Source organism: Terriglobia bacterium (genome assembly GCA_020073085.1).
Lineage (GTDB): Bacteria > Acidobacteriota > Terriglobia > JAIQFV01 > JAIQFV01 > JAIQFV01.
In genome coordinates, this window is the sequence record JAIQFV010000020.1 from 1 (window position 1) to 57,671 (window position 57,671).

Sequence of the window (57,671 nt, forward strand, 5' to 3'; positions counted from 1 at the left end):
CGTTCCACCAGAGGCTTCAGCGGTTTCATTGCTTCCACCGCTGCTCCGGTTGCTACCGGCTGGAGCGACAGTTGCCGGGAGGGATTTTCACCCCCTGAAGATCGCCGCCTTTTCACGGCGCACTGAATTATCCGGGCTAAGAGATTGATCAATCTGGCTCATTGATCGGGAAGAGCGGTTTCCAGCATTGTCCCCGATGTTTGCCATGCTTTTCCCAGAGAAGTGTCACGGTAGCCTTGGGAACGTTGTAACGAAAAACCACGAGTGCTTGGTCATCCCCGTACCCGACAGCGTTTCGCCTTCGGCGTTCAAGCCTGAGAGCCTCTCGTTCTGATTCAGACATTTTGGGATCATTAAACCAACCCAGAGATCTTTTCTCAAGAATCGAATACCCAACATCTCGGAAGAATTTCTCGGCTTCTGCAAGAACAGTTCCGGGAAAAAGCGTGTTCTGAGGCTCAAACAATTTTGTCCAACCAAGCGATGCTGCCCCTTTTACGATCAATCGAGGAAGATAATCGTGCAAATCTCTTCCGTTAGCGCGGGTCTTCAAGACAACGTTTGGTCCTTCTGGGGTCGCGAGCGCAGTTAGCAATACTACTTCCGCTTGGCAAAACTTCTCTTTTTCCTCTCCACCAAGAGGAGTGACGTCGCCGGACGGGGCAGAAAGACCTAGATATTCCAAGAAGACGCCACCAGCCTGTTTTCCACTCAGAACGCAGTCATCGAGCAAGATAACCCGCGTCTGCGCGCTCTTGGTCTCCGCCAGAGCCCGTGCGAGAGTGGGGTAGACCTTAATTCCCATAGACTTCTCAAAGATATATTTTATATTCGAATCGCTTCCTGAACCCTCTGTAAAAGAAGCAAATACAGCATTTTCAAAAAGGTGACCATTCTGTGCGGCGAACGCTTTGAAGATGTTCTCAAATTCCGCGTTGTCATAGCATCGCACAGAATTCAGAATCGCAATGACACCGGCATGTAGTTCTTTTGGAAACTGGTCGACGAAGTCCTTTACATCCTTCGGGGTTGGTCTCGTCCGATAATTCAATCTCTGGGACAATTGCGTCCAAATCGAATCTTTGTCGGCATTGAGAAAGATAATCGGACAAGCCGTCGGGTGTCCGCCCAATTGAGGAAAAATCTGAAACAGCCTGGTCAAATAATCAGTTGGATGCTCTAAGCGCCGAGAGAACATAAATGATAAAGACCGATCGACTGGAAAGATGAACTTTCGCGCTACTTGGAGGGCACCGCCTCTCTCAGCCCGTTCGATGGCTTTAAGCAGCTTGGTCCTTTCCCTTTGCTCGCCGGTGTCAGCAAGTTCGGCGAGTTTTTCGCGTAGCGGTTGATACTCTTTCGCATCAGCTTGGCGCTTGAGTTCATTGAGAAAATCTTTCTGGCCTTGTATACGGGTGTTGGCTAGAATGTTCGAGACTACTGAGCGACTCAAGGCAATATTGATTTGGAAATCGAGGGCCCGCGCCCCGTTTGCATCTATGACATCCAATAGGGAGCTACGGGTGGCATAGGGTGTCCAAAAGCCCCTGACGGCCCTGACAAGGTGGTGGTACCACCTATAAATCAGGAGGTGTGCAACGATGTTCCTGGTTATGAATTCCCTTAGAGCCGAGTCGTGGGCATCTTTGCCTATGCCAGCTTTTCGGACGACACCCAGGAGTTGGTCGACGCATTCCTTCGGGACCTTTGCTTGGGTGTCTGGAAGGGGCCAGAACTTCTTCTTGAAAGGGTAGTTTAGCGGGTTGGCCTGTTCGACCAAAACGGAGGGGTCGTCTGCAAGACCGAGTTCCACTTCCCGTAACATGAAGCCCTCCCATACATCACGATATCCAAAGATTGCTTGTGGCAATCCTTTCAAAAGGGCTTCAATCGCTTCAATGGTGTCGCTTCTGGTTCCCTCATCGAGTAAAGCGTCGGGGCCTCTCTCATCCTCCTCTACTGGCATGGTGTGCCCAGGAAATTCCTGAAGGAGTTGCGCACCTGGCGCGGCAAGGTTTCGCGACACAGCAATCTTGTCGCTACATGTTATTCCAAAGCAAAATTCTTCCAATCCCTGGATTGTTGGATACGGATAATTGGAACGGATCATCGAAGTGCTCTCCAACCCTGAGAACAACTCTGCAACATGCATGACCGTGATCCCATCCAAGACAATGATTGGCTTCTTCCGGTTCGCCACATTTGAATCTTTGTTCGCCATAGTTCCCTCCAACGCATTCGCGTGCGACCAGAGTTTGTCCTCGAGCGAAGCTGCGGTCGGTCAGATGTAAAATGAATTGGGTCGTATCTTTCCAATCTTCAACTGGGATTTTGTTGGATGGAAGATCTCGGCTCACTGCTTGTCTTTCTCCATCCTTTCATCAAACCGACGGAGCGCAGCGCACGCCGTGACCTAGCCCGTTACACGTACCAGAACACCCTGTGCGGTGATGTGATACCATACCCCTCCATAGACGACCGGTAGCGCTCTCGCTATTCGCACTCCGTCACGAGGGATCGGTTGATCGTACTGAGGAGGAAAACCCAGCCCAAATCAGATCATGCCGCTGAAGTGGAGATTGGAAAGAGACGACCCCAATTGAAGATCCTGCTTTCTTCATCTCTTTCAAACGAAGAATAGATAAACCAGTCTTTGAGCTTTTCTGTTCCTTATTTCACGTCTAGAGACAACGCGGCCAGAATATCACAACCACAATCCACGCGACGACGACTGCACATGTGAGCACCCACCTCATTATTTGAACAGCTGCGGGAAAAGTTAGCAGGCGGTTCAGAAAATTACCTCGGATCTTGGGCCCTCCAGTTTTGGTAAGCCCGATTGTGTGTTCGATAGCCACGATCCAAGCCATCGATTTTTGTTGGAAGGCCCGATGGTTCTCGGCGATGAAAAGCCATGTGACCATAACCACTGATGATGCGACTGCGAGAGTTAGAATGTGTATCAACCTTGAAGAACGAAAGCCGGGGAGAGCTGCAAACCCCGCGAGAGACAGGGGAATCATAATGGACCCTGTCGTCCAAATCCTACTGTTATCATTGATGAACATCTTCGTATAGCTCGAGTAGAGGGTACGCAGCCATTCGTCTTGTTGTAAACTCTCATATGCTGTGTTTTCTATCAGGTTTTGCTTCAGCTGAAGTTTCAGATCCTCCACAACGCGGTTGAATTGACTACTATCGGTTTTTGCACTCATAAAGCCCTCCACTTCAATCTTACTTGTATGTTGGTGTGAGAATTCCAAATTTCGCGTGGGTGTAATGGGAGTAAACTGTCGGTTTCAAAGCCAGCTAAAGACAGACACGGGACCAGGCGCGATCATAACCCGAGCTACTTCTGAACTGTTAATTGTGGGAGGTTGTCCCCGTTTGTTCGAACCGACGGAGGAATGTCGGTGCCTGACTCTTCCCCCAATCGCGTTTAGTTAGGGACCACCCCCGTAAGATTGTGTTGCCCTATGCCCAAAGATTAGGTAGAGCAACATCATGATCCACCCTACAGTAAATACACCGGGAACGTAAAAGCTCATAATTGTGAGTGGATCCGTGATCCAACGATACTTCCTTTCTCTCTTGCCGACAGTTCTGTTCCAGAGTTGTTCGTCTATCCTGTCCTTTCCTGCATCTCTCAGAGTGCGGATAAACCTTCGGGCGTTAGGCGCCCATAGAACCCAAGCTCCATCAACCAACAGAACAAGGCATACGAAACCGATCTTGACTGTGCGATCACCTACCAGTCCGACTGCTACGGCGAGGAATCCATTAAGGCTGATGAACATACCGGTACGAGAAAGGTTGAGCACGTCTTCGTGGTCGGCCCGCCTATGAACGGACTGGCCGTTTTCTTGGTCAGAACTCATATGTTCCTCACGGAGGCGATGAGTGCGTGTGCTTCCTAACCATCGAAAGGCCGCATTAGGCTACAGGGGATGAAAGAGCGAACAGTTCAACTCTCGCAGCCGAGCGGCGAATCGAGTGCACGTCACCGTGATCAGGACGAGTGGAATGAACCAAAGCCTCAATTGCCAGTCGGTCTTTATGGTGCTGAGGGGCCGACACAGGAGCGGCTGGCCCTTAAAAAGTGTAGAACTCGCCCGGTGCGATTTCAAGGGGAATGTTTCACAAGTTTCTTTTCAGAGTCGAATAGTCCGGACGTGAAGCCCAACACCAACTTCCAAGCCTTTCCAACTTTTGCCTGGAGAGTGATGTTGGTGTTGCCGCTGAACGAGGCTAAATCGTGGGCAAAATTCAGAGCGTCAAACTGGGAATCGAATTCTCTCCTTTCACAGGTGAGAGCATTGCCCTTTGAAGAAAAAATTGGGGTCGCATCTCCATTTTCCATTTTTCAGTTCACCAGAAGCGGGCCGGATCTTAGGTGGTCAACTCAAGGTGACGTAGGTCTCAGGTCTTCACACCAAGCGTCGCCGACTTGACGAATCGCGATGTACGATGTTCAAAGAGGTGGATTCCCATATTGACTCAACATGAAAAATGGATAATGGAGATGCGACCCTCAAAATGCCCAGCAAATAAACGACGTTGTCCATGTTTCACTCTCCGAAACTTAGAGTACAGAGGAGGTTGGTCTCCCAACCATTCGACGGGGGAAATAAAGCGATTGTTCACTTCGAAAATTCATGCAGCACCTCTAAATCGACTCGATGCAGTGGCTCTCTAACGCTTGTTGACTTTATCATCATCATCATCATCACGGTGGTACGTTTTCCCGTTCTCCCAGACACTCCCACTTCCAGAAGATTCCTGATCGCGCTTTTAGGTCAACAGATTACTCTCTTGTGGCACCATAATCGGCGCACCTTCTCATGATTTATCTCTTAAAGCCGAGATCCTTTATTACTTCAAGCTCAAACTTTCCAACAGCTCTCACCAAGTGTCGTTTTCCGACTCTGATTCGGATTGTTTTCTTAGGCCAAGGAAGCGCATCAAGTTCCGTCTCAAGCGTGGCATGTCTTCCATCCACTGTGACTGTTATCTTGGATTTTAGAAAATGTGCCAATACCACGCGCGCGCCCCTTCGAGCGCCGATCTTGTACCACCGAAGAGCTGTCCTGGTGAGTTGCTCTTGAGTCTTCTCAACAGCATCATCCGGATATAAGGTGTCGTGCTCTAAGAGGCCTTCCTTCTTGAAGGCCTTGAGCGCGGACCGGATGCCAATCACGCGATGTTTCCGAAGCTCTTTATTCATGTCAATCATGTGTATCCCCTTTCGATCAATATTCTTGAATTTGAGTTGTGCGGGCGGAAAGTACCCGGGGGGCCGCAAAGACAAGGTGACTTCGTCAGCCTTACGACAGGGCTCTAACCCGCGGCCGCTCGGATCGGACCGGTGAGCGTCGGGTTCAGCCGCTTGTTAGGCAACGCTCTTGCCGATGTCCCAGTACTGCACCGCGAACTGAAGCGTCCGAAGGTGCGGGAACTCCTCAGGGATTGCGGCGCTTGCGACCTTCCGTTGGCCAATGCCCGCGTGGATTTCGACCATGAAGTCCTTGATGAACATGACACGTCCCCCGGCCAGCTGAGTCCGGCCGACGCCTCCGCCGTACACGAATAGCGCGACTTGATCGATGTGGTTCGGAATCGGGATGCCCCTGAACAATGTTGGGATGTACTGGCGTCCAGCCTCGAACTTCTTCTGGTATCTCAGCTCGCGCTTTGCCCAGCTGTCCGAGTCGAGAGATGGCTCAAGATGCACGAGGGCACGCTGCTCGGGATGGAAGGCGACGATATCGAGTTCGCATTCGTAGCCACCCTTTGGGCGCTTGCCGACCTGTATATTCCGCCGGACAAAGAACCCTCTGAATTCATACCACTCGGCGACGAGCGATTCGAGATGATTTCCAGCCACTTGTTTCTCCTCCGAGTCTGGCTAACGTTCGCCATAGCCGGCAGGCAAAAGCAAAGGGAAGCGACGCTTTTTGCTGTCCGAGTTGATGGCGTTGTTAGTCTTCATGTCAATTGCGCTGCAACTCCAATGAATTTGTTGATTTCGATCGTTGCCTTCCACTCTTCTTTACCTTTGGTTCCGTAGAGATGAACGAATGGGGCGAGGGCCATGCCCATTTGCGGTTTTTTAGAAAGGTAATGAAAGTTGATTGAGAGGCAATGAACGAGTTTGTTACACGCCTCGCGGAAATTAAGAACTGACGCCTTTTCTCTTCCATGCGTCAGATTTCTTATTGTTCCAACTTCGTCCTCGACGCCTTGGAGCCAGTATTCAGCCCGCGATGGGTTTTGATCCATAGCATTTCGCAAGGCAACTGCAATTGTGAGCAGAACTCGACCGATCTCTCTCTCTTGAAATTCCTGACGCAGATAGCAGAGAGGATGATTTCCCAATTTATCAAATGCTGGTCCTGCGTGGATCATGCAGCCTAAGAGATAAAGCTGGTGATTAAGAAACTCAGCTGAAATATCGAGCCCTTCATTCCAGGGGGATTTTCGGAGATCTAGTTCTGTCATATGTTTGAACGTTAACGTCTGGCGCGTCACCCACAGCACGCTTTTCCTTTTTATGTCGGTCGGGTGACCACGTAGGTTTGGGAATTCAGAACTTTGTGCACGCCGCATTGAGAAAGGAGAGGACATCAATTTGCGCCTCCCATTCCTTCTGTCTGTGAGTACCTTGCAGCTTGATCGTGTCGGCTAGCGGCGGACACTCCTCATGTTCGTTTGAGCCGAGAGATAAATCAACTAACTCTGCATGAATAATCTTGTTGCACGCTTCACGAAGCGAAAGTTCCACAGTCTGGGACGGCCGTGAAACATCGGCTACTAACCGACCGACGACGGCTTTCGACTTTGTGCCGATGCGGGCATCTAGGCTATTGCGGAGCATCACAGCCAAGCCAATCAGGCGACGTGACGCCTCGGAGGTTTCAAAGGTGGCACGAACCCACCGAAGGCATGGATAGGTAGACTCTATTCTTGCCAGACTCTGACTGGCAGAGAAGACACAGACCAATTGAAAAATCTCTAAATCTAGAGCCTCGGCGGCAACGGGATAGCCGGTAGTCACGAACGTACCTCCTGCCTTCTCTGAAAAGAAGAAATCTACCTAACGAAGTGGCACACAGGCGCGGCCCAATTCTGGGCGCCGCCTGGAGCGCCGAGTTAGCCAGCGGCTGTGACATAGCCCCGGTGGCGGTGGCACAGGCTTTCCCAAAAGTGTTCATATCTCATAACGCTCTCATGTCGCGAACGCCAGTGTGCATCGATGCCATCCCATCCGTTTCCCTTGAAAACGTAGCCACACTCAGGACACACTCGCGGCAACTCGTACGGGACACTGCGCTTGCAACACGCGCAAGGGGGTTTGCCGGTAAGCCAGTTTGGAAAACATCTGCTGAGGGGCTCGACTGCGACGTCGTCGGGACCTCCAAGCTTTGCTTTGACCCACTTTACACGGTGGTCTACCACGAACACCACCACGGAATCGGACCAAGTATCGTCTATGACTTTCGTTTCATTGATCAATCGCTTGCGAACGACCGGAATCCACTCGCGGCGTCGACGAATTTTGTCGATGAACCTCGCACTCGGCGTTTGGGCGGACGACACCTCGATGTATAGTAACCTCCTACCGCGAAGATCTATACCGACGAAATCGATGGACCATTGCTCCCCGGGTGGGACCGCGTACTGGGGAATCATCGCGACATGCGTGTTGCCGTTAGCGGTGTAAAGTTCCAATACCTGAAGTTCGTAAGGGTCCATGAAATTCCTCCGTACACTTGTAGAGGTCCGACAACTCACGCATCCCCCGGCAGCGCAAAGAGTGAACTGCTCGAGTGCACTCGGGTCGACCACCAGGCGTAGCGAAGCTGCATCTCCAACAGGTGCATCCTGCCACGTTCGATCATGCTCACCAACTCTGCGAGAGTGGCTTCAAGTTTGGCCATCGAGTGTTTCTCCCTTCTGCTTCAATCTCAACGAGTCAAGGGCCTCGGCCAAGCTAGTTGTACCGGTCAGAGCCAAGATCTCGGCGACGTAGCTTGGTGTGAGGGCGGTCTCTACTCCCACTTGGATCAAACTCATCAGGTAACTGATCCCGTCCTGGCCAGGACTGGCCTTCGGCACACTGCTGATGGCCGCGCGGGCAAGCGAGAGGGGATCAGGATTCACGAGCTCTCCCTGCGGATTGAAGTCTGTGTACAGAACATGATCCAGGCCGCAGAATCCAGGGACGTCACGAATCAGCACCGCATTGACTGAGTTCCTTTCACTGTAGAGTTGACCGGAGAGCTCCTTCCGGGTTTCCCGCCGCCAAAGCATGCTCCTGGCCTCCTCGAGTCGTATCGAGTCCGAAAGCACCAACACCTCGGCATTCACTGGATTCCCCGAGGAATAGGGCACGACGGTGGGGGCGCCTCCGCGCGTTTTGGAGAGCCAGGCGTACTCCACAGCAAACGGCGTCGTCGTAGGCACACGACGCACGATACTCGGACCAATCTCGATCCCTGGATCGTTAATCAAGGAGCCGTAAGCCAGGATGCCCACACTGCTCATGGTTCGAGGAGGATGGCAGCAGCGCGGATCCGCTGGCGGTGGGTCGAGGCGAGTCTGGTAGGGCTGGCCGGTGCGGATGCACTCCTGCATGGCGTCGTAGATTTCTAGGATGACACTCTTGGTACGGTAGTCGCCGTTGTACTTTTCTTCATCCTTGCGGCGGACGATGGGGAAAGTGTCCATGATGTAAGCCACGGCGTCACGCGGGGTTGGAAAGCTGGCTTTGAGCCGCGCCTGATCTTCCGCCGTCTCGCCCTCCGCGAGGAGCCAGTCACTGCTCTTGTCCACCGGCAGGTAGAGGTGGAAGAAGGCGGCATCGAGCTCGCAGCGAAGCAAGAAGCGGCGCCCCTCGTCCCAGCGGAACGGCGGGCCGAACCAACCGCAGTCCTGTGCGAACGGCTCAAGATCCCATGCTGTGTAGGTCAGCTCCAACACACGTGGTAGCAGCCAGTCCCGAAGCGTTGGCGGCCCGCCTGACCATGAACAAGATTCGGGATAGAAGTTCGGCGGGATGACAGGAAGCTGCTCCAACGCCCCGGCTCCCATACCTGTGCCGATTATCTTCTGCCGAGCCAGGTAATCGAATACGAACGCATTCATATTCGACATCAGGCATGTCGTCAGGATGGGGTCCGCCACCTCCACGTAAACGTTACGGCAATGGGTGTCGCATCCAGTGCGTGGAACAATCGCGGCAATCGATGTTCGTTCATCCGTCGCCCGAGCAATGTCGCGATAACCGAACAGCCATCTGGCTGGGAACTTGCCAGCGATCCTTGAATCGATCTCCTCGACTCTAGCGTAGTATTCCGTGACAGGCACAAAAGTCGCGTCGGACAGCTCCGAAGCTGTTGCTGATCTCCAATCCGAGCCAACAAATGTGGCATATCGGTGGTTGAAGGCGTGAATGGTCTTGCCGGAGTATAGGCGCGCAAATCCGCCCGGGATCACTTGAGGCAACTCGTCGCGTCGCCGGAAAAAGTCGCCTTCGTCAGACAGGCTAAGCATTCTCTGAATCGAAGGCTTCCACGGGCTGAGCCTTCCATCGCGCCGGTCGAGAAAGACCCCGAGTCTTCTGTAGCATCTTCTGGCGATGCCCTTGTCCTCCGCGCACTGGAAAATTGGTGGGGCAAGCGTATTCGGGCTGAAGTTCAGTATGTCATCGCGGGAAAGGGTGATTCGGCGTCTTGGGTCGCGAAGCTCTTCGACGGAATGCGCGAAGTAGCAAAACCCGATTCCCTGGGAGAATCCCATGTCTCCTGCTAGGGTCAGCAGACAGAACCGATAGCTCCGATGAACACTGGGGAAGAGTTCCCCAGCATTTTCGAAATCAAACAAGGAAACCAGCCGAGAACGCTGTAGCAGCCAACCGAAAAGGGCAGCGTTGTAGGCATCCATGGAGATGGCTGAAGGAACTATGATTCCAGCCCTGCCTCCAGGGTGAAGATGAGAAGCAACGGACTCGGTAAACAAGGGGTAAAGGTTTATTCGCCCAACCGATGAGAGTGCAAAGCGCCCGCTAGCTTGGATAAAATGCCGACTGCCTCCAACACGCCGTTTTGCCTCAAGAAATTGTAGCCAGAGAGGTGGGTCGTCATTCTCAAGTTTGAGGATTAATGCCTGACGTTGGCGAGCCGAGGAGGCGTTGGCAATGCCAGGCGCTCGCTGGGCGAAAAACTCCTTTTCGCTCAGTTCAACCATCTCCCATGGCGGGTTTCCGAGCACGCAGTCGAAGCCACCCCTCGCGAACACCTCCGGGAAAACCAGATGCCAGTGGAAGAACTGGTACTGGCCTGAGAGGCGTTCGGACTCGGCGACGAGATCGGCGGGCAGAGGCCGACCGGCGGCCAATTCCTTGAGGTCTTTGTGGGTGAGGCCAAACGGCTCCTTCGAAGGGTATCGCGGGTCGTCGCAGTGAGGCGGAAATTGCCTATTGACGACGAAAGCCGCGCACCACGCGTCGGCGAGCTGCTTCTTATGGCGGTACTCCGCGGTCTCTTCGTGGCGGCGGAAAGCCAGCTCCTTAGCCCGGAGGTCATCGGGCCGGTCGTCAGGAAGTTCTTCTAGGGCAGCAGAGGCCTGCTGCAGGTGGGCCTGAGTCTCGGCGTCCTGCTGGGAGAAGAGCGAACCTAGCCCCGCACGCTCGGCCTTATTACGCTTCCTTAGCAGTGAGCAGGCTTTCTTGTCGTCACCTTCGATGGGAGTGAAGGCATCGTCAGGCAGGCCAGCGGCGATTAGCCCCGGGGTGGCCCCGAGCAGGCTGTTGCCCACGCGGATGTGGTGGTCGAGGAAAGAGAGCGGTTTGCCAGGCTCCAGGGCTTCGAGCCATAGGCTCACGCGGCACAGCTCAGCTGCCATGGGGTTTACGTCCACGCCGTAGAGGCAGCGGCCGATCACGTCGCGTATGGCGTGCTGGTAAAGGAGCGGCGAAGGTTCGCTCTCGCCTTGGGCCAGCGCCCGCATGCGAGCGAGGTGCCGGGCCAGCCGATGCGCCGCGCCCACGAGGAAATGGCCGGAGCCGACGGCGGGGTCGCAGACCTTGAGGGCGAGGATGGCCTTTTCGGCCTCAGCGCCTGACTTGCCCTTGATCGCTTCCTCCACCACTGGGTCGAGTGCGGAGTCAAGTAGGCATTGCACCAATGAATCTGGCGTGTAATAGGAACCCGAGGTTTTGCGCTCATTTCCAGCAAACTCGGCAAAGGAGAAGCGGGCGCCGTCGGCGCTAATTTGTGGCGTGAGCGCGAGTAGGCTTTCGTAGACGCCGCCCAACTCCTCCGCACCTAGATTCTTGTAGTCCACAGGACGAAGCACTTTACCTTGGCGGGTGAAGGCGAGATCCCGCAGGGCTTCAAGAAAGTCATGGTTGGTTAGCTCGGCGTCGTTAAGGGCGGCTGTGGAGGCGGGGTTCCAAAGGAAGCAGCCGAGCGCCGGCAGAGCCAGATGCTCGCGCACGGTAGTAAAGGCTGCGTCGCCGGAAAGAGCACCCACCATGACCTGGAACTGTCGCCACAGGTCAGCATGACGACTTCCTTTGATCCTGTTGGCCAGCTCGCGCATGCGGGCGGTACTGTAGTGGGCCGCGTATCGTTCGCGGGCAGTGTGGGCTGCATTGGAGTCGTCGTGCAAGTGGAGGAGCGACTGTCCTTCGAGGGTGCGGTCCTCGGCCACGAATAAGAAGATCAGTCGGTAGACCACGCGTAGAAGCTGGCCGTGAAAGTCAGCAGGCGTAATCTCGCTTGTGCGAAGCGCGTCGCGCAGGCTGGTGTTTTTCGGGTGGCTGGTGAAGCCCTCGCCTAGGATCTGCAGTGCGCGCTCAACGCCGCCGCGCAGGTCGCCCAGAGCCCGGGTGCCCTGATCTTCGGCAAGTTTGGTCCACTGCTCCAGCCAGCAGGTTTCCGGCCGCGCACTCTCGCGGGGGGCGAAGCGCGTGGCGTGAGCGGTCAGCCAAAGGAGGACGAAGTCGGAATAGACCTCGCCTTCGAACATGGCCTCGAGGTTGAACTCGAGGAAAGATTGGCGTGAAAGGGCCTGGTTATCACGAAGCACACGCAGGATCAGGCCGTTTGAGACGAGTGCCCACAGATGGCCGGAACTGCGGTTGAGGAACTCTTGCACGAGGCCATGAGGGTTGGCGGCGGCAGCCCCGCGCTGGCCAGCGGCGCGGTGGTCGAGCGAGAGCCCACAGCCGACAAGATGAACGGGCACGGGGCCAAAGAAGCGGCTGATCGCGTAGCTGCGGTCGCCGACCTCGGGGCCAGCGCTGGTGGGCAAAAGTCCAAAGCCCAGCTCACGCAAGAGCGGCAAACTCCACTTGTCGTTGGTGAGGCCGGTGCCGGCTTCGCCCTCGGGCAAACTCGCGGTGGTGGTGCGGAACTCGGTCCAGTGCTTGCGCAGGCGGTTCCATGACTGGGTGATGACCTCGTTGAGGCGTTCATCCTGGGGCAGGCCATAGTCTTCAGGCCTTGTGCCGTCGAGCTTCGCCCTTGGATCGAGCACGCGGCGGAGCAGGTCGGGTGGCAGCAGGCCCCCTTCGGAGCGGATCGTCTGGAAGTCTTGGTTGCGGCGGGCCATGGCTAATTTAACCTCGGCAATAGAACGTAGGCTCCGAGGATGTCCACGGGAAGCACAGGCTGAATGGTCACTCGACCTTTGGAGCGTGAGGCTTCGCGCACCCGTTCGTGAGCGGCAAGCTGCGCCGCTGCGCGTTCGTTCGCGATCGGCACGAGCGAGATCTGGAGCTTGGACAGCGCAGGCAACAGCAAACCAACCTGCTGGTTGACTGCGGTAAGAGTGAGGTTTCGATCAGGACGCGATGCCAGCAGCCGTTCGCCGTCCTCCGTCTTCAACCACTGCGGCGCATCTGCTGGGCCTGTGCAGGCCAGGGGGGCGATCTCCTCGCATAAAATGGTTGCCATATCGGATCCAGCGATCTGCAAGTGGTAGCGGAAGCGCACCACCAGAAGGGTGGTGCGTATGGTCACTTCTGAGGTGGAGACGATGCCGCAGCGCGATGCCACCGGTCGGCTGTCACGCGCCACCGGGTCGAGCGCCTGATCGAGCGTCCAGCTCGCGAGACCCTCGATCACCCGGCTCGTGCGACCGAGATAGATCTCTCCATCAAGAAGCGGGAGATCGAAGCGGCCTGTGAATGGTTCGTCGAGCGCGATGGCTTGGCGCAAAGCACGCGGGACTTCATTGCTGAGAAAGATGGTCACGGCGTTACCCTTTACTTGTACTGGAACCGTCGCCGCCTGAAGGACAGTCCCAAAGAATCGAGCGACGTCCTCACTGCGACCAATGGCGGTTCGCACGCTCTGAAGCTCGGCCGCAACCGCCTCCGGGCTCAGGGTGTGCTGGGCAAAGCGCGAGCGGCTCGCCTTCTCGCGGTCGCGGGCGTTCTCCCACTCAGCATGGATGGCCTGTTTCTTCGGCGCGAGGTTTTCGATGAAGTCGAGATTAAGCTGGAGGCCTCCCGATCTGGTCTTCTCGCGGAAGAGCGCGCCCTCGAACAACGCCTCTGCAATCTGCTCGCTGGAGCCAGGCACCGCAACAGTGACGCCAAGATCGCTCTTGATGCTTTTGTGCTTGCGGATCAGCACATCGAGGATCACGCCGTCGATGGGGTTGTCGGTACCGTAATAGGTAACGACACGCACCTCGGTTTTCTCCTGGCCAAATCGGTCCACCCGACCTTCGCGCTGTTCGTGGCGCGTGGGGTTCCAGGCAAGGTCGTAATGCAACACGGCGTTGAAATGCTTTTGGAGGTTGACGCCCTCCGACAGACAGTCGGTGCAAACGAGCACGAACTGGCCGGGGTCGGCGGCCAGAGCGGCGATACGCGCCTCGCGCTCCGTCGGGGGAAGCTGGCTGGTAACGGACTCGACCCTTACCGTGTTCGGCAGTGCCTCACGCAGTTGGAGGGCGACGTACTCCGCCGTGTCAACGAAGCGGCAGAACACAACCGGGTGGAAACCATCCTTGAGCAGCGTCTTAATTTCGCGGACTGCACCTTGAAGCTTCAGATCGTCAGCGGGATTGATGGCTTCGGCACGGCGAGTGAACTCCAGAAGCTTGCGTCTTGTGGTTTCCTTGCTCGATTCCGTATCGGTACCCGGGCTGAAGTCGAGGGTGACGTTGTCATCATCATCTCCCTGGTCAAGAACCGTTCGGCGACCAATCTCGTCCACGTCCTCGTCTTCGGCCTGATCTACAGCGGCGCGGCTGCGCAAGGTCGCTGCGGCTGCAGCGGGACTGGATGAGACACAACGGAGGAGTGCCAGGGCCGACCAGTATCGAACGCGTTGGCGGCTTTGGCTACCGCCTTCCTCGGACACGTACTCGCGGGCGAAGGCCACGATGTCATCGAAGAGCACGCGGTAGTTCTTACTGAAGGTGTATGTGGCCTCCTTGTCCTTTCGCTCAGGGAAGGCGGTGTCGCTTTCCAGGTAGTGGCGGATGTCGGCTCGCCGGCGCTGCACGAGATGGCGGGCAAGCTTACGGCGTATTCCTTCGAGGCCGGCGCGGTCGAGATCCAAGGGCAGGTCGGCGAACTCGCCATCGAGCAGGCTCAACAGCGAGCGGAACGCCTGTTCGTTGCCGCTATGGGGCGTGGCGGTGACAAGCAAAACGTGCCGCGCCGGGTCTTCGGTCATGCGGCGAAGGAGTTCGAAACGCTGTTGTCGGCCGCGCCCAACACCGCCCGCCAGCGTGCAACCGTGGGCCTCGTCCACGATCACGAATTCGGGGCATTTGCGGATGAAGTCCTCGGCGTGACGAGGGGTCTTGATAAAATCGGTGGAGACGACAGTAAAGCGATGGCGGTCGAAGACAGACTCATCACGACGGCTGATCTCGTTCTCCAGGCGCTGGATGGTACTGCTCAAAATCAGCTCGGCCTCGATGTGAAATTTTTCGGCCAGCTCGCGTTGCCATTGCTCGGCCAAGTGCGGTGGGCAAAGCACAGCCATCCGTCGGATCTCGCCCCGATCCAGAAGTTCGCGGGCGATCAGGCATGCTTCGATTGTCTTGCCAATTCCCACGTCGTCGGCGATCAGCAGTCTCACCGGGTCGAGCTTGAGCGCCATCATGAGTGGCACGAGCTGATAAGGTCGAGGCTCCACGACGATGCGGCCGAAGCTACGGAAGGGTCCCGCGGCAGCGCGGGTCGAGAGGCGCGCCGCGTCCCGCAGGAGCTGTCCCGAGGTGAAATCGCCCACGTCCGCTTCGCTTGGAAGCCGGAACGTTGCAGACGAAACTGGCTCTACCACCGGGAGGACACCAGTGATCTCCTCGTCGAGCCCGCCGACGGGGCGGAGGAGCAGGAGGTCGTCCGTAGAGTCGGGCAGAACGACCCACTCACGGCCGCGGGCATGGACCAGGGTTCCGGGTTTGGATAGTGACGCGGTACTCATGTGCGAGGGACTCCGAAGATATCTGGGTGACGAAGGAAGATCGCGAGCCAGTCAGCCTTATGGTGGAAACGTATAACGATGTAGCCCATCTCTTTCAAGGCCTGCGTCGTGCCGTCGTCATCACGAATCTTATCGGCCCCATCGTGCGGTGGCCCGTCGATGTAGATTGCCGCGTTGTGCTCGCGGTAAAAGAAATCAGGTTGGCTGAAATAGCCGGGAATTTTGTACTGCCCATCGGTCGGCGGCCGGAGCATGAGCTCGTCCACCATGTCGAGCCAACGCTTCTCGAGCTGGCTGTCGCAGCGTTTGCGCAGTGCGATCATGCGCTCCGCACGAGAGCCTGCACCTCCTGCCGGGCGGCACTCGGCGCGCGATAGTTCGGACATTAGATCCCGGATGAGCGCACGATCGAGATCTTTGTGATCCGGCTGGTTGCCGTAGTCGAGGAGACACTCGTAGCATGCTCTGCCGCAGTGGCTTGCTCCGCGATCTTCCAAGGCGTCAGGATCGTAGTGGCAGATCACAAGCGCCCGGCGCGCAAGAACGGGCAGCACCGCCGGATCCTCAACAAGCTGCCGAAGCACTCCCGCGCCACCTTCCGACGCCTCGTAAAAGAGGATCTCTTGGCGGTCCTGGGCCGACGGCATGGGCTCGCATGAGAGCTCTCGTGGCTCCAGCTGAAAGTTCTGCTGAATCGCCTGCTTGAACGCGGCTTGAAGACCGGCCATTTCGGGGCCGGACCGAGGCGGCTCGAAACGCATCACCAGAGCGTTCTTGGCATCCTTCACGTAAGGCACCACCCGTTGTAACCGCGATTGTGCCGTGGCGTCGTCCTGGTCTTCTTCGTCTGCCTGATTGCGCGACCAGTAACCACGTTCAAGGTCGAGGTTGAAACCAGGAGGTTGCGTCCCGCGCTGTCTTGCCCAGCCCAAGTTGATGCGGTAGAGGTCGGTTGAGTCGCCGTAGCTGAGTCTCAGGGCAAGAGTGCCGTCGCAAAACACCTCCGCATCCTTTCGGTCCAGCTTGCCGCCAATCTCCGGGAACCGGTAGGACGAAACGAGCTTGTAGCCAAAGCGCTGCCGCTCCTCCTCGTCGCAGGTGATGCGCTGGGCGAGCTTCAGACTCACGTTTTGGAGTTGGATGAGATTCTCGATGCGTGCTGTTCCGTCAAGAGCCACACCGCAGCGGTCACACAACTCGGACAGGTTGATACCCTGCTCCATGTGCGCGTAGCCGCATTTCGGACAGCGCTTCATCGTCGCTGTCACGAGCTCGTGCGTGGCCTCGATGTCGTCCGATCCGAAATCCAAGTTGACCTTGTACACGCGGTAGCGGGCGCCTTCGTGATACACCAGGGCGCGCGGGCCGAATTCGGAGATGGCGAGAAATCGTGGACGGGAGACGAACTCATCGTGCCCCTTCCGTTGCCGTCGCCCGGGCACATAGGCCGACAGTGGGAGCCGCGGGAAGTTGTAGCCGGGAAGGAAGCCCTCCGAAGCGAAGTAGCGGTAAGAGTAGAAGTCGCCCTCGTAAATGCCCTCGGCTTCGGTGAGCAATCGGATCTGGCTTTCCGCCTGCGCCCGCAAACGACGCGAGTGGTTGCGCTCGATCTCGGGCCTGGCGTGATCGCCGATGATCCTGTGGTGCAGTTCGCGCTGGCGCACGGCGGAACGATACAGGCTTCGCCAGCGTTCGCAGGCGGAATCAAAGCTGCGTTCAACCTGATTGAGAACCTCTGCTCCCCAGTTCTCGTCGAACCATACCGTCGTTTCGAGCTCGCCGCGTATACCCGCGATTAACTGATTCGCCTTCGCAAGCGCTGCTGCGTGGTGGGCCGGGTTGTGTAACTCCTGCCTCAGAACATCCTTGACGGGCAAGGGGAGCTTGCCGTCGGACGAAGTAAGGTCCAGAACTGTTGTGAGTGTCCTACCGAGATCCGGCTTGGCGACCTCCATCCAGATCGCGTTGAGGTGCGACCGGATCAGATCGCGATTGCGCAGATCGATTGGCGGCGGGGCCACTGAGCCCGCCACCATTTTGCTCGGTTCCCGGTAAAAGTACTGATCGTGGGGGCTACGACCCGCACAGTAAGTAAAGACAAGCGCCGGCTGTCCGCCACGACCCGCACGACCGCTGCGCTGAGCGTAGTTGGCCGGCGTCGGTGGGACATTGCGAAGGTTGACGAGATTCAACTGGGCAATGTCGACACCCAGTTCCATCGTCGGCGAACAGAATAGTAGCGGTAGATCGCCGGTTCGAAACCGATCTTCCCGCTCCTGCCGATCCTCGGAGGCGACCTGTGCCGTGTGCTCGCGGGCTTCAAGCACGCACTTGAGGTCCACGAAGTGTCGGTAGCATTCGACAAAGTAGCGGTTGACCTCCGGCGGGATTTCTCCGGCCTCGAGCAACCGCGTGCGGTCGATCGGGCGGATCTCGCCATCGCCAGGAAGCCAGCGGAGCGCGTCTGCGTTCATTTGGTATCCTGGATCGTCGTTATCACGGCCGCTGCGGACCTGCTCAACAATGCCATATCGCTTGAGGGCGAGGAATAGGAACCGAATGACTTCATCGACCTCGGGACGGCCGAGCCTGTGACCATCTGGAAGATGTGTTGCAAGAGAACGCTTGAGGTAGCGACCGTAGGAACCGTAAGATGAAATGAAGAAGCCATAGCGGTCTTGTTGGCGCTTGGACCGCGGGTAGGCCACTTCGGATTTTGTCAGCCCGCGGGCGTCCTCGAGATACCAGACTGTATCTTCGAGCAGGCGAGGCTTGGTCTGTTCCACGAGATCGAGCTGCCTCTGTGGATCTAGGACATCAACCTTCACCGCCAGGGAACGGCGCATCACATCCAAAAGCGTACGGAGAATCTCCTCCCGTGTCACGACTGGACACAAGCGGAGTGCTGTTGGGGTATCAATCAATTGCTCGGCTTCGCGGCCTTCCCGAACCGAGAACCCGGTATTCCAGAGCTCGGCCTCTCCGAGCAGCCCTTCGTTACCACTTAGTCCTTCATAATTGAATTTTAGGAGCCCGCAGTCCTCGAGATTGGGAGCGGTCACGCGCCATCCGCGCTGAAGATCCCGGTAGAGGAAGTAATCAATCACGCGGCGGAGAGCGTCATGCGTCGCATTCCTGGCGGGGCCGCGCACTTCGGAATCTGCCGCATAATCGTCGAATCGCAATTGCATCGCATCGAAGACACTTCGCGACAACTCGCCGTGAGTAAGACCAACAGGGCTTCTCTCTTGCGTTGCCTTGTGCAGTGCTGACCGCAGAAGGGCAACCTGAGCGAAGTCATTAAAGTGGCCCGCCTGCAGGGAAGCGTCCTGGCGGTTGTCTGTAAAGCTGAGGAGCTTGCGTGCCTCCGGCTTCAGGTCTCTATCTCCTTGCAGTTCGATAAGCGAGCGGACGGCCAGGATCGTGGTGGCGGTGCTTCGGTTGTCGACACCCAGCGTCGCCAGCTTGTTGCGCTCTGATCGCTGGCTCCTAGTGTAGGCCACGCCGCAAGATGGCTCCAGACAGAAGAGGAAGTTGCGACGGATGAGGGCAGCCGGCATTCCTTCACCCTCGCGAGAAATCCGCCCCGCAGCATCGACGAAGACAGATTCGGGAACATCGACCCGTGAGTCTGGACGAACGCGCTCTACGCCCTGAGAGGTCGTCTCCTTCATAAAGTCAGGCAGTCGCTCGAGGAAAGCTTGACCTTCCGTTCGCGGCCAGGGTGCGTCCTTAGAGACGTACAGGTAGGCATCACTGGTTCCGTCATCGATGCTTTCGCGGCGGTCCTCGCGTGGGAGCAAAATCTTTCCTTGCTCGTTGGAGACCACCGTCACGCGATAGTAGGCCGTGCCACAATGTCGACAGAAGACCAACGGAAAAAGCGGCTTGTCGGGTTCGCCTGGTTTGGCTGCTTTCTTCGCCATCTCGAGATGACGTGTATCCTCAGGCTCGAGCGTGGACCACACTGTATCCCCCCGGGTGAAGAACTGGTGCAGCCGAAAGGCGAAGATGGGGAAGCGGCTCGATTCACTGCGACGAAGATTTGCTCCGTGCAGGAGGAAGCGGCGCAGGACTGCTGGACATTGCTCGGGGTCAGTGCCGGTCAGGTCGGCGAGTTCCGACGCCGCACTCTTCTGGTTTTCGATTTCGTCGCCCTGAAGTCGGCGGGGTGCTTGGCGGATCAGGTTCTTGGTCCCTTCTTCCTCCTGAACCCCAAACGTGGACTCGATCCATGATGCCAGAGGATGGAGACGGAACTCGTCGTACTTCTCTGGGGGGGCGGCGTCAGACGTGACGGCAGCCCGGATCGTCTCGATCACCCGGTTGTCTGTGAGATCGACCTCAGGCGTCGAGCGCTCCAATGTCTCGCCGATGACTTGCTCCGGTCCAAATTTCACTCCGAAAAGCGATTGAGCTACTTTCGCGACCTCGCGTCGTTGGTCGTCCGTGGATCGGCCACTGGCCATCGTCGCCGATGTTCCGATGCAAATGATGTCGTGACCACCGAAGGCCTGCCGGCATCGCCGGATCAGGAGCGCCACGTCCGCCCCTTGGCGTCCCCGATAAGTGTGGAGTTCATCAAAGACGAGAAAGCGCAGACCTTGCGCGGCCCGAACCAGTTCGCGATCCTCGGTTCGCGTGAGCAGAAGCTCGAGCATCATGTAGTTCGTGAGTAGAACGTCCGGCGGATTGCTCCTGATCGATTCGCGGGCGTCGCCTTTTTCCTGCCCTGTGTACTTGGCGAAGCGAACTGGAGACTGACCCTCAGGATATCCCTTCTCGAGAAACTTTTTGAGTTCTTCCTCCTGACTATTCGCCAATGCATTCATCGGGTACACCACGATGGCTTGAATGCCACGTCCCGAACCGTTGCGGAGGACATGGTCCACGATCGGCACGATGTAGGTAAGGCTCTTTCCGGACCCCGTACCGCTGGTCAGGACATAAGACTTCCCCTCTTTGGCCTTGACGATCGCCGAGCGCTGGTGTTCATGAAGGATAAGTTTTGCGCCACTATGATCGGAGTCGGATTTGTTGATACGGAAGATGCGGGCACACTCGGTATGCAGAACACCCTGCCCCACCAAATCATCGATGGTCCCGCTGGGGAGAAACGTCGGATTGAGCTGGAGAAGCGGCTCAGGCCAGAACGCCCCTGCATTTAGGGCGTTGTCGACATGCTGGTTAATCCGGGGGTCCCGAATCTTGATGAAGCTCCGCGTATAGCTTTGATAGTCGGCAACCAGCCGCGATCTGAGATCAAAGACGTCCATCCAATTGCTCCTGACTATGCCGTTCTGGATTAAATCTCTACAATGAAACGTCGACGGTGTGAATCGAAAGCCCTTGTGGCGCGCGCTGCTTGCCGCATACGATCGACAGGTTGGTTGGGGATTAAGCTGTCGTTATTCATTGCCACGCCTTCATCACTTCTTTCGCAGCACTCTTGAAGGCGGTGAAGTAGATCTCGTACCGACGCTGTGTTGGTGAGGAGCGAAACACGGTCCGCAAGAAGGGGCCAGGGCGGCGACGGGGGTGAGGCAGTGTAGATACCCCCGGCACCTTCTCTCGGAACACGCGAAGTGAGTGGTCGCTCTGATGAGCAATGGCATTGCGTATCCAAACCGCCTGTTGGATGTGGGTTTGGTTGGGCTCACTTATTTGACTGAGTGGCCGACCTTGATTCACAAGCAGGGAAGCCATCGCAATCCCCTGCTTGAGCGATGGGAGGGAGATATAGTCTTTGTCAGGGTAAAGCAACAAACGGCGTAGGGCAGCACGTGATTGAAACTCCACGTGACGGTAGTTCGTCCGACTGCGGCTTTCGCGACCACATGAGGCTTCGATTATACTGTCCTCCATGAAGGACTGCCACCTGGCGCATACAGAGAGGAAAGCAGACGTGTAAAGCAACTCTGCGTCGGTGACCGAGACCTCGCGGTTAACGAGATGCTTCTCGAGTCTTTCGACGCAACCGGCCAAGCGATCAATGTGCCGTTGGAATGACTCCGAGAGTGCTTCAATGGGCTGCAAGGTGGAGTTCCTTCGCCAGAAATACATGGCGCAGATCTCGGCGTACCTTGTCACCGGTCGAACGCTCAACTGCGTCTTGGATTTTCGTCGGTAGGGTCTTCGCACGAATCCTGTCGCTGACTTTCACAAGGTTCTGATCCAATGATGACGGCAGTTTGGCTTTTGGCGTGCCCTTGGTCAATGGCGACCCAATGCCATACATGTGGTCGTAGACCACGCCAAACAACGAGTAGAAGAGGGCGGGTCTGGAGAAACTGGTGTCAGCTAAGATACTTCCAGCAGCGGAGTTGATACTATCAAGAGTCGTCCGGAAGCGTTGCTGAAGAATGTCGGCATGCGGCAACCCACTATCATACTCCCGGTAGTAATCAGAAATCGCCTTTTGTTTCTTCGCTGTGATGCCGTGCAGGATGGTAAGAAGATACTCAGAAACGGCTTCCGCTTCCTCCATGCGCGCGATGGCGTCGTCGCTGAATAGTCGCCAGCGTCGCCACGTGTCAAGGTGCTGGAACCCCAACTCATACACCAGGCTCTTGAAGAAGCCGTGGTATTCCGCATTGCGAATCTCCTGCTGCGTGAGACGCAGTCCTGTGGAGTTCAAACGCGCAAAGATTCTGAAGACAACATCATCGCCCACCGATGATGGGAATACATGTGTGCTCAATTCATAGTCAAGGATGTCGTGTTTCACTGAGTCCGGGAACTGTTTGAAGCGCTTGCCCGCAATGGACTCATTGTGGTCCTGACGTACCATGAAGTCATCCTTTGCTGCGTCATAGTCCGGTAGCGCAGAGGAATCGAGAAATGAGATCAGCGTGCGGAGGCGTTGTTGTCCATCAACAACTTCCATAGTCATCTTGAGGCTCTTCAGGTCTTGAACTTGACGTAGAAAGATGATGGGAATGGGATACCCTCTCACAATACTATCAATGAACTGGGACTTTGCCGGCGGCTTCCAGACCTCCCTACGCTGGAAGATCGGTTTGAGCTCGAGTATTCCCGAGCGCTGCCAGTCGAGGAACTGAGCTATCGTGAATACGGTTTTGGTGGGGCGCAGGCTTGCCATGTTAGGTTTCCTCTCATGTGTTCGCGCTCTGGCAGTTGATAGCTATCTGTCTGCCCAACTTATAAATATAAGGTTTCCAGATACCCCCATCATCATAGTTTTCCCTCCTGATAAATCTCCGATGGAAAGCTTTTCCAAGCCCCCTTTAGTCAAAGGATTGGGGGCATTTCTGTCTTTAGCGTGCATCTTATATGGCTTCCGTCCAAACGTTTGCGATAATTCTCAAAGACAGTCACCCAGCCTGCACAGGTAACGCCCACCTCGGTTCAGTACATCCGTATCTGCTGCTAACGGATCGTGGACTTCACTTCTCTGTGATTTAGAAGCTCTTGCATCCGGCAGGTATTGGAGCCCTCCTATACGGAGTCGTTGCAAGACAACGGGACAATACGCGAACACTCACGTGCCTAATCATTCCGTCCTCCCGCACCTCTTCTGTACCGTTCAGTTCGTGGAATGGGATCGCATGTAAGGAAGCATCAAGCGCCAGCCCGTCGGAACAATCTCGGGGGCCGACCCGGGGGCGGCTGGCGACGAGTGAATTCTACTCCCCGAAGAGATTTCGATTCAAGCAGATTTCATCTCAAATGATGCGGGAGGGATCCTCTAGGAACTGGTACCGTTTGAGTTGCGCCGAATCGGGGGCAAGAAGATTCGTTATTCCAAGATCAACGCGGAGAATGCCTCGCCATCGCGCAGACATGTCCTAGGACGCGCCTGAAGGAATCTTGTGAAGTGAAGGGCCGCGGTGAACTCAGGGGCACCATTTTAGAGTAAAAAATTTGGTTACCATTTTGGTGCACACCTAGATCAAGAACGTCGCAATTGGTCACCCTCAGCAAAGGCGAGAAAACCTCACGGCAGGTGTATAAACATTGGTTAATCTCACATTGTCGCCATCGATCGCAGAAACCCTTTGCGCATCTGTTAACTTAAGGGTTGGAGGTTCGAGTCCGTTTTGTCATTCTTTTCTCTTCTTCTTGCGGTAAGGCTTGCGGCCGCCTGGCCGAATGGCATCTGGGCGTACTTGGAATTTACTTTGTTCAATTGGAACAACAAGCTGACCTCCTCTCTTTAATTTTTCCTCTTTTTGTTCCTTCCTCTTTTTCTTGCGCTTCCTTTCTGCGCGGGCCTGTATCTTCTTTGCTTTTTGGGGATTCCTTTTGCGCCACTTCTTGACACGACACTCGGAGCAGGTTTTTTTGTCGGCACGTACCAACCAATAGGCCTCCTTGCAGAAAGAGCATTGTCGAACGCGGGCGATGTCCACATGTCGGAGTGTTAATTGGAAATTTTCGTAAATACTCGAGCTCAGCCTTATCCGATTCCGACCCCTCTTGTTGAGCCAGTTGGAACTGGAAAAAGGTCCGTCAATGCATCTCCTTCTGAGTTCTTCTTGGGTCTCATATGGTCCGACGTAGTCCAGCAGAGTCCTCATCGATAGCGAGTGTTTAATGGCGTGACGCTTTTCCTTGAATCTGCGGAGAGCCCGAAATGCCCAGTCGAGTGTTCCTGGGAAAGCAAAGTGAAATGCTTTTCTGAATTTAGATTGACCACGTGCTTGGGACAACTCGAGCAGATCCTCTCGGATCCCTGCGAAGAAAAGGTAAAACTCTAGTGTCCCAACTGGGTCGCCTAGAATAATCAATGGTGAGCGGCTGAACTTTGGGCCAGCACTTTTGATGGTGGACTCAAATTTCGTCAATAAAACCTCAGGCGGCAGATCAAACCAGCCTTTGAGATCCTTCATCTTCCAAAGGTCTCCAGCCCACTTCGCCTGATCGATAAACCACTCCATGTTCTGATTCCAGAAACGGATCTCGCCGGTTTTTTCTTCCCGACCGCGTGCAGCAGGAATTTTTGACTTAAGGGGTGCCTTCATCGGACACTCGTGACCGTTAGCGTGGGAGTTCGACTGTGAATGTCGCTTAGTATTTACTCCAAAGCCAACTGAAAAGCCAGAGGCTCAGATCGAACGGTGAGTATCAAAGTCGCGAAAATAGTCTGGGAGTTTTCACAGCACAGGGGTAACGCCTTGGTCCTACTGTTGGCGATCGCCGACCATGCTCATGACGACGGAACAGGCGCGTGGCCCAGTGAGTCTCGGTTAGCCAAAATGACTCGATTGAGCAAACGCACTGTTCGGCGCCTTCTTCGCGTACTCGAGAGGTCCGGGGAGATTTCGACCCTTGTTGGCCGCGGCCGAGGGGGGACAAACTTATATGCCGTCACCCTAATCGGACGTGACGAGATGGCCCCCCAGGACGGACGCCCTCAGACGGTCCCACGGACAACAGGAGTCGCCCCGAGGACACCGGTGTCCTCCCCCCTGGGGACAAGGGTGTCCGCCGAACCATCAGTGGAAATATTAAAACAACCCCCAAGAACCAGAAATAAACCGCGAAAGAACGATTTCGTGCCCCCCGAGGACGACGATGTCTGGTTTGAGATGAGCGATAGGGGACTGGGGCCTACCGAGGCCGAGGAGCAGGCGGCTGCGTTCATAGACCACCATGAGACCCGCGGCTGGATCCTGCGTGGAGGGACCCGGATGGTTGACTGGAAAGCGGCCGTCGGCACCTGGATACGTTACATGAAGCAATTCTCATCCGGAGGCAACAATGGAACAGGAAAACAAACAGCAAGTCCTGCTCAACAGCGAGCCCAACGAACCGACGAAGCCAGCCGGCGATTTCTCGAGCGTACTCACCCGGTGGATGAATCTCTGGAGCCACGCGCTGGACCGGGAACTGAACGAGAAGAAACTCGCCGCCTACGCGCTCATGTTGAACCACATTCACCCCACTGAGCTCGATCGCGCGTGCAAGGATCTCTCACCGATCACGACGTTTCCCGCGCCGGGAGATATTAACCGCGCCTGGTTGGAACCGCACGCGAAGGCGGCGTTGGACAGCGTGTTCAAGTTCATCTCCGAATGGGGAACTAATCCGGTGCGCCGCATCAAGGCAAGACTACAACCATTTGGTGAAACGGATCCCCGCGGCAAGGAGGGCATCACCCTTGACTACGAACTCCCTCCCGCCTTTGATCCAGTCACGGCCGCTGCCATCCTGAGTGCCGGCGGCCTCGATGCCATCGCACGATCCCAGGAAACGGAAAAATCGTTCTACTTCACGCAGTCCCACTGGGTTAAGAACTACATCCAAGCTGCGACCGAGTCGGCACGTAAAAGTCGCTTGGAAGGTGAACGTCTTTGACTTCATTTCATCTTGTGGTTTTTCAGAAATGGAATCGGGGTGTCAAACTCAGTAGTCCATTAAGCATCACGAGGAGCAGGGCTGAGGCGACCTGAACGGGGATGAAGTCCGCGATTGGCCCTTGGAGGCTTGGCTCTGGCCAAGTTTTTGGGTGTGGTGACAACTGAAATCAAGAAATTCTACTGACGACATGGAGAAGCACCAAGTGGAAGGCAGGTGCGATACATCTGCAAGAACGAACATATCGAAGTTTGTAGAGCAATCCTTCGGAGCCATAGGCTGAGAAATCAATTCAGATTTTCCTCCAGATCGTAAGCTTCGTTGCTCAATTAAATCGAGGTGAAAACATCAATGATCGAAAAGCGGCTTATCAATATTCGTGAGCTTTCTGAATGGACTGGGTTTACGGAGGGGACTCTTTACCAGTGGGCGCACATGGGCAAGATTCCTTGCGTGAGGCCAAACGGTTCAAGAAGATGCTTGAGGTTTGACGTGATCGCTATCGAAGAGTGGATTCAAACCAACTCCAGTGAAGCATCGGTCGCTGGAGAAAAAAGCTTGACACGCCCAACGGGTGATGTAACATAATGTTACAATGACTGGCGACACTCTCAGGCGGCTCAGGAACTCCCTCGACATGACGCAGGAAGCATTTGCTCGATGCGCCCATGTTCACAGGGTCACGCTGGCTCGATGGGAAGCGGAGTTGGTGCCGATTCCTCCAATTGTTGAGTGGGCCTTCAATCTGCTTCGGGAGAATCGTCAGCTCAAACAAAAACTTAAGCAGAAAGGAGCAAAGAAATCCTATGGGCGTATTCAGAAAAAAGGGTAGTCCATACTGGTGGATCAACTGGTGGGACCCCTCGAAGAAAAAACAGTTCTTTGAATCAACAGGAATTCAACTGGGAAAGCCTAAACGGGAAGCCAAGGAGGTGCTCAAGCAGCGCGAAGGTGCCACCGCCAACGGATTGAATGTATCACCCAAACAAATGAAATTTGAAGACGCGGTTGAAATCTTCAAACAAGAATATGTCCCCCGGAAGAGTGTGGGAACCCAACGATTCTACAAGTACAACCTCCCCACCCTGAAGGGACATTTTGGGGCCATGAAGCTTGGAAAAATAACTGTTCAGGATGTTGAGACCTATCGAACCCAACGTCAACAGGCGTCGCCCAAGCATGATTCTGAGGGCAAGACAAGGATTAAGAACGCGACCATCAACCGAGAAATTGCCGCACTGGGCAAGTTGTTTACTTTTGCCTGGAAGAAGGAATGGGTGATCAAAAACCCCGTGCGGATGTTAGAGCCGCGTTTATTGCCCGAAGAGGAGCAGCGCCGGGAAGCTCACTATATGGACTTCGTTGAACAGGGAAAAATCTGCGCCAAGGCCCCGGAGTTCTTGCGTGACATCGTGGAGCTTGTTCTGAATACCGGGGTGCGTTACCAAAAGGAACTGCTACCACTGCGTTGGGAGAACGTGGACCTGAATCTCGGGGTTATCGGGATTGTGGCTTCCAAAACAAGAGCAGGCATCAGAGAGATCCCTCTCAATGATGCCGCCATTGCAATCCTGAAGCGCAGGAAGGCTGATTCTGCCTCCGAATGGGTATTTCCTTCATCCGTCGAGCCAGGGAAGCATCTGAGTGCTCCCAGGAAGGCGTGGGTGAAAACCCTCAAGGATGCCAGGGTGGCATATTTCCCCATCTACAATCTGCGCCACACCCACAGGACCCGGGCCAAACTGGTGGGAATGAATGTTGAGGTGATGCAAGAGGTGATGGGGCACTCTGATCCGTCGATGGCGAAGCGATATTCGTTGCAGAGAATTGATTTTCAACGAGCCGAGTTGAACAAGCTTTGTGCGAGCCCCGCCGTTACCGCATCCGAGGACAATCTCACGCTAGAGGAACTGGTTCAGTAGGTTTACATGACAATTTACATGTCAAAATGGAATGGTGGGAAGGAAGCTGAGTTGGGGAGAACGGGGAAGCCCATGAAAGGATTGAAGAAGATTGGTGGACCTGATGGGGCTCGAACCCACGACCTCATGACTGCCAGTCATGCGCTCTCCCAAACTGAGCTACAGGCCCACTCTCGCAGAGCGACCAGCATACTACTCGATGTAGGGAAGTTTTGCAAGAAGTGCGCGGGTCTTTCAGGGCGGGTCCGTTGTGGAGCGATGAACCAGGGCTTGAATAAAGTCTCGGGTGCCGCAGGCATGCGCTCTTTGCATGCCTGCGAATGATGATTATTCAGGCCTCCGCCCGAGGCCCTTTCGCGGGTACCGCAGGCGTCCGGAACATCTGGTGTATGGTTACGGGAGACGCGTTTCCACGCGCAGGCATACAAAGAGCGCCTGCCTGCGGCACCCGGGGTTTCCGGGGACCCCTACACGGGGCATTCCGCATGCTCGCTTGTTCGCAGGCATACAAAGAGCGTATGCCTGCGGCATCCAAGGCCTGCCTCGGACCCACAAAGAACGTATACCTGCGGCACCCGGGGTTTTCTGGGACCCCCACCCGGGGCCTTCCACATGCTCGCTTGTTCGCAGGCATACAAAGAGCGTATGCCTGCGGCACCCACAAAGAACGCCTGGCTGCGGCACCCCGCGAACTCTCTGCGTCTACTGCGGCTCCGCGTTATATTGTTCAAGGAAATTCGATCCTGTCCGAAATCTACGAAAAATTTTGGCGGGCAGTTGAAAATTCTGCGGAACCTCAGCCGGGTTTTTTCGTCTAAGTGGATGAATCTCCCCGGAGGTTGACGCGAATGGACCATCTTCTGGCCGACGTTCGGTATGCCGTCCGTGTGCTTCTGAAGGATCCGCTGTTCACCGCCCTGGCGGTACTGACCCTGGCACTCGGCATTGGCGCGAATACCGCCATCTTCACTCTGCTGGACCAGGTTTTGCTCCGGCTCTTGCCTGTAAAGAATCCGCAACACCTGATGCTGCTCACCATGCGCGGCCGCCATTACGGCAACAACTGGGGCGGCAACGCGATCTCGTATCCGATGTACCGTGATTTTCAGGATCACAACGAGGTTTTTTCGGGCATGTTCTGCCGCTTCCCGACCCGGGTGAACCTCACCTTCGGAGGGCAGGCGGAGCGCGTGGAAGCGGAGCTGGTATCAGGTACCTATTTCAACGTGCTCGGGGTGACCACGGTCCTGGGACGTCCGTTTACGCCGGAAGACGATCGCCTCCCCAACGGGCACCCCCTGGTGATCCTGAGTTACAATTTTTGGAAACAGCGGTTTGGCGGCGATCCGGCGATCCTCGGAAAAACGGTGACGGTCAACAAGCACGATATGACCGTGATCGGAGTGGCGCAAGCCGGCTTTGATGGCGTGGAATTGGGCTATACGTCAAAGCTGTTCATTCCGGTCATGATGCAGCCACAAGTCTTGATCGTTCCCATGGAAATGCTCACGGACCGCCGCAGCCGTTGGGTAAATGCGTTCGGACGCCTGAAGCCGGGGGTGACGCAGAAACAGGCCAAAGCATCCCTGCAGCCGTTCATGCATTCGATGCTCGAAATGGAGGTGCGCGAGCCGGCCTTCAGCCGTGCCTCGACCTATGATCGGGAGCAATTTCTCAAATGCTGGATCGACGTGTTGTCCGGGTCGCAGGGCCGGTCCTATTTCCGCCAGGAGCTCTCGACGCCGCTGTGGGTGCTGATGGCCATCACCGGGGTCGTGCTGCTGATCGCTTGCGCCAACCTGGCAAACCTCTTGCTGGCCCGGGCGACCGGACGGCAAAAGGAAATTGCGGTGCGCTTGTCGGTGGGCGCGAGCCGGGGACGCATTGTTTCTCAACTCCTCGTGGAAACACTGTGTCTTTCCGCGGTCGGCGGTCTCGCCGGTCTCGCCCTGGCTTTTTGGGCTGACAGGGCGCTCATGGCGATCTATCTCCCGGCGGACTCCGGGGGATTAAGTATCTCAACGGTGCCTGATTTTCGAATTCTTCTGTTTACCTCGGCGGTGACCATATTGACCGCACTCCTTTTTGGTCTCGTGCCGGCCCTGAAGACGACGAAGCCGGATATCGGGAAGACCTTAAAGGATCAGGCGGGGTCCGTTGTGGGCGGCGGGCATGGGGGACTGCGCAAGACGCTGGTCGTCACCCAGGTCTCTCTTTCCCTCCTGCTTTTGATCGGCGCCGGCCTTTTCCTCCGCAGTCTGAATAATCTGAGCCGCCTGGGCCCGGGCTTTTCCGCGGAGCGGCTAGTGGGATTCAACATTGACCCGTCGCTTGGCGGTTACTCGGTCGAAGACCAGAAGATTTTTTATCAGCAGTTGACCGACAGCCTCAGTTCAATTCCAGGGGCTCAATCGGTGGGCCTGGCCTCGATGCGTATTCTTGAAAACAACGAATGGGACAGTGGAATGACAGTGGAAGGGTACACGCCCGGGAAACCCGATGATCATGCCCAGCCTTACATGAATCAGATCAGTCAGAACTATTTCGCGACCCTCGGCGTGCCCATCGTCGCGGGCCGCGATTTTACCGTCAAGGACAACCACGAAGTGAAATTCGGCCCCCAGCCCGAGGACTGGAGCCCGACCACAGTCATGATCAACCAGGAGTTTGCACGGCGCTATTTTCAAGGGCAAAATCCCGTCGGTCACCACCTCGGATTCGGGACCGATCCGGGGACGCGCACGGACATGGAAATCATCGGGGTGGTGAAGGATATCAAGTACACGAACCTGCGGGATGACATTCCGCCGCAGGCTTTCATTCCTTATTACGGGAGTCATTTCATGGGCAGCATGACCGTTTACCTGCGAACGGCCGTCGATCCGAATCAGTTAATGCCGACGGTGCGGGCGAAGGTGCGGGACCTCGATCAGAACCTGCCCATCTATGAGATGCGGTCGATGGAGGCCCAAGTCAACAACTCGCTCACCACCGAACGGATGATTGCGAGCCTGTCGACGGTGTTCGGTTTCCTGGCAACCCTGCTGGCGGTCATCGGACTTTACGGAGTGATGGCTTACACTGTATCCCAGCGACGGCGCGAAATCGGCATTCGGATGGCGCTGGGAGCCGAGCCCAGGAATGTGATCGGAATGGTGATGCGCGATGCGCTGTTGCTGGTCGCCATCGGTGTGGCCGTCGGCGTGCCCTTCTCGTTGGGTGTGATGCGGGCGGTCCAGAGCCAGCTCTTTGGACTGACGGCCCATGACCCCTCAACCCTGGCCCTGGCCACAGTTGGACTGGTGTTCGTCGCCTGCGTCGCGGGGTACCTTCCGGCTCTTCGCGCCAGCCGCCTCGATCCGATGGCCGCATTGCGGTATGAATAAGGCCGGGGTCAGGGGTCGAGAGAAGCAGGTATTAGATGGATGATAGGTGATAGAAGGGGATAGGGAAGGCAGTTTCCAGTTCGAAGTCCAAAGTCCAAAGTCCAAAGTTGGGAAAAAAAATGATTCGCGGGGTCAGACGATTTCGGGTGGTTCCGCAAGCCCGAGAGCGTCAGGGATGCCGAATCAACGAATCAGACCTGTCGAGGCCATTCAGGAAGTATCGCCACTCGCAGACTTGCGGAAACCGCATGTCTGGTGCCGCCTGCTTTTTTCACCTCTGCGGTGTAAGATCTCACCGGTTAGCGGCTGTTCCTAATAATTCATGAGGTGAATCTCTTATGGCCAAGGTACTGGTGCGGTACACGGATTACTTTGCCCAGACGATCCAGCGTATGCGGGAAGACGGACTGCTGCTGGTCACCCTGGGCGCGGACGGGAAACCCAATGTCATGACCATCGGGTGGGGAACGATTGGCTCCATCTGGTCGCGATCCGTTTTCATTGTGCTGGTGAGACCTTCGCGCCACACGTACAGCCGGCTGGAGGAGGTCCGGGATTTTACCGTCAATGTTCCTCCCCGGGAACTGTCGGCGGCGGTCAGCCATTGCGGGACTGTATCAGGACGGGATCACAACAAGTTCCAAGAAATGCATTTGACCCCGATGCCGAGCCGGGAGGTGCGCCCTCCCGTCATCAAGGAATGCCTGGTGCACTACGAGTGTCGGACCCTGCATCGGAATGATTTGGAGCCCGACGCGCTGGTCCAGGCGGTGCGCGAGGAGTTTTACACCACCGGCGATTTCCACCGCGTCTACTTTGGAGAGATTGTGTCCGCCTATGCCGACGAGGATGCCGGTCAACGCCTGAGCGCCACCCCGGTGGGAGTGATCAAACCTGCTCCATAACAGCAAACCCCCAACCAGCAAATTTGAAGGTTGGATCATTCCGTTGTTCATCGGGCCCGTGGAGTGCGGCCTTCGGGGCGCATTTCGGGGCCACGAAGAGAAAGCGGGGACGTGCCAGGCGGGCCGAATGGATGAAATCAGGGATAGAAAGCGGTACGGGGCGTTCCGCACTCCAAGCGGTTACCGCAGGGGAATTCCTTCACCCAGCTGTAGCATTCCCGGAAGCTCAATGGACCCGAAGTCCTTTTCGAGCACGACAGTCGTCTCCAGCGCCAGGGAGCCTTGACCCTTGATCGTGCCGGGCCGAATGGCCTTGATCCTCCCACCCTGGATTTGCAGGACAAACCCTTCCAAGGTGAACTCCGCCGTCAGGGTGAAGTCGATTTGGGTCAGTTTCGCTCCCTTGAAGAGTACTTCCACACAGGGGTGATGCTCCGACTTTACCGAGTGCTCCGCCAGGGACACCAGATAGGTATCCGCAGGAGGATATTTCCCCGGATCTGCAAACTCTTCGACCTCCCGATATTTCTTCCAGGCGGGGAGAAGAATGTCGAGGAGAGGCACGTCGAGTGTTTCGAGAATCTTCTTCGCGAGCACATCCGAGACGGCATCCCACTTGATCGCCTTCGACCCCTTGGCCAGCGCTTCTCGCAGGGCGGGCATGAACCGGCTGGACTCCACGGCAGTACGTGACGCCGGAGGCAGGGTGTTGTCGGGCAGCGCGAAGCAATCCCTTAGATTCATCTGATCTTCATTCATGGATCTTCTCGATTCTGGTGCATAGGGGGCCATGAGAAGTCGTTGATTGGTCCCCGGCCGGGTGCACCACGCGGAACTGCCAGCTGCTGGAAGCGATCGGAGTATCGGGCCCCTGCGGCCACTGTCGGCCCGCATCTCTTTCAACGCGAAGGCTCAGCTTCTGCATCTGTATCCACCGGTAGGCAGAAAAAGTTCCCGCGCCGGCCAGAAGCACAGCACCCAGGATGGCTCCGATGATACCCCATGCAGGGATTTGAGCCGGTGCGATCACCACCTGAATAGGATCGCTCGTGTAAAAATGCTCATGGACGCTCCCGCCGCCCGGCAATGGCTCGTGGATGGTGCGCACCGTGACCCATGCCGAGTATTGATTGCCCTGGCGATAGGAATGCTGCGCGTTGGGGGAGTCTGACGCTTCGACCGGTGTGCCGTCTCCAAAGTGAAAATTGTAGACTGCTCTGCCAGCTTGGGTGGACGGGGTCACGACCGCATGGAATTGAATGGGCTCGTTCTCCCTGGGATGGCTCGGTGTGGAGAGCAAGGTGACATCGAGGCGCGCGACGTGCACGGGATACTCGACCCGGTTGCTGATGACTTGCCTGTGGCCGAGCGTGGCCGTAGCGAACACCACATAGTCGCCATCGTCGGCGTACTGGTGGGTTACTTCGGGCACATCCAGTTCGCCGGTGCGCTCGCCTTCGCCGAAGGTGAATTGAAATGTCGCGCCGGGAAACGGGGGAATGAGTTCAACATTGAAGGTCACCGCCTCCCCCGGCAGGGCGTTTGTCGGGTTGGGTCGCAAAATGAGGGAGTGAATGATCTGCTTGCTCACCTCGAAACTCACGCTTGTCCCAAGCCGCACCTGCGTGCCTGCTTGCGGATATTGTGACACCACCACCCCGGTTTCTTCCTCCGAATCCACCTCTCTGATCTCGGAGTCACTCGGCTGCAACCCGGCATTCTGCAACCGTTGCAGGGCTTCTTCCTTTCTTTCCTGCACCAGGTTTGGGACCTCTACGGTCGGTACAGCGGGCTTGGCAGCAGCGATAGCCACCTGGACGGGGGTGCCCCTTTGAACCAGGGTTTCAGGTTGTGGCCGCTGGTCGAAAATGGTGCCCGGCCGCGCCTGGTCCGTTATGATCTCTTTAGCTCCCCCATACTGCAAGCTGCGCTGTGCTAATACTGCCTTGGCCGCCACCGGTGTCATTGAGTGAAGATTGGGAACGCGCACCAAGTTGCTGTCCGGACGTTTCTCGGGTGGTCCCTTCGTCCCTGACGGTGATTCAGGCTCACCCGGTGGCGGTTTCTCCGGTTGCTTTCCAGGGCGGGGTTTGGATGATTGTTTCGGCGGTGGAGGCGTGAGGTTGGGCCCGCGAGCGACCCAGACCGCCACCGCGCTGTCCATCGGCGCACTCTCAGGGGGTTGCGGCCGTTGTCTCGCCACTCGTTCGGGCGAGGCGTCATAGTTGCCGAAATAAACTTCGCCCATCACGAGATGAGCCCTACGGAGAATCGCTGCCGCTTCATCGACCGTACGGCCTCGTAGGTCCGGGACCGGGGTCGTCGGCGGCGCGTGAGGTGACCCGCGAGCGATCCAGACTGACACGGCGCTGCCCGCCGGGGCATTTTCGCCGGACGGCGGCTGTTGTTTCGCCACTTGACCGGCCGGGGCATCGTAACTCCCGTATTGGATTTCACCCAGCACAAGGTGCGCCTGCCGCAAGGTCTTCCGCGCCCCATCGGGCGTTTGACCCCGTAGATTAGGTACCGGGGTGGACAGTTGCCCGGGAGGGGGCTCGCGAGCCACCCAAACTGCCACGGCGCTGCCTGTCGGCGCAATTTCGCGGGGCGGAGGATATTGTCTTGCCACCTGGCCGGCCGGGACGCCGTAGATTCCATAGGTGACCTCTCCCAGAACAAGATGAGCGCGGCGCAGGGTCGCCATGGCCTGCTTTGGTGTTTGGCCCCGCAGGTCCGGGACTACAGCGGTGGTCTGGGCTGTAGCGAGGTTCGCGACTTTCTGCTTTTGCGGCGCGACTTCCAACTTCTCGATGGAATCCTTCGACTTCGCTTGTTTCTGCTGCGGGGGAGCGCCTTCAATGACGCCGCTAAGAAATAAAATGAAAAGGAGGACCAAGCCGATGAATCCGAAACCGATCCATAGTCCGGCCTGACCGGCATGGATAGAAAGACCCCTTCGCTTCGTTTCGGAAGAGATTCTTGCCCTCATCCCCATCTCTTTTCGTTGAAGTTCTTCCGTGATGTTTAGAAAACGAAATCGGGCGCCGAATCCTCGATATCTCGAATCCATTGCCGCTTTACCAACGACTGTACGCTCGCTGCATCAAGAGTGTCAAGAGTGCGAATCGCGCATTCGATTGCGGAATGCGGAGTTCGAATTGCGAAATTGAAGAACGGAGTCGATGGACTCATAGGGATGAGGAATTATGGGGACGAGTCGGATTTGTTCCCGAAGCGATTCGTTTGGAAAGCCTTGGTTTGTCTGTTTTCCGGCGGATCACTGGATCTTGCTTCAAGCTGGGGAAAGGAACCATTCCTCTGCCGCCGCAGGTCAGGGAGACATCGGTTGCCGAGGTGTGAGGTGTGGCTGCGGGTTGGGACTGAAGAATCCCACGGGTGAGGCCAGGGTAATTTCGTCCTGCAGGAGCGCTGCAGTTTCGCCGACAGTATTGGATTCGATGGAGTGACAAACCCAGGGCAGGCTGACCGCGGACCTTCGAAGGAGACCACCCAAGGCATCGCTACAATCTGCGGGCAATCCTGCCTTCCGCTGTCCGGTTCTGGGATGATATGATTTCACTTTCGAACACTCTCTGATGGACACAGAACTGCGTCCCCTTCAACAAACTCTTGAGTTTCAATCAGAAGGTGGCGGTTCGGAAATGGCATGAAATATGCTGTTTTTCAGATTCGATACTGCCCGGAGTTTTGAGATTTCCGTGTCTCCGTTCGAGGAGCAGTGCTAGGGCGACGGAGGCCTCTGAATTACTGTAGAAGTGGACCTTCCCTCTTAGTTCATATTTCGTATTTCCTGGTCACTCGAAAGATTGTTGGACGGATGTTCCATACAGTCCCCTTTGGCATGAAGAGGAAAGATGAATAGTCTAGCGAACGATCTTCGCTTTGCTCTGCGGATGTTCCGGAAGAATCCGGGTTTCGCGCTGGTCGCGGTACTGACCCTGGCGCTCGGCATAGGGGCGAACACGGCCATTTTTACAGTCGTCAATTCGGTTCTCCTGCGTCCCCTGCCGTTCCGCGATGCGGGCCGACTCTTCCGGATCGCCAACGCACCCCCTTCGGCGCCCAACAGCTTGCAGAATATATCAGACCCGGAGCTCATCGCCCTCCAGCAGCAGACGCACTCATTCAGTGCAGTGGCGGCGTTCGACGGCGGAGTCAAGAGTCTCACTGGGGCGGGCGAACCGGTTGAAGTGAAGGCTACCGAGGTCACGGCGAATTTTTGGAGCACTGTGGGGGTCGAGGCGGAGCTGGGACGGACGTTTCTGCCGGAAGAGGGCAAGCCGGAAAAAGGTCGCGTAGTGGTGCTCAGCGACACGTTTTGGCGAAGCCGGTTTCACGCCGGGAAAGATGTCATCGGCAGAACCATCACCCTCGATGGGAAATCATATCTCGTCGTGGGGGTCATGCCGCCCACCTACACCTTCCCGGGGAATGATGAGCTTTGGGTGCCGGCCCTATTGGAGCCCGACAACACTCATATCGCGTTTCGCAGTGCCATTGGCAGACTCAAGGAGGGAATCCTTCCGAGTCAGGCGCAAGCCGAGTTGGACACCATCGCGCACCGCCTCAATTCTGACAACCCGATGGCGATTCGCGGTGACCTCATACGGATGCATCCGTTGCAGGAAACGATCGTAGGTGAAATCAGGCCTGCCCTGCGCATCCTGCTCGGCTCGGTGGCATTCCTGCTTCTCATTGCCTGCGTCAATGTCGCCAACTTACTGCTTGCCCGGGCCACGCGGCGTGAACAGGAGGTCGCGGTCCGTTATTCCCTGGGCGCCACCCGGACGAGGCTGATCCGGCAACTGCTCACCGAGAGTGCTGTTTTGTCGTTGGCAGGAGGCCTGTTGGGAATCGTCATGGCCATGTGGGGAGTTGCGGCACTCCAGTGGATGGCGCCGCCGCACAGTATTCCCCGTTTCGAAGAAATTCGAATGGATGCACAGGTCTTTGTGTTTACCCTGGGACTCTCCGCCGTCACGAGCTTTCTTTTTGGCCTGTGGCCTGCCATGCAGGTTTCCAGGATCCACCTGAGCGAGACACTGAAGCACGGTTTTGGCCGGCTTACTGCAAGGTCACAACTCATGCGAAATGTGCTGGTGGTGGGAGAAATCGGAATGGCCCTGATACTGCTGATCGGAGCGGGTTTGCTCGTGAAGAGTTTTATCAAACTGCGTTCGGTCAATCCCGGGTTTCGGGCCAACAATGTGACCACGATGACCGTCCATCTTCCTCAGCAGTACCGCACGGCGGAGCAGATGAAGGCATTTCACGAGAAAGTGCTGGAACGACTTACTACCCAGCCCGGCGTGAGCTCAGCTGCCGTAGTCAACTGGTTGCCGATGGGGAGGGCGCTCATCATGGGCAGCTTCTCGGTCGAAGGGGTGCCGGATAGCGCCACCCAGTTTAACGTGAGCAAGCCGGCGGTGACGCCGGGGTATTTCCAGACCATGGGAATCCGGCTGCTCAAGGGGCGCGATTTCACCCCTGCCGATAACGAAAGGACTCCCGGTGTCATGATCGTCGGTCAGAGGACCGCAAGACGGGTGTGGCCCAATGAAGACCCGATCGGGAGACGCATTACCTTTGCCGACCACCCGGAGCCGGAAGACTGGTACACCGTGATCGGGGTCGTCGATGACGTGAAACAAGAAAATCTGAGTCAGGAAATGCCACCCGCCATCTATCAGCCCCTGGCCCAGGTTCAAGTGCCGTTCTTCCTGCAGTCCATCAATTATGTGGTGCGGTCAAGCGGGCCGGTTGCGGCCATCGCCGCTTCCATGCGGGCGGCGTTGCATGAAGTGGATGCCAATCAACCGATCTTTCAGATTGCCACCATGGAAGAATTGCTGACAGCCAACACCGCCGAGCCGCGGTTTTACTCGCGCCTGCTGGCGGCCTTCTCCGGCATCGCTCTCCTGCTTGCCGTGGTTGGAATCTATGGGGTCATGGCGTTCAGCGTGGTTCAGCGCACGAGGGAAATCGGCATTCGGGTGGTGCTCGGGGCAAATCGCGAGAACATCCTCGCAAGTGTGCTGGGACGGAGCGCCGCGCTCATCGCCGCAGGTCTTGTCTTTGGCATCTGCGGCGCCCTGGCGACAACCTGGCTCCTCACCTCATTTCTGTTTGAGGTTCAACCGACCGATGCGGGAACATTTGTTGTTACCTCTTTTTTGTTGGCGGCGGCAGCCATCCTGGCAAGCTATGTCCCCGCATCACGCGCGACTAAGATCAACCCCGTGGCCGCTTTAAGGTATGAGTAAAGCGGATGAGCAGGATTCAGGTGACAGGGAAGAGAGGTGACAGGTCTTGGGTGGTAGGTGAGTCATGGTTTCAGGATGTGAAGTTCCGTTGTCTGGAGCCCCTCCAAAATCCCTTGCTTTTTGCCCGGCTGGCGAGCATCCTTTTCATCATCAGATCTGATTTGATGGGGGCGATTACATGAGGAGGCCTGAGGCCACATCGTAGTTTTCAGAACTCACTGGCAAGTCGCAAGGAACTCTTGGTAAGTCGGGTGCGGCGGCGGACGTGAATCCCTTCACAAACCCAGGGGCCCTTTGATTTTGGGAGGTGGTTCAATCACCGCAGTTCACCCCGGCGCTGTCCCCCTTCTAGTCGACCCCAACTACAAACGAGAAGCCGGAGGAAATCTCAACCATGCAAGAATCCGAAGGACCATCCGTTCAAAAAAACCAGGCGGGATTTCGATTCGACGAAGAGATGCACCGCATGCTGATGGAAGGCGAGAGGCGAACGCCCGTCGCCATTTGGGAAGACCGACTTCGATTGCCGCAACCCGTGTTCCCGCAGTATCCGGAGAAACTCGGGGACGTGGAGCCGGATCCGAAGTACCTGCCGAAGGGGGAAAATCCATACCGGACCCGTGTCACGAGCCACATGGTTCATCGCGTGATGCGCGGCTGGTTGTATCCTTATCTGTGGTCACGCATTTTGCCGGGAGAGTACCACCCCATCATCGCCTATCTGTTTACCGAGTGGAAGTGCAACCTCGACTGCCATTACTGCTGGGCCTTCGACAACCGCATCAAGGGGATGACCGAGGATACCGCACGTCGATCCATCGACTGGCTCCATGAAACGGGGTGCCGCGTGCTGGCCCTGATGGGCGGCGAAGTCCTTCTGCGCCCGGAGTTCGTCCATAAGGTGGTCTACTACGGCGCGAAGAAGGGGTTCTTCGTCTACATCCCGACCAACGGCCGTCTCATGCGGAAGGAAGTCATCGATATGCTGGGAGATGCGGGTGTGGCGACAGTGAACCTGGCGGTTGATTCCTTTGAGGATCGAAAAGAACTTCCCAAGGCCCTGAAGCCCATTTGGCCCTCCTTCCAGCATCTGGTCAAGAAACAGTATGTGTACGGCTACAGTATGTTCTTTAACATCAACATCACCCGTATCAACCTCGACGACGTCAAGCATTTGACCGAGATTGCCCGTGATCACGGCATTGCGACCGACTACCACATCAATGAATCCCCGATGTTGGAGCAACCTCACTTCAAGCATCAAGACGGGAACAGCACGTTCATTACAGAAGCGGATTGGCCGAAGATCGACGGACTGATCGACTGGCTCGTCGAGAAGAACCGCTCCGGTTACAAGATGGTCAATTCGGTGCGGCGGTTGCAGGACATGAAGGCTTTCATGCGCGGAAAGGTGGAGCCATGGGACTGCCGGGCCGGCCACAATTCGCTAATCATCCGCACGGACGGCACGCTGGCGCCCTGTTTTCCGATGTACTCAGCCACATACAACTGGGGCACTGTCGGCAAGCACGGATTTGAAGGCAGACAGCTCAACGACATGAAGAAGAGCTGTCAAACCCATTGTTTTTCGACGTTGAATCACAACCTCGCTTACTGTTACAAAGCAAGCCGCGCGATCAAATGGGTGGCACGACAGGCCGCCCGCGGGTTCCGGGGAACAACTGGAAGCTTCGAGGAGTAGAGCTCAGGGGCCAAGTGACGGGTGTCAGGGGCAAGGGAGGACATGACACCTTACCCCCGTTTCTGCAGTCAACAGATCCGGCGAGGGCGTTTGCGATGGACTGAACTCTTTGATAGGGGTTGAGCTCGGCGCCTCTTGCGGTTCTTGCCCCTGTGAACCTATTGGCTAGAGTGTGATCCGGGTTCCCAAGACCTGCAGGAACTTTGCGAGCCACTCCGGATGGGCAGGCCAGGCGGGGGCAGTCACCAGATTGCCGTCGACATGGGCCTTGTCCATCGGGAGGTCGATGTAACGGCCGCCGGCTCGAGTGACGTCCGGTCCGACCGCCGGGTAGGCAGAGCAGCCCCTTCCCTCAAGCACGCCGGCTGCAGCAAGAATCTGTGCCGCGTGACAGATGGCCGCAATCGGTTTGCGGGCCTTTGCGAAGTGTTGAACAACTTTCAGGACTTCCGGATTCAACCGGACATACTCGGGGGCCCTTCCTCCTGGAATGACGAGCGCGTCGTAATCCTCAGCTTTCACCTCGGCGAAGGTGGCATTTAAAGTGAAGTTGTGTCCGGGTTTTTCGCTGTAAGTCTGGGCGCCGTCAAAATCATGCACGGCGGTTCGCACTTGCTCGCCTGCTTTCTTGCCGCCACAGATGGCGTGGACGGTATGTCCAACCGCCTGCAGTGCCTGAAAAGGCACCATGACTTCATAGTCTTCGACATAGTCTCCAACAATCATCAGGATCTTCTTTGCAGCCATAGGGACCTTCCTTTGAGTTTGAGAATGAAGAGATGTCCGCGCCCTGTGAGGCGCCGATCCCGGCATTTTGAACCTTCATTGTACCAGACGGTCCACCAGAGAAGGGAAGTGCAGGATTTGAATCACAACTCCGGCCACGAAGTCGTGAGGAAGACAGCATGATTGAGACGGTTTACTGTCGACCCTGTGTCCCTCCCCATTCCCGTTGCTGTAAGAAACCCATTGCCCTCGGTTGAAGTATGTTCGGATCGGTCGTCGCCGGTTCGAACCCCGTTCCAGTTTACAAACGTGTACAAAAAGTTGCAGAACCCCACGGCATTTCTCCCGTATCTACCACTAGGACGGCGGTGACGTCCTAACATCGGGACCTATAAAACAATTTAAGGCTGAGCTCGCTGAGGTGAGCTTGGCATCGAGGAGGGGTTATGCGACGGCTTCCCCTGGGTGTCCTTCTTCTCCTGCCATGTGTAGTGACTCTCTCTCTGGCGCAGAGATCCAATTACATGATGTCGTACGTCAGTCGTGGACTTGAACGCTATAACAAAGGAGACGTGACCGGGGCCATTGCGGACTACAATGTCGCCCTGATGATCGATCCGGGCTATTCGGAAACTTACAATAACCGTGGTCTCGCTTTCTATGCGAAGGGTGAGATCGAGGCAGCACTGGCGGACTATGGCAAAGCGATCGAACTCAATCCGGGGTTTGCCGCGGCATACAACAATCGGGGTATCGCCCGATACAGCCGGCATGATGTCGCGGGCGCCCTGGCCGATTACGATCAAGCGGTTGAGCTTAATCCCCAGTATTCGGCCGCATTCAATAATCGAGGTGTTCTTCAGTATGCCCAAGGGAACTTCGAAGCGGCGCTCTTAGACTTCAACAGAGCCGTTGGGTTGAATCCCAAGTCAGTGTCTGCATACACCAATCGGGCCGATACCCGAAAGACCCTGGGAGATTTTAAAGGGGCCTTGAATGACTATTCCCGAGCGATCAAACTCGATCACAATAACGCCATTACCTATGACCACCGAGGGGCTCTGCTGTGGAAGAAAGGAAATCTCGATGGGGCCCTGGTGGATTTTGAGAAGGCTATTGAATTGAATTCTCATTACGCTGAGGCCTATCAGAATCGGGGCGTCGTGGAACGGGAGAAGGGGCGGTTGGACGCCGCGATTGCCGACTTTAACCGGGCCATCGAATTAAAACCGGATTACGCCATCGCGTATGCCAGCCGCGGAATCGCCCTCTGGCTTCAAGGCAAGAAAATTGACGCGGATCGGGATTTTGCACAATCGGTTAAACTCGATGCGAATATGGGACCCTTCATTGAGGAAAAGACCAGAGAGTCGACTCCGCTGACGGCGACTGTGCGCAAATGAATTTTTGTGTGCTTGAAGGGCGCGATGGGTAAAGAGGTGTCTGCAGGAAGTCCATCCGCGCTGGGCTGAGACAATCCGGATGGACCTGTTCGGCGAGCCGAATCAGTGGATGATCCAATCTCTATTGGGTTTGACGAAGTTCAAGCCGATCAAGAACCTGCCGGGCCGTGATGTGGAAGGTCTGACCGAGGCGACACAAGCCTGAGAGCGGAACCCGTCGTAGGGGGCACACACCTGCAGCACAGTACCTAGTTTCAAATCACAGCCCATATCCACGCACAGACCCTTTCGACTCACGTTTTCCGTGAAGGCTTCCTCAACGAAGGATTTGCCATCCTTGTCCCGACCCTCAATGAACACGGGTTCGCGGAGAGGGACCCGCTGGTCATCGCGATAGATCTTCCAGCCCTCAAACCAGTCCAAGGACTCTCTGGCTTGACTTGGATCCGGTTTATCCCGTTTCATGTGCTCCCTCCTTCGATTGGATATGCCCTGCCGGCTCAAACCCGGGGAAGACGCGTTACTCCGAAGGAATTCCTGAACTCGGAACATCATTCTCACAAACGATCATGTCAAGATTGTTACGAGCCTTGCGGAATCCGCTCCGCCGGGCGGGGAGGATAATCGACACAGGTTCCCGGCGTGTTTTGGTTTTTTTCGGAGAGAATTTTTGGGTCCGCCTGTGACTGGGCTCACATTCGGCTGAAGGCCGCGTGTTAATCTCTGGAAGCGACGAGCGAGGTGAATTTTATGCCACAGAATGTGGGCCGGGCTCTCCCCGATCCAAGTCTCTTTGTCGTTGAACGACGCAAAGAATATCGCCTGGACATACGAATTCCTATTGTGATCTCCGGGATTGATTCCAAAAAACTCCAGCGGTTTGAAGTAAAGGCGGTCACCCGAAATGTCACCCGCTATGGGGCGTGTTTCGAGTTAGGCCGTGGACTGGTTCGAGAAGGATCGACGTTGACCCTGGCCCTGGGAAACAAGTTCGAGGCGAAATGCCGGGTGGCCTGGATCAACGAAGGCGCCAATAACTTAGAGGTTCTGGGTGTGGAGTTCGTTTCGGTCAAGGGACAGTGGGTTCTGTATGACAGTCAGTAATTGATTGGTTTCCCCTTCAGTCATCCCCTATGCGGCGAAGGTATCCTCCCCTTCGCCGCATTTTTTTTACCCGCAAAATCGAAAATACAGATGGGGAATTAGTCCAGGAGACGGTCAGAAATCGAATACCTCCAAACGATTGGTCCGAGATTTTCCGGGAGCGATTTTCAGTCCGGCGCTGGAGTTCTCGGACTCCCGTCGTCCCGGGTTGCAGTGCGATGACCGCGCCCGGTGGCCTGCTCGGACATCAACTGAAACTCTGAATCGTTGTGTGATGGGGGCACGAACCTCCATGGGGCAGGGTCAGGGAGTCATTTTTAGCTTGCAGAAAATGTGGGATGACCGTTAAAAGGTGTGGGGCAGATTCGGGGTCATCCCTGGGTTTACCCAGATCAGACCAGAACCGCGACTTGCCGCCCGACCGGATCTTTAGAAGCAGCAGCGGCTGGGAGGGAAGAATCCAAGGGAATGACCGGTCCAAATTTCGATTAAACTGCTAAACAATTTCATCAACTTAGCCGAAAAGTCATAGTGGATAGGGTGGTAGACAATTTCGCGGATTCTTCCTGGGTTGTCCCCGCCTTTGGCCCTCGGAGGAGATTCCTGTGCAAGTTATTGAGAGTTGGTAGACTCGCGTGGATCTGAGAACGGGAGGGGAATGCTCCCGGTCTCAGTCCCGGCGGCCCTCTTTTGGTCTGAGAGTGGAATCGTCATCGTTCAATTTTTCGAAACATTTAGAAAATACAATTTGTGCCTGGAAATTGGTGCTTCAGCACAGTTTGGAAGAACCGGGCGACCGGGTCTCGACGCGGCAGGGTGAGCAGTGAGATTCCATTTTCATGTCTTTCCAGAGGGTCAAAATTCAATGGCGATCAAACTGAATAACGAAGGGGTTCGAAGGGTTCCCCATGCAGGCAAGGCGCCCGCCGGGCGGGTGTCGCGTCTTCGCTTTGCGATGCTGCTGTTGTGTCTGAGTGTTGGATTGGGCCTGTGCTCCATATTGGTTGCCCAGCCACGAACCCAGTCTGCGACCGGCGCTTCCAAGGACGCTGCGATCGTCAACGTGCAGGGGCAGCGAGGAGGACGTCTGGTTGTGGGAACCACGGCGGCGCCCCGGTCCTTCAATTGGGTCATTGCGAACGACAGTGCCTCCCGGCAGGTGACCTATCAGCTGTTGGGCGATCTGATTCACCTCAATCGCGCGACGCAGCAGATTGAGCCCGCCCTAGCCAAGTCCTGGCAGATTTCCAAGGACGGGTTGGTCTACACCCTACGCTTGCGGGAAGGGGTCCGTTTCTCGGACGGTCATCCCTTTGATGCGGATGATGTGATCTTCACCTTCCAAGTCTACCTTGACCCCCAAGTGAACTCAACGCAACGGGCGCTCTTGACCATCAATGGGAATCCCTTGAAGGTGGAAAAACTGGGGCCGTTGGCGGTGCGCTTTACCTTTCCGCAAGCCCATGGGCCTGCCGAGCGGGCTTTCGATGTCATTGGGATCCTGCCTCGACACTTGCTCGAGGGCGCTTATCGTGAAGGGCGTTTTGAGAAGATGTGGACGCTGGCAGAGGACCCCAAGAACGTGGTCGGGTTAGGCCCTTTTCGTTTGCAGAAAATCATCCCGGGGCAGCGCGTGATCCTCGAACGCAATCCCTATTACTGGAAGGTCGATGCTCAAAAAAATCCGCTGCCTTATCTCGATGAGCTCCTTTTTGAGGTCCTGCCGGACCAAAACGCCGCGACCTTGCGGCTTCTCAGCGGCGATATCGACTTGCTCGACAAGGTGCTCCCCACCGACTATGAGTTTCTGAAGAAATCGGAGGGGGAGAAGGGGATCTCCCTGATCAATGCCGGGCCCAGCCTGCAATACCTTTTTCTCGGGTTCAATCTGAACAACAGTGTGAACGCGGCGACGCAGAAGCCCTATGTGGACCCGGAGAAGGAAGGCTGGTTTTCCAACCTCAATTTTCGCCGTGCCATCGCCTATGCCATCGATCGCGCCTCCATCATCAAGCTGGTGTATCACGGGACCGCGCACGAGATTTTTGCGCAGACCAGCCCCAGCAACAAGTTCTGGTTCAATCCGAAGATCATGCAGTACGACTTCAATCCCAGCCGGGCACGGGAACTGCTCTCTCAGGCGGGTTTCCGCGTGCGGCCCGGTGATGGGGCCCTGCTGTCTCCCTCCGGCGCCCGAGTTGAATTTACCCTGGTGACCAACGCTGACAACCGCGAGCGGACCCGGATCGCCAGCCTCATCCAGTCCGACCTGCAGCAGCTGGGAATCCAGGTGAAGTTTCAGGGGGTGGAGTTCAATGCCCTGGTTGGGAAGCTGACCCAAACCTTCGACTACGAAGCCGTCATCATGGAACTCGGAGGGGGAGATGACGATCCGGGGAGCGAAATGAACGTGTGGCTCTCGAGCGGGAATCTCCATGTCTGGCACGTCGGAGAAGACAAGCCGGCAACGACATGGGAAGCCCGGATCGACACCTTGATGAAACAGCAGATGACCACGGTCGCGCGACCAGTCCGCAAGCGGGCGTATGACGAGGTTCAGAAGATTATCTCTGAACAACTGCCGATCCTCCCCCTAGTCAGTCGCGATGTGGTGGTCGCAGCGAAAAAACAGATTGGTAATCTGCAGCCGGCAGTCATGGTCCCGTATGCCTTATGGAACTCCGAACAACTGTATCTCAAGCACTGAAATCGTCGACCCCCGAATCGTCTGTGGATGATCAGGAACTGATCCGGCGGTGCATGAACGGGGAGGAGTTGGCCTGGGAGTGTCTGGTCGAGAGGTACAAACGGTTGATATATTCCATTCCCATTAAGAATGGTTGTCAATCCAGCGATGCCGCCGACATTTTCCAGTCCGTCTGCCTGGATTTGCTTGAAAGCCTGGCCAGTTTGCGAGACTCCACCAAACTCAAGACCTGGCTGGTCACGGTGACGGTCCGCAAGTGCATCGATTTGCGGCAGAAGATGAGCCGCGAGGGGGTGACGCTTTCCGAGGGAGAGGCGGACCTCGTAGCGGACCACAGATCGGACATTTCCCGGATTTCCCTGGAAGTGGAGCAGGAGCAGGTGATTCGAGAGGCGTTGAAGAAGCTCCCGCTGCGCTGCGCCACCCTGATCCAGCACCTCTTTTTTGACGAGCCCCACCTTTCGTATTCTGAGATCGCCGTGCGGTTCGGGGTATCCAGCAACAGCATCGGGCCGGCACGCGACCGATGCCTCGAGAAGTTGAAGGATCTCCTCGAAGGAGCTCCCCCTTCGGCGGACGAACCGAACGGATCGAAGAAATGAACCCATGAAGATTTCCGGTGAACGCGCCATGCCTCTCTCTGACCTTTCTGCGCCGACCCTTTCCCCCGCGGAATGGGTTGAGAAAATCGCCCATTCAGAATCTCCCGAGGAGATCGCGGATCCGCTGGCGGGCTGGTCGAATCCGGTCGGTCTTTCTTTGGTCGAACACCTGACGCAGGAAGTGATCCGGTACAGTCGAAGGGATCCCAAGGCGACCATGCGTCTCGCCCAGGCCGCCCACGTCGTGGCCACTCGATTGGGAGATCCCAAGGCGATGGCCCTGGCCGAGCGCGCACTGGGAAACGCGGAACAAGTGGGTGGAAACAACAGGGCGGCAGCCGCGCACTACCGTAGCTCCATCCAAAGATTTGAAGCCCTGGGCGACGAGATCGAACTCGCGCGTACGCTGTCGTCCTCCGTGGGGGTCCTGGTGTACCTGGGAGAGTACGACCGGGGTCTCGAGGAGGCGGAACGGGCCAAGGAGATTTTTGAGCGTTACCAGGATGAAGCGCGGCTGGCGCGCCTGGAAGTCAATCGCGGCAATCTCTACCATCGACTCGATCGATTTCAGGAAGCGATCGCTTGTTACGATAGCGCTCTTGCCGTCCTGGAGCGAAGCGGCGACTATGAGGCCATTGCAGGGATTAAAAGCAACCAGGCCACCTGTCTCATCACATTGAACCGGTTCGAAGATGCGCTGAAGAGTTATCGTGAGGCCCGCGCCCTCTGCGAGGAGCATCAAATGCCCCTCCTGGTGGCACAGGCCGATTACAATATTTCCTACCTCTATTATCTCCGCGGCGAATATACCCGGGCGCTGGAAATGCTGTCGGCGGCCGCAATCTCGTTTCAGGAGCGCAACAATGTGCAGCACCTCGCGCTGTGCGACCTCGACCAGGCCGAGATCTATCTCGAATTGAATTTGTCGCGGGATGCCATCGAGCTGAGTGAGCGCGCGGCGGAGCGATTCCTCCAGATCGGGATGCGTTACGAACGCGCCAAGGCGATCACCATCTCGGCCACGGCGCGCACGCAGACGCAGGAGTTCTTCAAGGCCCTCGAAATGTTTGACCAGGCCCGATCCCTGTTTGCAGCAGAAAACAACCTCGTGTGGATGGCGATGGTGGATTTGTACAAGGCCACCATCTTTTATTCAACCGGCCGTCACTTTGAGGCTTTGAATCTCTGCCGGACCGCACTCCACCACTTCGAATCGCAACAGCTGGTGGGAAAGGCCGTTTTCACGGAAATTCTGATGGCCAAGATCTCGCTGGGACTCGGCGAGGCGCCCCAGGCCGAACTGCGTGCGCAGTCTGCGACCACCCATCTGGGCCAAGTCAATGCGCCCTGGCTGAATTATCAGGCCTACTACACCCTGGGACTGACCCAGGAAGCGGTGGGCGATGTCGCGGCGGCCGAGAAGAGCTACCTCCAGGCCATCGCCGTCCTCGAGACCATGCGCGGCAACATCATGGCCGACGAGCTGAAGATCATGTTCTTTAAAGACAAGCAGTCGGTTTATGAAAGGTTGGTGACACTCAGTCTGGACAACCCCAAGGGAGGAGGGGTGGCCGAGGCCTACGCGCTCGTGGAACGGGCCAAGTCGCGGGCCCTGGTGGATCTGCTCTCCTCGGGCGTGGCCCATGTTCGTCGCGCCAGAAATTCCAGCAGCGAAGTCATCGATCACCTCCATCAACTCCGCCAGGAGTTGAATTGGTTTTACAGCAAGGTCAATTTAGAAGAAGCCCAGGGGAAGGCGGGGAACGAAGTCAAGGTCACCGCCTTGCGGGAGTTGATCCAACAGCACGAATCTCAACTACTGAAGGTCCTCCGTCAGTTGCCCGCGGAAGACGAGGAATACGCCTCGTTACATTGTGCGGTCTCAGTCCGGACGGAGCGCATCCAGCAGTCGCTCACCGAGTCTCAGACGCTGATTGAGTACTTCCTGGTGCGGGACAAGGTGATCGCTTTTCTGTTGACACGGGAAGGGCTGAAGGTGATCTCCGGGTTAGGAGACGCTTCGGCGGTCAAGAATCAGCTCGATCTGCTGAAATACCAGTTCAGCAAATTCAACTTCGGATCGAGCTACGTCTCCAACCATCACGCCTACCTCCAGAAATCGATTGATACCCATCTCTCCGACCTTTATGAATCCTTGTTTGAACCATTGACTCCTGAACTGACAGGGCGAGATTTGATCTTTGTCCCCCACGAGTTCCTGCACTGTGTTCCATTCCATGCCCTCAAAAGAAGGGACGGCTACCTGATTGAGGACCACAGCATCTCCTACTCGCCCAGTGCGAGTGTTTTTAAGCTCTGCAGTGGCAAGCCCCCCTCCGGAAAGGCGTCTTCTCTCGTCATGGGAGTGCCCGACATCAAGATTCCTCACGTGTTGGATGAAGTCCGCGATGCCTCCGCGCTCTTGTCCAATTGCACCCTTCTCGTGGGAGCCGAAGCAACCGAGGAAAAACTCAAGTCCCTGGGGGGCGAGGCGTCCATTGTGCATATCGCCTCGCATGGCGTCTTCCGCAACGACAACCCGATGTTTTCATCGATCTATCTGGGCTCGTCTTCTCTGAGCCTGTTCGACATTTACAATATTGAACTGGATGCAGACCTCGTTACCTTGAGCGGCTGCGGAACGGGAATGAACCGCATTGTCGGGGGTGATGAACTGGTGGGTCTGGTGCGGGGATTCCTGTATGCCGGGGCCCGCTCCCTCCTGGTCAGCCTGTGGAATGTCTACGACCGTTCCACGGCGGAGCTGATGCAGGCGTTTTACAAATACCTGAAACACAACAAGAACATCGCCCAGAGTCTCTGTTTCGCGATGCGGGACATCAAGGAAAAATACTCCCATCCCTACTACTGGGCGCCTTTCATCCTGATGGGGAAGACAACCCTGGGATCCGCCACGGGAAGCGGCTGCCCACCAGGGGAGGTTTGAAGAAGAGAGGGGCACTTTGGAATTGACTGGGTCGAAGGAAGGTTGTCGCAGCGCCCTCGGGAACCCTTGGACCGTCTCCGTTCGGTCATCTTGACCGAAGTTCAGTCAACATTATCGATTCAATGCGATCTTTTAAAAAAAATTTCAACGGCCATGCACTATTTTTCACATTCGAGCCACTTTATTAGTGTGGAGGGTGTCTCATTTTCGCTGTAATTGACGAGTAGTCTTGCCGATGAACGATCCGGTCGACGTGGAAACGGAGAAGGGGAAGAGAATGGACAACAAGCATTTTATCGAAGAGATCTTCGCGCGATTCGTCGCAGGATGCTTGGCGGGAAAAGAGCGCGAGGAGTTTGAGGTGCACCTCAAGGGGGGCTGTGAATCCTGCGAGGAAGCCATTCGCTGGTACCGCGGGTTGTCGAGCATGCTCCAAAATGACCGCGGATTTGAACCGCCGGAGTCGTCCGTCCGAGGCGTCGTGAACGCTTTCCGCCGGCAGAAATCCCGAGTGACGAACCTGGTCTGCACGGTGGCCGACATGCTGTTTGATAGTTTTGTGGACCCCTTGCCGGCCGGCGTACGGCAACTCGCTGCGACGGAACGCCAGGTCCTCTATCTGGCGGATGAAGTTCAGCTCGACCTGAAAATCGACAAGACCAACAGGGAACACGAGCGCATGATCATTGGTCAACTATTGCCTCGACGCTCCACGTCTCCGGGGAATCTTGGCCTTTCGAAAGTGACGCTGCGTTCGGGGGAACGGGTCGTGCAGTCGACATACACCAACGAACTCGGCGAGTTCATTCTCTGTGTGGTGCCCCGTGGGAACTATGATCTAGAGGTTCTCCTGGCCAACTCGAGGAAGATCCTTGTTCCCAACGTCCCCCTGGTCAATCGTGAGGAGTCACCGGGAGCAGCGCCACAATAAGGGAACATTTTTTGAATGTACTGAATCCTGATGTTTAGCATTTTTACCTCTTTGGTTTTTTTATTCGTTTGAGGAGAAGGATCATGATGAAATCTCTGAAGATGCCTGCCTCTCCATTTCTTAGAAATCTGATTCAAAAAGCCCTGCCTGCTCTTGTCGCCCTTGTCCTCCTGGCGGGCCTCGCGTACGCAAGACCGGAGACCAAGAATCAAAGCATCATTACCTTGGAGCGCGGGGCTTCGGTGCGTGATGTACTCAAGGCGTGCCGCGCCCGCGTGGTCAAGGAACTCACCCCGGGCGAGACCTTCTTGATCCAGGCGATTGACCGGGCTTCGTCCTCGGAGCTGGTGAAACGATGTTCCAAGGCCCGCGGAGTGGAGAGCGTCGAGCCGAACCGCGTCGTTTCCGTTCCTTCCCGTCTCCGAAACCGGACCGGAGAGTTGAGCCAGTCCACCGTCGCCCTGTTGAATCAATCCACCGTGGCCCTTTTGAACGAGGCCGCCTTGGCCAATTATTATGGGGCGAACGTAAAATCCAGTTACCCCACCCAGCCGGCTCTGACCCTGATGGGGAATGAGCAAGCCCACACGGTTTCCACAGGGATGGGCATGGTCGTGGCCGACATCGATAACGGGGTCGACCCCGATAATCCCGTCCTCAAGAGTGTGCTGATCAGCGGCTACAATTTTGTCGATGACAATGCGGATGTGAGCGAATGGACCGGGATGGACCAGTCCACGGTCGCATTGCTCAATCAGAACCAATCGCTGGGACTTGACCAGTCCACCGCTTCTCTGCTGGACCAATCGACCGTCGCGTTGTTGAATCAATCGACGGTGGCCTTATTGAACCAGTCGACGGTGGCCCTGCTGAACCAGTCGACGGTGGCCCTGTTAAATCAGTCGACCGTGGCCTTGTTGAACCAATCCACGGTGGCCCTGCTGAACCAATCGACCGTCGCGCTGCTGAATTCGTTGCCGCCGGACTTCGGACACGGAACCATGGTTGCCGGGCTGATTCACGTGGTGGCCCCCGATGCTCGAATCCTGCCGTTGAAGGCGTTCGGCGCGGACGGAACAGGAACCCTTTCGGATGTAGTAAGTGCCATTTACTACGCGACCGACCATGGCGCCAATGTGATCAACATGTCGTTCTCGTTCTCAGATGATTCCTTGACCTTGAGGAAAGCAATCAGTTATGCGCTTAACAAGAAGGTCGTTTTGGTTTCTTCCATGGGGAACGATGGTCTGGAAACTGCGAACGTTTTTCCCTCGGCTTATCCGGGGGTCTATGGGATCGCCGCTACGGATAACCAAGACATCGTTGCGCCGTTCTCGAATTATGGGACGGTGACTGGATACACGGCTCCCGGGGTCAACTTAATCACTTTCTTTCCCGGAGGGCATTACGCCCTGGTGTCCGGCACGTCTTTTTCGAGCGCCCTGATTTCCGGCGTGTCCGCCTTGGGTGTCTCAGCCCGGGGATCGATCCTCGGTCAAATTTCTTCGGCGATCTCACTATCGGCAGTCCCCATCGATGCCTTGAATCCTGGCTTTGAAAAGAAGCTGGGCGGGGGTCGCATCGACGAGGCCCAGACGATCCTAAGCCTGCAGCCCAAGTAAAGGAATGCGAGGAAATCCCTTGGGAGACGCCGCATTCTCAAAGTTCTCTGAGTTGGAAGTGCGGGAGACAGCCCGCCAAACTCCCAAGGCTGTCAACACGGAATACTGCAGTGTCCCGGCGGCCACAGTGGAGGCGCGGCGTTTCCTCCTGTCTGCAGTGGGTTCCTTGGTGGCGCTGCTTGACCTGAAAGACCAATACACGGGCATCCACGGCGCCCAAATGAGCAACTGGGCGCTGGGGATGACCAAGATGTTCGATCTGACCCCCCAAGAGATTGAAAACATTCAGATTGCCGCAACCCTCCACGATATTGGCAAGGTCGGAATCCCCGATGCCATCCTCAAGAAGGACGAGCCGCTCGAACCTGAAGAGTGGAAGCTGATGAAGAAGCATCCAGAATACGGATGGGCCATCACGAAAGAGATCATCGGGATGGAAAAAGTCAGCCTTTACATCCTTCACCATCATGAAAACTACAACGGCACTGGGTACCCGGCCGGCCTGAAGGGGGAAGGGACGCCCCTGGGTGCCCGTATCATCACCATCCTCGATTGTTTTGACGCCATGACGCATGATCGCTCCTATCGCAAGGCGTTATCGCTCGATCGGGCCCTGGCCGAGTTGAAGAAATATTCGGGAGAGCAGTTCGATCCCGAACTCGTTGAGCTCTTTACGGAATACATCCTCTTCACTTCCCAAGAAGGCTGATCCCCCCATAGACCCTCCTGATTTGACCCTTCGCGTTTTTTCGATTGAAAAAGAATCCTTGCTGCGCCAGAATGAAAACCCTGGCGAGGGACCGGGAGATGCATCCACAGGTCGGGAAGGTCGCCTCCGTTTCTCAAGGGAATTGTGACCTGTCTCCCTGCATTTCGAGCCTTCGTGGCCTCCTCATTGGATGGAGCTGCTTCGAGGAGTGGGGTCGCCTTTCTAATTAGACCGGGGAGCCTGCCGAATAGAGCTTGTGGCCGCTTTTAACCCCAGGCCACACCATGGGGATGATCTTATTTCCCGATAACGCTGCACACCTAGCGGTGATTCGTTTAACCTAACATCAACACAAGCGCGTTTACGAGGGCATTGCGGGGACTCAGGGGATAGCGGTGACGGGTCCGGCGGCGGACAGGGGAACTGAGGGTTTGCAGGGAGCCCCGCACTTTGCGAAGAAGGTTACGCGGCCTGCCGGCAAGTTCCACTCGAGATGGGGGCCCATGATGTTGATGTTTTCGGAAAGGTCTCTAATCGGATGACGGTCGAATTGAGCAACGCGGCAATGAAGTGGGAGGACGCGCAACTGGTCCGTCAGTGCCTCGCTGGGAATGAAGAGGCCTGGACAGCCCTCATCGACAAGTACAAGAATCTGATCTATTCCATTGCCATAAAGTATCATGCGGCGCCGGAAGACGCTGCCGACATCTTCCAGGCGGTATGTCTGGATCTCTATTCCGAGCTTCCTCGGCTCCGTAAAACGGAGTCTTTTCGTTCCTGGCTGATCACCATGGCGACTCACAAGGCATTTCACTGGAAGCTGAAACAGCGGCGGCAGACGACCCGGGAAGTCAGTGATGGGGATGAGACCGAACTCGGCGACGAACCCGCCGTTTCACCTCAATTGATGGAGGATGTTGAACGCGAACAGATCGTTCGTGAAGCCGTTGCCAGTCTTTCCGAACGCTGCCGGCAATTGATTCAACTTCTTTTTTACGAGCACCCTCCCATGCCTTACCGTGACGTGGCGCAGAAACTTGGCCTCGCCACCGGTTCCCTGGGCTTCATCCGCGGTCGTTGCCTGAGCCGCCTTCAAAAGGCCCTGGGGGAGAGGGGCTTCGAGGAATGACCCTGCCCGTCAACTCAGAGCGCATCGAGCGGTTTGTAACCCGGCTGCTGCGCCTCGGCAGCCCTTCTTCCCGCCGAAAATTTCTGATGAAGGACAATTTGTTTCATCACCGTGCGGTGGTGGAGCACCTCTATGAAGAAGCGCTGAAACGCGCTCACGTCGATCTGAGGCAGGCGGACCGGCTGGCGAGCGCAGCCCAATGGATCGCCGAGCGGATCGATGATGACACGGCGCGCGCCCAGTGCCGGCGTGTCATGGGCCATCTCCGGTACCTCGGGGGAAATTACAAGCGAGCCCTGGGTGATTACAAGGCGGCGCTGCGACTTTTTCAGCGGCTCCATCGAGAGCTCGAAGTGGGACGGACACTGAGCGGGGCCATGCAGACGCTCATTTACCTCGGCCGCTATGACGAGGCTTTAGCCTGGGCGGAGAAGGCCCGGGCGATTTTCAGAAAACACAGGGATCGTGCCCGTCTGGCGCGCCTCGAAGGGAACATCGGAAACATCCTCTATCGGCAGGACCGGTTTGCGGAGGCCCTCCGGCTGTACCAACAGGTTCTCCGGCAGTTCCGGCGGTGGGGTGAGAAGGTGGATGTGGCCGCCGCGCTCAGCAACATCGCGGTGTGCGAGATCAGCCTGAATAATTTTACGCGGGCGGAGCAGATCTATCGTGAAGCCCGGGCCTATTGCGAAGAGAATCGCTTGCCCCTGCTGGTCGCGGAAGCGGATTACAACATCGCCTACCTGCATTACTTGCGGGGGGAATATACGCGAGCGATATCGATGTACCAGGCGGCGCGGGAACATTGTGAGCGCGTGGGCGATGTTTACCACCGCGCGCTGTGCGATCTGGACCAGTCCGAAATGTATCTGGAGCTGAACTTAAGTGAAGAAGGGAGCCAACTGGCGGAGCAGGCCTTCGTCAGCTTTAAGAAACTGGGCATGGGTTACGAAGCGGCCAAGGCGATGACCAACCTCGCGATCGCCGCGAGCCATCGAAATCAGTTTTCTGTCGCCCTGCAATCGTTCCGAAAGGCCCGCCTTCTTTTTTTGCGTGAACAAAACCTCCTCTGGCCGGCCTTGATCGACCTCTACGGGGCCCTGGTCCTGTTCCGGGCCAATCGGCCTTCCGAGTCGGAGCTGCTTGCGCGGTCCGCCCTGAAATTCTTTGCGAAAAGCTCTCTTTCCGCAAAGGCGGCGTTGTGCGAGCTGCTGCTCGCGCGACTGTATCTGCAGGGGGGCAAATCCCTTCGGGCCCTCAAGATCTGCCGCGCCGCCCTCCGGAGGATGAAGCGGATTGAAACTCCGGCCCTGGGATATCAGGCCTACTTTGTGCTGGGTCAGATCGAGGAGTCGCGAGGGGATCGGGAGGCGGCCATGCGCGCCTATTTCGAAGCCCATTCCCGATTGGAAAACCTGCGCAGTCAAATCCGGGCCGAAGAGTTAAAGATCGCCTTTCTGAAAGACAAGCTCTCTATTTATGAAAGCCTTGTCTGGATGTCTCTCGATGGCGGCCCGCGGGGCGCGGATCCCGAAGCCGCTTTCACTTTTATCGAACAGGCGAAATCCCGCAGCTTGGCGGATTTGATCGCCTTTCGGGCCCAGTCCTTGCCGGCCCCGAGAACCTTTCACCTTCACCGCGTCGAACAGGCGCGTCGCCTCCGCGAGGAGTTAAATTGGTATTATCACCAGATCGATTTGCAGGGGATGTTGCAGGAGGAGCGCGGCCGCCGGGGCGTTGAACAGTTGAGCCGGCACGCGCGCGAGGTGGAGAACCGGCTGCTGAAGACTCTGTCGAGCCTGAGATCGACGGACATGGAATTCAGCTCCTTGCAGGATGCCGGGTGCGTCAGTCTGGATGAGATCCGGACCAAGATTCCTGCCGACACCCTTTTGGTGGAATATTATCAGGCACGCCAGACCATTTATGCCTGTCTCTTGTCCCCCGAGCACCTGGAAATAGTTGCCGTGGCTTCTGTATCCAAGGTCCGCGATCTGTTCCGTCTCTTGCAGTTTCAGCTCTCGAAGTACCGTTTGGGGCCGGAATACGTCCGCACGTTTGAACAACTCCTCGACGAGGCCACCCATGCGCACCTCTTTGAACTGTACCAGGAGTTGTTGGCACCGGTTCGAAAGAAGCTTCATGCGGAACACCTGATTGTCATCCCCCACAGTTTTCTGCACTACCTCCCCTTTCATGCCTTGTTTGATGGAGAGCGTTATCTGGTCGATGATTTCACCGTTTCTTATGCCCCCAGCGCCAGCGTTTATTATCTCTGCTGCTCCAAACAAACCCGGGCGGAAGACAGGTCCCTCATATTCGGCATTCCGGATGTCCAGGCGCCACAAATCCTGGACGAGGTTCATGCGGTGGCTTCGACTCTTCCTAATGCTCAGCTTTATCTGGGAGAGGAAGCCAATGAACAAAGATTGCGCAGTGCGGGGTCAAGTTGCCGCTATGTCCACATCGCCACCCACGGCTTGTTCCGTCAGGACAACCCCATGTTTTCGGCCATCCGGCTGGGGGACTCCATGCTCAGTTTGTTCGATCTCTATCACCTGAACCTTTCCTCTGAACTGGTGACGCTCAGCGGCTGCGCCACCGGTTCCAACGTGGTGGTGGGAGGAGACGAACTCCTCGGTTTGGTCCGCGGTCTCCTTTATGCAGGGGCGAAAGCCGTTCTCGTCACCCTTTGGGATGTGAACGACCAGAGTACCGCCGATTTCATGAAGTCTTTCTACTCGCATCTTCCGGGCAGTCCGAACAAATCGAAAGCAGTCCAACTGGCCATCCGGGATCTCCGGCAGAATTACCCGCACCCTTACTACTGGGCCCCGTTTGTGATGATTGGCAATGTGATGTCTGCTGAAGGGCCGCCGGAGCGGACCGTGACGGTCTCCTGATCAAGAATTCGTAGTCCCGATTTCCCCAGGCTCTTCCCAGGCCGTATCGATCAAGTGGTGTTCACACTGATCAGTAATGCGATGCGTCTCCGGTCTCGCGCGCTTCTCCGGCTGTCATTTGGAGCCGGGTATATTTTCTGAGCGGGGAGCACACCCTTTAGTAAACGAGCAGAAGAGATCGAATCGCCGGTTCCTGGCCGAGGGGAAAGCCTGGGAAGGAACCCACAAACTAAAATCCAACTTGACAGTGGAGTGAGCTTCTCAAGGGCATCACCTCATGCCTGAGAGGACCGCGCGGTTCCATCAAAAGATGAATTGACCATTAAATGAGGAGCAGAACATGAAAAATCAAAATCACCGGGGAAGAACTCTTAAGATCGCCATTTTCGCGCTGATCCTGAGTTTCGGACTCGCATCACGGACCGTGGTATTTGGCAGTGACAATGAAATTGAATTCAAGGGCAGAATTACGCAAATCGAAAGAACGTCTTCAACCGCCGCGAGACTCACCGTTTCCCTGAGCACTCCCTCTTCAGGGGGACCCCAGACAGTGGTGTTGGTGGATGATATGACGAAGATCGTCAAAGCAGGTGACGTCGAGAGGTCCCTGGATGACTTGAGTGTAGGACAATTTATCGAAGCCCGAGGCATCTTCACATCCAAAGGCATCGATGCGCGCAAGTTTGAAATTCAAGCAGAGAAGGAAGCCGAAAATGAGTTTCGCATCCGGGGCGAAGTGGAGAGTATGGACTTAAGCAGCGGCACTGCAAGGCTGAGCATCGGCGGCTCGAGTATTTCGGTTACCGCTTCCGCTCACATCCGGCATCGGGGGGACAATCAGGAACTCCGGCCCGACGACCTGATCGCCGGTCAACCCGTGGACGTGGACGGTTTCATGCAGAACGGACAATTGA

Annotated in this window: 37 protein-coding genes and 1 tRNA gene (1 of these 38 running past the window's edge); 20 read left to right on the plus strand and 18 right to left on the minus strand. The window is 56.4% G+C overall.

Going from position 1 to position 57,671, the window contains the following annotated elements:
- Positions 1-148: 148 nt before the first annotated feature.
- The 13 genes from LAO21_17740 to LAO21_17800 all read right to left on the minus strand — a co-directional run bounded on the left by LAO21_17740 (position 149) and on the right by LAO21_17800 (position 24,439).
- The gene (locus LAO21_17740) at positions 149-2,221 is read right to left on the minus strand and encodes a hypothetical protein (GenBank protein ID MBZ5554563.1); all 2,073 of its coding nucleotides are present in this window, start codon (positions 2,219-2,221) and stop codon (positions 149-151) included.
- A gap of 1,902 nt (positions 2,222-4,123) precedes the next feature.
- Positions 4,124-4,360, minus strand: a complete 237-nt coding sequence (locus LAO21_17745) for a hypothetical protein (GenBank protein ID MBZ5554564.1) — start codon at positions 4,358-4,360, stop codon at positions 4,124-4,126.
- 486 nt (positions 4,361-4,846) lie between these two features.
- Positions 4,847-5,233: a hypothetical protein gene (locus LAO21_17750; GenBank protein ID MBZ5554565.1), complete on the minus strand. Its 387-nt coding sequence runs from the start codon at positions 5,231-5,233 to the stop codon at positions 4,847-4,849.
- Between the two features lie 156 nt (positions 5,234-5,389).
- Complete coding sequence (locus tag LAO21_17755; GenBank protein ID MBZ5554566.1) at positions 5,390-5,884, minus strand: hypothetical protein; 495 nt, start codon at positions 5,882-5,884, stop codon at positions 5,390-5,392.
- A 101-nt stretch (positions 5,885-5,985) separates the two neighbouring features.
- Positions 5,986-6,624, minus strand: coding sequence for a hypothetical protein (locus tag LAO21_17760; protein MBZ5554567.1), 639 nt, complete (start codon positions 6,622-6,624; stop codon positions 5,986-5,988).
- Entirely contained in the window at positions 6,584-7,054 is a 471-nt protein-coding gene (locus LAO21_17765; GenBank protein MBZ5554568.1) for a hypothetical protein, read from the minus strand. The genes LAO21_17760 and LAO21_17765 overlap by 41 nt, the downstream gene beginning before the upstream one ends.
- 95 nt (positions 7,055-7,149) lie before the next feature.
- Positions 7,150-7,752, minus strand: coding sequence for a hypothetical protein (locus LAO21_17770; GenBank protein MBZ5554569.1), 603 nt, complete (start codon positions 7,750-7,752; stop codon positions 7,150-7,152).
- Between the two features lie 35 nt (positions 7,753-7,787).
- On the minus strand, positions 7,788-7,937 hold the full coding sequence (locus LAO21_17775; protein MBZ5554570.1) for a hypothetical protein: 150 nt from the start codon (positions 7,935-7,937) through the stop codon (positions 7,788-7,790).
- Positions 7,924-12,615 (minus strand): N-6 DNA methylase, encoded by a 4,692-nt coding sequence (locus tag LAO21_17780; GenBank protein ID MBZ5554571.1) that lies wholly within the window; start codon positions 12,613-12,615, stop codon positions 7,924-7,926. Before LAO21_17780 ends, LAO21_17775 begins: the two co-directional genes overlap by 14 nt.
- A 2-nt stretch (positions 12,616-12,617) precedes the next feature.
- Positions 12,618-15,455 carry a DEAD/DEAH box helicase gene (locus LAO21_17785; GenBank protein MBZ5554572.1) on the minus strand — a complete coding sequence of 946 codons (2,838 nt, stop codon included), beginning with the start codon at positions 15,453-15,455 and terminating at the stop codon, positions 12,618-12,620.
- On the minus strand, positions 15,452-20,731 hold the full coding sequence (locus LAO21_17790; GenBank protein MBZ5554573.1) for a DEAD/DEAH box helicase: 5,280 nt from the start codon (positions 20,729-20,731) through the stop codon (positions 15,452-15,454). Before LAO21_17790 ends, LAO21_17785 begins: the two co-directional genes overlap by 4 nt.
- A 746-nt stretch (positions 20,732-21,477) precedes the next feature.
- Entirely contained in the window at positions 21,478-22,557 is a 1,080-nt protein-coding gene (locus tag LAO21_17795; GenBank protein MBZ5554574.1) for a DUF262 domain-containing protein, read from the minus strand.
- Between the two features lie 961 nt (positions 22,558-23,518).
- On the minus strand, positions 23,519-24,439 hold the full coding sequence (locus LAO21_17800; protein MBZ5554575.1) for a hypothetical protein: 921 nt from the start codon (positions 24,437-24,439) through the stop codon (positions 23,519-23,521).
- 96 nt (positions 24,440-24,535) lie between these two features.
- Here LAO21_17800 and LAO21_17805 point away from each other — a divergent pair, with 96 nt between their 5' ends.
- The 5 genes from LAO21_17805 (at position 24,536) to LAO21_17825 (ending at position 27,697) form a co-directional block, all read left to right on the plus strand.
- A complete protein-coding gene (locus tag LAO21_17805; protein ID MBZ5554576.1) occupies positions 24,536-25,366 on the plus strand; it encodes a helix-turn-helix domain-containing protein in 831 nt (276 codons plus the stop codon).
- Positions 25,341-25,775, plus strand: coding sequence for a hypothetical protein (locus tag LAO21_17810; protein ID MBZ5554577.1), 435 nt, complete (start codon positions 25,341-25,343; stop codon positions 25,773-25,775). The genes LAO21_17805 and LAO21_17810 overlap by 26 nt, the downstream gene beginning before the upstream one ends.
- 351 nt (positions 25,776-26,126) lie before the next feature.
- On the plus strand, positions 26,127-26,363 hold the full coding sequence (locus tag LAO21_17815) for a helix-turn-helix domain-containing protein (protein ID MBZ5554578.1): 237 nt from the start codon (positions 26,127-26,129) through the stop codon (positions 26,361-26,363).
- 49 nt (positions 26,364-26,412) lie between these two features.
- Positions 26,413-26,607 carry a hypothetical protein gene (locus LAO21_17820; protein ID MBZ5554579.1) on the plus strand — a complete coding sequence of 65 codons (195 nt, stop codon included), beginning with the start codon at positions 26,413-26,415 and terminating at the stop codon, positions 26,605-26,607.
- Positions 26,582-27,697: a site-specific integrase gene (locus LAO21_17825; GenBank protein ID MBZ5554580.1), complete on the plus strand. Its 1,116-nt coding sequence runs from the start codon at positions 26,582-26,584 to the stop codon at positions 27,695-27,697. Before LAO21_17820 ends, LAO21_17825 begins: the two co-directional genes overlap by 26 nt.
- 92 nt (positions 27,698-27,789) lie before the next feature.
- Here LAO21_17825 and LAO21_17830 read toward each other — a convergent pair.
- Positions 27,790-27,866 (minus strand) — tRNA-Ala (locus tag LAO21_17830).
- 679 nt (positions 27,867-28,545) lie between these two features.
- Between LAO21_17830 and LAO21_17835 the strand changes: the two genes are divergently transcribed.
- Both LAO21_17835 and LAO21_17840 read left to right on the plus strand, forming a co-directional pair.
- Complete coding sequence (locus LAO21_17835) at positions 28,546-31,083, plus strand: ABC transporter permease (GenBank protein ID MBZ5554581.1); 2,538 nt, start codon at positions 28,546-28,548, stop codon at positions 31,081-31,083.
- A gap of 338 nt (positions 31,084-31,421) precedes the next feature.
- A complete protein-coding gene (locus tag LAO21_17840) occupies positions 31,422-31,988 on the plus strand; it encodes a flavin reductase family protein (GenBank protein MBZ5554582.1) in 567 nt (188 codons plus the stop codon).
- A 180-nt stretch (positions 31,989-32,168) separates the two neighbouring features.
- Here LAO21_17840 and LAO21_17845 read toward each other — a convergent pair whose 3' ends face one another.
- The gene (locus tag LAO21_17845; GenBank protein MBZ5554583.1) at positions 32,169-32,732 is read right to left on the minus strand and encodes a hypothetical protein; all 564 of its coding nucleotides are present in this window, start codon (positions 32,730-32,732) and stop codon (positions 32,169-32,171) included.
- A gap of 7 nt (positions 32,733-32,739) precedes the next feature.
- Complete coding sequence (locus LAO21_17850; GenBank protein MBZ5554584.1) at positions 32,740-34,977, minus strand: PASTA domain-containing protein; 2,238 nt, start codon at positions 34,975-34,977, stop codon at positions 32,740-32,742.
- A gap of 886 nt (positions 34,978-35,863) precedes the next feature.
- Between LAO21_17850 and LAO21_17855 the strand changes: the two genes are divergently transcribed.
- Complete coding sequence (locus tag LAO21_17855; GenBank protein ID MBZ5554585.1) at positions 35,864-38,272, plus strand: ABC transporter permease; 2,409 nt, start codon at positions 35,864-35,866, stop codon at positions 38,270-38,272.
- 394 nt (positions 38,273-38,666) lie between these two features.
- Positions 38,667-39,974 carry a radical SAM protein gene (locus LAO21_17860; GenBank protein MBZ5554586.1) on the plus strand — a complete coding sequence of 436 codons (1,308 nt, stop codon included), beginning with the start codon at positions 38,667-38,669 and terminating at the stop codon, positions 39,972-39,974.
- A 165-nt stretch (positions 39,975-40,139) separates the two neighbouring features.
- Here LAO21_17860 and LAO21_17865 read toward each other — a convergent pair whose 3' ends face one another.
- Positions 40,140-40,721 (minus strand): DJ-1/PfpI family protein, encoded by a 582-nt coding sequence (locus LAO21_17865; protein ID MBZ5554587.1) that lies wholly within the window; start codon positions 40,719-40,721, stop codon positions 40,140-40,142.
- Positions 40,722-41,146: 425 nt separating this feature from the next.
- Between LAO21_17865 and LAO21_17870 the strand changes: the two genes are divergently transcribed.
- Entirely contained in the window at positions 41,147-42,103 is a 957-nt protein-coding gene (locus tag LAO21_17870) for a tetratricopeptide repeat protein (protein MBZ5554588.1), read from the plus strand.
- A 102-nt stretch (positions 42,104-42,205) separates the two neighbouring features.
- Here LAO21_17870 and LAO21_17875 read toward each other — a convergent pair whose 3' ends face one another.
- Positions 42,206-42,568 (minus strand): PilZ domain-containing protein, encoded by a 363-nt coding sequence (locus LAO21_17875; GenBank protein ID MBZ5554589.1) that lies wholly within the window; start codon positions 42,566-42,568, stop codon positions 42,206-42,208.
- Positions 42,569-42,853: 285 nt separating this feature from the next.
- Here LAO21_17875 and LAO21_17880 point away from each other — a divergent pair, with 285 nt between their 5' ends.
- From LAO21_17880 to LAO21_17925, 10 genes are all read left to right on the plus strand, one after another.
- Positions 42,854-43,207 (plus strand): PilZ domain-containing protein, encoded by a 354-nt coding sequence (locus LAO21_17880; GenBank protein MBZ5554590.1) that lies wholly within the window; start codon positions 42,854-42,856, stop codon positions 43,205-43,207.
- Positions 43,208-44,072: 865 nt separating this feature from the next.
- Entirely contained in the window at positions 44,073-45,914 is a 1,842-nt protein-coding gene (locus LAO21_17885; protein ID MBZ5554591.1) for an ABC transporter substrate-binding protein, read from the plus strand.
- 23 nt (positions 45,915-45,937) lie between these two features.
- A complete protein-coding gene (locus LAO21_17890; GenBank protein ID MBZ5554592.1) occupies positions 45,938-46,516 on the plus strand; it encodes a sigma-70 family RNA polymerase sigma factor in 579 nt (192 codons plus the stop codon).
- Between the two features lie 4 nt (positions 46,517-46,520).
- Complete coding sequence (locus tag LAO21_17895) at positions 46,521-49,463, plus strand: CHAT domain-containing protein (GenBank protein ID MBZ5554593.1); 2,943 nt, start codon at positions 46,521-46,523, stop codon at positions 49,461-49,463.
- A 235-nt stretch (positions 49,464-49,698) separates the two neighbouring features.
- Positions 49,699-50,394 (plus strand): hypothetical protein, encoded by a 696-nt coding sequence (locus LAO21_17900; GenBank protein MBZ5554594.1) that lies wholly within the window; start codon positions 49,699-49,701, stop codon positions 50,392-50,394.
- Positions 50,395-50,477: 83 nt separating this feature from the next.
- Positions 50,478-52,016, plus strand: a complete 1,539-nt coding sequence (locus LAO21_17905; protein ID MBZ5554595.1) for a S8 family serine peptidase — start codon at positions 50,478-50,480, stop codon at positions 52,014-52,016.
- 4 nt (positions 52,017-52,020) lie between these two features.
- Entirely contained in the window at positions 52,021-52,725 is a 705-nt protein-coding gene (locus tag LAO21_17910; protein MBZ5554596.1) for an HD-GYP domain-containing protein, read from the plus strand.
- A 493-nt stretch (positions 52,726-53,218) separates the two neighbouring features.
- Positions 53,219-53,854 (plus strand): RNA polymerase sigma factor, encoded by a 636-nt coding sequence (locus LAO21_17915; GenBank protein MBZ5554597.1) that lies wholly within the window; start codon positions 53,219-53,221, stop codon positions 53,852-53,854.
- Positions 53,851-56,757, plus strand: a complete 2,907-nt coding sequence (locus LAO21_17920) for a CHAT domain-containing protein (GenBank protein MBZ5554598.1) — start codon at positions 53,851-53,853, stop codon at positions 56,755-56,757. The genes LAO21_17915 and LAO21_17920 overlap by 4 nt, the downstream gene beginning before the upstream one ends.
- Positions 56,758-57,097: 340 nt before the next feature.
- Positions 57,098-57,671, plus strand: partial view of a DUF5666 domain-containing protein gene (locus tag LAO21_17925; GenBank protein MBZ5554599.1) — the 5' end (the start) only. The gene runs 662 nt beyond the window's last position; the window shows 574 of its 1,236 coding nt (coding positions 1-574); it begins with the start codon at positions 57,098-57,100; the stop codon falls past the right edge of the window.

What these genes read in the sequence shown, in the direction of transcription:
- LAO21_17885 (MBZ5554591.1), top strand. Translation starts at nt 44,073, where the DNA reads ATGGCGATCAAACTGAATAACGAAGGGGTTCGAAGGGTTCCCCATGCA.
- LAO21_17920 (MBZ5554598.1), top strand. Translation starts at nt 53,851, where the DNA reads ATGACCCTGCCCGTCAACTCAGAGCGCATCGAGCGGTTTGTAACCCGG.
- LAO21_17910 (MBZ5554596.1), top strand. Translation starts at nt 52,021, where the DNA reads ATGCGAGGAAATCCCTTGGGAGACGCCGCATTCTCAAAGTTCTCTGAG.
- LAO21_17780 (MBZ5554571.1), bottom strand. Translation starts at nt 12,615, where the DNA reads ATGGCCCGCCGCAACCAAGACTTCCAGACGATCCGCTCCGAAGGGGGC.
- LAO21_17785 (MBZ5554572.1), bottom strand. Translation starts at nt 15,455, where the DNA reads ATGAGTACCGCGTCACTATCCAAACCCGGAACCCTGGTCCATGCCCGC.
- LAO21_17905 (MBZ5554595.1), top strand. Translation starts at nt 50,478, where the DNA reads ATGATGAAATCTCTGAAGATGCCTGCCTCTCCATTTCTTAGAAATCTG.
- LAO21_17825 (MBZ5554580.1), top strand. Translation starts at nt 26,582, where the DNA reads ATGGGCGTATTCAGAAAAAAGGGTAGTCCATACTGGTGGATCAACTGG.
- LAO21_17865 (MBZ5554587.1), bottom strand. Translation starts at nt 40,721, where the DNA reads ATGGCTGCAAAGAAGATCCTGATGATTGTTGGAGACTATGTCGAAGAC.
- LAO21_17775 (MBZ5554570.1), bottom strand. Translation starts at nt 7,937, where the DNA reads ATGGCCAAACTTGAAGCCACTCTCGCAGAGTTGGTGAGCATGATCGAA.
- LAO21_17845 (MBZ5554583.1), bottom strand. Translation starts at nt 32,732, where the DNA reads ATGAATCTAAGGGATTGCTTCGCGCTGCCCGACAACACCCTGCCTCCG.
- LAO21_17875 (MBZ5554589.1), bottom strand. Translation starts at nt 42,568, where the DNA reads ATGAAACGGGATAAACCGGATCCAAGTCAAGCCAGAGAGTCCTTGGAC.
- LAO21_17895 (MBZ5554593.1), top strand. Translation starts at nt 46,521, where the DNA reads ATGAAGATTTCCGGTGAACGCGCCATGCCTCTCTCTGACCTTTCTGCG.
- LAO21_17900 (MBZ5554594.1), top strand. Translation starts at nt 49,699, where the DNA reads ATGAACGATCCGGTCGACGTGGAAACGGAGAAGGGGAAGAGAATGGAC.
- LAO21_17810 (MBZ5554577.1), top strand. Translation starts at nt 25,341, where the DNA reads ATGTTGAACCACATTCACCCCACTGAGCTCGATCGCGCGTGCAAGGAT.
- LAO21_17880 (MBZ5554590.1), top strand. Translation starts at nt 42,854, where the DNA reads ATGCCACAGAATGTGGGCCGGGCTCTCCCCGATCCAAGTCTCTTTGTC.
- LAO21_17800 (MBZ5554575.1), bottom strand. Translation starts at nt 24,439, where the DNA reads ATGAAGGCACCCCTTAAGTCAAAAATTCCTGCTGCACGCGGTCGGGAA.
- LAO21_17770 (MBZ5554569.1), bottom strand. Translation starts at nt 7,752, where the DNA reads ATGGACCCTTACGAACTTCAGGTATTGGAACTTTACACCGCTAACGGC.
- LAO21_17840 (MBZ5554582.1), top strand. Translation starts at nt 31,422, where the DNA reads ATGGCCAAGGTACTGGTGCGGTACACGGATTACTTTGCCCAGACGATC.
- LAO21_17870 (MBZ5554588.1), top strand. Translation starts at nt 41,147, where the DNA reads ATGCGACGGCTTCCCCTGGGTGTCCTTCTTCTCCTGCCATGTGTAGTG.
- LAO21_17745 (MBZ5554564.1), bottom strand. Translation starts at nt 4,360, where the DNA reads ATGGAAAATGGAGATGCGACCCCAATTTTTTCTTCAAAGGGCAATGCT.
- LAO21_17915 (MBZ5554597.1), top strand. Translation starts at nt 53,219, where the DNA reads ATGGGGGCCCATGATGTTGATGTTTTCGGAAAGGTCTCTAATCGGATG.
- LAO21_17860 (MBZ5554586.1), top strand. Translation starts at nt 38,667, where the DNA reads ATGCAAGAATCCGAAGGACCATCCGTTCAAAAAAACCAGGCGGGATTT.
- LAO21_17820 (MBZ5554579.1), top strand. Translation starts at nt 26,413, where the DNA reads ATGACGCAGGAAGCATTTGCTCGATGCGCCCATGTTCACAGGGTCACG.
- LAO21_17790 (MBZ5554573.1), bottom strand. Translation starts at nt 20,731, where the DNA reads ATGGACGTCTTTGATCTCAGATCGCGGCTGGTTGCCGACTATCAAAGC.
- LAO21_17835 (MBZ5554581.1), top strand. Translation starts at nt 28,546, where the DNA reads ATGGACCATCTTCTGGCCGACGTTCGGTATGCCGTCCGTGTGCTTCTG.
- LAO21_17850 (MBZ5554584.1), bottom strand. Translation starts at nt 34,977, where the DNA reads ATGAGGGCAAGAATCTCTTCCGAAACGAAGCGAAGGGGTCTTTCTATC.
- LAO21_17795 (MBZ5554574.1), bottom strand. Translation starts at nt 22,557, where the DNA reads ATGGCAAGCCTGCGCCCCACCAAAACCGTATTCACGATAGCTCAGTTC.
- LAO21_17815 (MBZ5554578.1), top strand. Translation starts at nt 26,127, where the DNA reads ATGATCGAAAAGCGGCTTATCAATATTCGTGAGCTTTCTGAATGGACT.
- LAO21_17760 (MBZ5554567.1), bottom strand. Translation starts at nt 6,624, where the DNA reads ATGTCCTCTCCTTTCTCAATGCGGCGTGCACAAAGTTCTGAATTCCCA.
- LAO21_17740 (MBZ5554563.1), bottom strand. Translation starts at nt 2,221, where the DNA reads ATGGCGAACAAAGATTCAAATGTGGCGAACCGGAAGAAGCCAATCATT.
- LAO21_17750 (MBZ5554565.1), bottom strand. Translation starts at nt 5,233, where the DNA reads ATGATTGACATGAATAAAGAGCTTCGGAAACATCGCGTGATTGGCATC.
- LAO21_17855 (MBZ5554585.1), top strand. Translation starts at nt 35,864, where the DNA reads ATGAATAGTCTAGCGAACGATCTTCGCTTTGCTCTGCGGATGTTCCGG.